This is a genomic window from Oceanobacillus sp. M65, from assembly GCF_052246275.1.
In the GTDB taxonomy this organism is placed as follows: domain Bacteria; phylum Bacillota; class Bacilli; order Bacillales; family Amphibacillaceae; genus Oceanobacillus_B; species Oceanobacillus_B jordanicus.
In genome coordinates this window covers 287,163-331,236 of record NZ_JBQQCJ010000004.1, presented here as the reverse complement: position 1 = coordinate 331,236, position 44,074 = coordinate 287,163, and the positions used below count along the sequence as shown (strand labels likewise).

47 protein-coding genes (1 of these 47 running past the window's edge) are annotated in these 44,074 nt (G+C 39.0%); 22 read left to right on the top strand and 25 right to left on the bottom strand.

Going from position 1 to position 44,074, the window contains the following annotated elements; all coding sequences use genetic code 11:
* Positions 1-563: 563 nt before the first annotated feature.
* The gene (locus tag ACTWPF_RS16755; protein WP_443149874.1) at positions 564-1,430 is read right to left on the bottom strand and encodes a nucleotidyltransferase-like protein; all 867 of its coding nucleotides are present in this window, start codon (positions 1,428-1,430) and stop codon (positions 564-566) included.
* Positions 1,431-1,607: 177 nt separating this feature from the next.
* Between ACTWPF_RS16755 and ACTWPF_RS16750 the strand changes: the two genes are divergently transcribed.
* The 3 genes from ACTWPF_RS16750 (at position 1,608) to pabB (ending at position 4,466) form a co-directional block, all read left to right on the top strand.
* Positions 1,608-1,985, top strand: coding sequence for a YgzB family protein (locus ACTWPF_RS16750; protein WP_443149873.1), 378 nt, complete (start codon positions 1,608-1,610; stop codon positions 1,983-1,985).
* A 161-nt stretch (positions 1,986-2,146) separates the two neighbouring features.
* Positions 2,147-2,746 (top strand): anthranilate synthase component II, encoded by a 600-nt coding sequence (locus tag ACTWPF_RS16745; protein WP_443149872.1) that lies wholly within the window; start codon positions 2,147-2,149, stop codon positions 2,744-2,746.
* Positions 2,724-4,466: an aminodeoxychorismate synthase component I gene (pabB, locus tag ACTWPF_RS16740; protein ID WP_443149871.1), complete on the top strand. Its 1,743-nt coding sequence runs from the start codon at positions 2,724-2,726 to the stop codon at positions 4,464-4,466. The genes ACTWPF_RS16745 and pabB overlap by 23 nt, the downstream gene beginning before the upstream one ends.
* A gap of 231 nt (positions 4,467-4,697) precedes the next feature.
* Here the strand turns inward: pabB and perR are convergent, their stop codons facing one another.
* The 6 genes from perR to ACTWPF_RS16710 form a co-directional block, all read right to left on the bottom strand.
* Positions 4,698-5,147: a peroxide-responsive transcriptional repressor PerR gene (perR, locus tag ACTWPF_RS16735; RefSeq protein WP_058949674.1), complete on the bottom strand. Its 450-nt coding sequence runs from the start codon at positions 5,145-5,147 to the stop codon at positions 4,698-4,700.
* 225 nt (positions 5,148-5,372) lie between these two features.
* Positions 5,373-5,924, bottom strand: a complete 552-nt coding sequence (locus ACTWPF_RS16730; protein WP_036577474.1) for a cob(I)yrinic acid a,c-diamide adenosyltransferase — start codon at positions 5,922-5,924, stop codon at positions 5,373-5,375.
* Between the two features lie 2 nt (positions 5,925-5,926).
* On the bottom strand, positions 5,927-6,874 hold the full coding sequence (locus ACTWPF_RS16725; protein WP_443149870.1) for a D-2-hydroxyacid dehydrogenase: 948 nt from the start codon (positions 6,872-6,874) through the stop codon (positions 5,927-5,929).
* 59 nt (positions 6,875-6,933) lie between these two features.
* Positions 6,934-7,602 carry a sugar transferase gene (locus ACTWPF_RS16720; protein WP_443149869.1) on the bottom strand — a complete coding sequence of 223 codons (669 nt, stop codon included), beginning with the start codon at positions 7,600-7,602 and terminating at the stop codon, positions 6,934-6,936.
* A gap of 253 nt (positions 7,603-7,855) precedes the next feature.
* Positions 7,856-8,323, bottom strand: coding sequence for a thioredoxin-dependent thiol peroxidase (gene bcp / locus ACTWPF_RS16715; RefSeq protein ID WP_161465414.1), 468 nt, complete (start codon positions 8,321-8,323; stop codon positions 7,856-7,858).
* Positions 8,324-8,376: 53 nt separating this feature from the next.
* Positions 8,377-8,808 (bottom strand): potassium channel family protein, encoded by a 432-nt coding sequence (locus ACTWPF_RS16710; protein WP_106895990.1) that lies wholly within the window; start codon positions 8,806-8,808, stop codon positions 8,377-8,379.
* A gap of 124 nt (positions 8,809-8,932) precedes the next feature.
* On the opposite strand from ACTWPF_RS16710, the gene ACTWPF_RS16705 reads away from it, so the two are divergent.
* The 5 genes from ACTWPF_RS16705 to ACTWPF_RS16685 all read left to right on the top strand — a co-directional run bounded on the left by ACTWPF_RS16705 (position 8,933) and on the right by ACTWPF_RS16685 (position 15,009).
* The gene (locus ACTWPF_RS16705; protein WP_161464577.1) at positions 8,933-9,634 is read left to right on the top strand and encodes a response regulator transcription factor; all 702 of its coding nucleotides are present in this window, start codon (positions 8,933-8,935) and stop codon (positions 9,632-9,634) included.
* Positions 9,631-10,629 carry a sensor histidine kinase gene (locus ACTWPF_RS16700; protein WP_443149868.1) on the top strand — a complete coding sequence of 333 codons (999 nt, stop codon included), beginning with the start codon at positions 9,631-9,633 and terminating at the stop codon, positions 10,627-10,629. The genes ACTWPF_RS16705 and ACTWPF_RS16700 overlap by 4 nt, the downstream gene beginning before the upstream one ends.
* Positions 10,630-10,697: 68 nt before the next feature.
* Positions 10,698-11,474 carry an ABC transporter ATP-binding protein gene (locus ACTWPF_RS16695; RefSeq protein WP_443149867.1) on the top strand — a complete coding sequence of 259 codons (777 nt, stop codon included), beginning with the start codon at positions 10,698-10,700 and terminating at the stop codon, positions 11,472-11,474.
* Positions 11,449-13,365 (top strand): FtsX-like permease family protein, encoded by a 1,917-nt coding sequence (locus ACTWPF_RS16690; protein WP_443149866.1) that lies wholly within the window; start codon positions 11,449-11,451, stop codon positions 13,363-13,365. The genes ACTWPF_RS16695 and ACTWPF_RS16690 overlap by 26 nt, the downstream gene beginning before the upstream one ends.
* 345 nt (positions 13,366-13,710) lie before the next feature.
* Positions 13,711-15,009: a glutamate-1-semialdehyde 2,1-aminomutase gene (locus tag ACTWPF_RS16685; RefSeq protein ID WP_443149865.1), complete on the top strand. Its 1,299-nt coding sequence runs from the start codon at positions 13,711-13,713 to the stop codon at positions 15,007-15,009.
* A gap of 237 nt (positions 15,010-15,246) precedes the next feature.
* Here the strand turns inward: ACTWPF_RS16685 and ACTWPF_RS16680 are convergent, their stop codons facing one another.
* From ACTWPF_RS16680 to ACTWPF_RS16670, 3 genes are all read right to left on the bottom strand, one after another.
* Positions 15,247-17,016 carry an ABC transporter ATP-binding protein gene (locus tag ACTWPF_RS16680; RefSeq protein ID WP_443149864.1) on the bottom strand — a complete coding sequence of 590 codons (1,770 nt, stop codon included), beginning with the start codon at positions 17,014-17,016 and terminating at the stop codon, positions 15,247-15,249.
* Positions 17,017-17,204: 188 nt separating this feature from the next.
* Positions 17,205-17,732 (bottom strand): nucleoside tri-diphosphate phosphatase, encoded by a 528-nt coding sequence (gene ntdP, locus ACTWPF_RS16675; protein WP_036577463.1) that lies wholly within the window; start codon positions 17,730-17,732, stop codon positions 17,205-17,207.
* 356 nt (positions 17,733-18,088) lie between these two features.
* Positions 18,089-18,340, bottom strand: coding sequence for a gamma-type small acid-soluble spore protein (locus tag ACTWPF_RS16670; protein WP_042224982.1), 252 nt, complete (start codon positions 18,338-18,340; stop codon positions 18,089-18,091).
* A 163-nt stretch (positions 18,341-18,503) separates the two neighbouring features.
* Between ACTWPF_RS16670 and ACTWPF_RS16665 the strand changes: the two genes are divergently transcribed.
* Entirely contained in the window at positions 18,504-18,677 is a 174-nt protein-coding gene (locus ACTWPF_RS16665) for a hypothetical protein (protein WP_182858846.1), read from the top strand.
* 61 nt (positions 18,678-18,738) lie between these two features.
* Here the strand turns inward: ACTWPF_RS16665 and mutY are convergent, their stop codons facing one another.
* On the bottom strand, positions 18,739-19,809 hold the full coding sequence (gene mutY / locus ACTWPF_RS16660) for an A/G-specific adenine glycosylase (protein WP_443149863.1): 1,071 nt from the start codon (positions 19,807-19,809) through the stop codon (positions 18,739-18,741).
* A gap of 135 nt (positions 19,810-19,944) precedes the next feature.
* Here mutY and ACTWPF_RS16655 point away from each other — a divergent pair, with 135 nt between their 5' ends.
* Positions 19,945-20,931, top strand: a complete 987-nt coding sequence (locus ACTWPF_RS16655) for a metal-dependent hydrolase (RefSeq protein WP_106895983.1) — start codon at positions 19,945-19,947, stop codon at positions 20,929-20,931.
* A gap of 27 nt (positions 20,932-20,958) precedes the next feature.
* Here the strand turns inward: ACTWPF_RS16655 and ACTWPF_RS16650 are convergent, their stop codons facing one another.
* On the bottom strand, positions 20,959-21,303 hold the full coding sequence (locus ACTWPF_RS16650) for a YfhH family protein (protein WP_106895982.1): 345 nt from the start codon (positions 21,301-21,303) through the stop codon (positions 20,959-20,961).
* A 67-nt stretch (positions 21,304-21,370) separates the two neighbouring features.
* Positions 21,371-22,180: a recombination regulator RecX gene (gene recX, locus ACTWPF_RS16645; RefSeq protein WP_106895981.1), complete on the bottom strand. Its 810-nt coding sequence runs from the start codon at positions 22,178-22,180 to the stop codon at positions 21,371-21,373.
* Positions 22,181-22,760: 580 nt separating this feature from the next.
* Here recX and ACTWPF_RS16640 point away from each other — a divergent pair.
* The 3 genes from ACTWPF_RS16640 (at position 22,761) to ACTWPF_RS16630 (ending at position 24,856) form a co-directional block, all read left to right on the top strand.
* A complete protein-coding gene (locus tag ACTWPF_RS16640) occupies positions 22,761-23,651 on the top strand; it encodes a TIGR01777 family oxidoreductase (RefSeq protein WP_106895980.1) in 891 nt (296 codons plus the stop codon).
* A gap of 448 nt (positions 23,652-24,099) precedes the next feature.
* Entirely contained in the window at positions 24,100-24,657 is a 558-nt protein-coding gene (locus ACTWPF_RS16635; protein WP_443149862.1) for a GNAT family N-acetyltransferase, read from the top strand.
* Positions 24,658-24,721: 64 nt separating this feature from the next.
* Positions 24,722-24,856, top strand: a complete 135-nt coding sequence (locus tag ACTWPF_RS16630) for a YfhE family protein (RefSeq protein ID WP_106895978.1) — start codon at positions 24,722-24,724, stop codon at positions 24,854-24,856.
* A 31-nt stretch (positions 24,857-24,887) separates the two neighbouring features.
* Here ACTWPF_RS16630 and ACTWPF_RS16625 read toward each other — a convergent pair whose 3' ends face one another.
* Positions 24,888-25,208, bottom strand: coding sequence for a hypothetical protein (locus ACTWPF_RS16625; protein WP_238022130.1), 321 nt, complete (start codon positions 25,206-25,208; stop codon positions 24,888-24,890).
* Positions 25,209-25,352: 144 nt separating this feature from the next.
* Here ACTWPF_RS16625 and ACTWPF_RS16620 point away from each other — a divergent pair, with 144 nt between their 5' ends.
* The 6 genes from ACTWPF_RS16620 (at position 25,353) to ACTWPF_RS16595 (ending at position 29,415) form a co-directional block, all read left to right on the top strand.
* Positions 25,353-25,769, top strand: coding sequence for a helix-turn-helix domain-containing protein (locus ACTWPF_RS16620; protein WP_443149861.1), 417 nt, complete (start codon positions 25,353-25,355; stop codon positions 25,767-25,769).
* 240 nt (positions 25,770-26,009) lie between these two features.
* Positions 26,010-26,405, top strand: a complete 396-nt coding sequence (locus tag ACTWPF_RS16615) for a GntR family transcriptional regulator (protein WP_443149860.1) — start codon at positions 26,010-26,012, stop codon at positions 26,403-26,405.
* Complete coding sequence (locus ACTWPF_RS16610) at positions 26,402-27,505, top strand: DUF1648 domain-containing protein (RefSeq protein WP_443149859.1); 1,104 nt, start codon at positions 26,402-26,404, stop codon at positions 27,503-27,505. Before ACTWPF_RS16615 ends, ACTWPF_RS16610 begins: the two co-directional genes overlap by 4 nt.
* Before the next feature lie 18 nt (positions 27,506-27,523).
* The gene (locus ACTWPF_RS16605) at positions 27,524-27,727 is read left to right on the top strand and encodes a PLD nuclease N-terminal domain-containing protein (RefSeq protein WP_161465028.1); all 204 of its coding nucleotides are present in this window, start codon (positions 27,524-27,526) and stop codon (positions 27,725-27,727) included.
* A complete protein-coding gene (locus ACTWPF_RS16600; RefSeq protein WP_161465027.1) occupies positions 27,728-28,642 on the top strand; it encodes an ABC transporter ATP-binding protein in 915 nt (304 codons plus the stop codon).
* The gene (locus ACTWPF_RS16595; protein ID WP_443149858.1) at positions 28,639-29,415 is read left to right on the top strand and encodes an ABC transporter permease; all 777 of its coding nucleotides are present in this window, start codon (positions 28,639-28,641) and stop codon (positions 29,413-29,415) included. The genes ACTWPF_RS16600 and ACTWPF_RS16595 overlap by 4 nt, the downstream gene beginning before the upstream one ends.
* A 20-nt stretch (positions 29,416-29,435) precedes the next feature.
* Here the strand turns inward: ACTWPF_RS16595 and ACTWPF_RS16590 are convergent, their stop codons facing one another.
* The 9 genes from ACTWPF_RS16590 to ACTWPF_RS16550 form a co-directional block, all read right to left on the bottom strand.
* Positions 29,436-29,744 (bottom strand): hypothetical protein, encoded by a 309-nt coding sequence (locus ACTWPF_RS16590; RefSeq protein WP_443149857.1) that lies wholly within the window; start codon positions 29,742-29,744, stop codon positions 29,436-29,438.
* Positions 29,745-29,768: 24 nt separating this feature from the next.
* A complete protein-coding gene (locus ACTWPF_RS16585) occupies positions 29,769-30,455 on the bottom strand; it encodes a hypothetical protein (RefSeq protein ID WP_106895971.1) in 687 nt (228 codons plus the stop codon).
* 2 nt (positions 30,456-30,457) lie between these two features.
* Positions 30,458-31,315 carry an ABC transporter ATP-binding protein gene (locus ACTWPF_RS16580; RefSeq protein ID WP_106895970.1) on the bottom strand — a complete coding sequence of 286 codons (858 nt, stop codon included), beginning with the start codon at positions 31,313-31,315 and terminating at the stop codon, positions 30,458-30,460.
* Positions 31,305-31,682: a GntR family transcriptional regulator gene (locus tag ACTWPF_RS16575; protein ID WP_238022124.1), complete on the bottom strand. Its 378-nt coding sequence runs from the start codon at positions 31,680-31,682 to the stop codon at positions 31,305-31,307. Before ACTWPF_RS16575 ends, ACTWPF_RS16580 begins: the two co-directional genes overlap by 11 nt.
* A gap of 166 nt (positions 31,683-31,848) precedes the next feature.
* Positions 31,849-32,037 (bottom strand): hypothetical protein, encoded by a 189-nt coding sequence (locus ACTWPF_RS16570; protein WP_443149856.1) that lies wholly within the window; start codon positions 32,035-32,037, stop codon positions 31,849-31,851.
* 68 nt (positions 32,038-32,105) lie between these two features.
* Entirely contained in the window at positions 32,106-32,285 is a 180-nt protein-coding gene (locus ACTWPF_RS16565; protein WP_036577444.1) for a hypothetical protein, read from the bottom strand.
* 25 nt (positions 32,286-32,310) lie between these two features.
* Complete coding sequence (locus ACTWPF_RS16560; protein ID WP_443149883.1) at positions 32,311-33,156, bottom strand: SPFH domain-containing protein; 846 nt, start codon at positions 33,154-33,156, stop codon at positions 32,311-32,313.
* A 68-nt stretch (positions 33,157-33,224) separates the two neighbouring features.
* A complete protein-coding gene (locus tag ACTWPF_RS16555) occupies positions 33,225-34,103 on the bottom strand; it encodes a ComEC/Rec2 family competence protein (RefSeq protein ID WP_238022121.1) in 879 nt (292 codons plus the stop codon).
* Between the two features lie 141 nt (positions 34,104-34,244).
* Positions 34,245-36,380, bottom strand: coding sequence for an AAA family ATPase (locus ACTWPF_RS16550; RefSeq protein ID WP_443149855.1), 2,136 nt, complete (start codon positions 36,378-36,380; stop codon positions 34,245-34,247).
* Positions 36,381-36,542: 162 nt separating this feature from the next.
* Here ACTWPF_RS16550 and ACTWPF_RS16545 point away from each other — a divergent pair, with 162 nt between their 5' ends.
* Entirely contained in the window at positions 36,543-36,773 is a 231-nt protein-coding gene (locus tag ACTWPF_RS16545) for a hypothetical protein (protein ID WP_443149854.1), read from the top strand.
* A gap of 555 nt (positions 36,774-37,328) precedes the next feature.
* Here ACTWPF_RS16545 and mbcS read toward each other — a convergent pair.
* Complete coding sequence (mbcS, locus tag ACTWPF_RS16540) at positions 37,329-38,903, bottom strand: acyl-CoA synthetase MbcS (RefSeq protein ID WP_443149853.1); 1,575 nt, start codon at positions 38,901-38,903, stop codon at positions 37,329-37,331.
* Between the two features lie 178 nt (positions 38,904-39,081).
* Here mbcS and ACTWPF_RS16535 point away from each other — a divergent pair, with 178 nt between their 5' ends.
* Positions 39,082-42,063: a sensor domain-containing protein gene (locus ACTWPF_RS16535; RefSeq protein ID WP_443149852.1), complete on the top strand. Its 2,982-nt coding sequence runs from the start codon at positions 39,082-39,084 to the stop codon at positions 42,061-42,063.
* A gap of 131 nt (positions 42,064-42,194) precedes the next feature.
* Positions 42,195-43,484 carry a diguanylate cyclase domain-containing protein gene (locus ACTWPF_RS16530; protein ID WP_443149851.1) on the top strand — a complete coding sequence of 430 codons (1,290 nt, stop codon included), beginning with the start codon at positions 42,195-42,197 and terminating at the stop codon, positions 43,482-43,484.
* 40 nt (positions 43,485-43,524) lie between these two features.
* Here the strand turns inward: ACTWPF_RS16530 and pdaA are convergent, their stop codons facing one another.
* On the bottom strand, positions 43,525-44,074 hold the 3' portion of the coding sequence (gene pdaA / locus ACTWPF_RS16525) for a delta-lactam-biosynthetic de-N-acetylase (protein WP_443149850.1). It continues 245 nt past the right edge of the window; only the last 550 of its 795 coding nucleotides appear in the window; the start codon falls outside the window, past its right edge — the gene reads right to left on this strand; the stop codon is at positions 43,525-43,527.

The following is a 44,074-nucleotide window of genomic DNA, read 5'->3' as shown; positions in this document are numbered from 1 at the left end:
TGTATTAGGCACGCCGCCAGCGTTCGTCCTGAGCCAAGATCAAACTCTCCAAAAAAGTTTGTATCATGTCGACACCAATCAACATGATCCGTCTTAGCTTCGCAGAAAACTGGCTTCTGCTTGTATTTCTTCAAAAAACAGAAAGTCTGTTTTTCCTTGACATACTAGTTGTTTTGTTCAGTTTTCAAAGAGCAATTTGTTTTTCGTCGTTTTTTTCAGCGACTTTTATATCTTACCATCTTCGCAATGCTTTGTCAATAACTTTTTTCATTTTGTTTTTAACTGATAAAAGCTGTTGATTGCCGTCGAATTTGGCGACTTGATTAATATATCACACAACCGATTATGTTGTCAACAATTATTTGTGTGATAGTTGTCGTTAAATCAACATGATTTTTGCGACGGATTTAAATTTACCATGGATGAAATATAAAGTCAATGTAAATTTTGAATTTCTTTATTAAAATTAAATAAAGCTACCTGCACCGTATTAACAGCATTTCTAGGGGTGCGATATATCGTAGGCCATTACAATACTATGCAGGAAAGCTTTAGAGAGTTCCTCACTTCTTAACGACATACTTTCTGTGATAAACGCCAATCCCTTTGGTCTGTTCCTTTACTGTAACAAGTAATCCTTTTTCCACCATAAAAGAAATAACAGCTGTTAGATCAAGAGAATAAGAAGAAGTCTCCGGCAACGTTTTTAGCTGGACATAAGACCAAGACTCTTCCCCCATAATCTCTAATAAATGCTTAACAGAAGTCTTTACCCTGTTACTAATAATGAAGTCCATGGCAAGTAACATTAACTGGATTCTTTTCTTTATTTCTTCACGACTTTCAATAAACTCTTCATATAACTTATATACTTCAAGGTCAATTTGTTTCACCTGGCTCCAAACCGTTACCTCTGGATAATAACCTTTTTCGATCACAGCTAGTCTCGCTAAATAATGAAGGGAATAAAGAATCTTACTGTTGGCATCTTTATATTCCTCTGTCTCATACAAGTCTTTCGCTTCACTATAGCTCTTTACCAGTTTCCCAAACTCTATCGCTTTTCTCAGATCGCGCTTTTCATTTGGGAAATCCCGCAATTGGTTCTTTAAGTTATAGACATACTCATTACGGTCAAAAATTACTCTACCATAAATCACCCATTCAACAGCCCTACGATATCCACTTGTATCAATCCATTCCATTAATACTGACTCTGTTACAATATGCACAGCTGCAGATCTTTCGTCCTCGAATTCATAATGCTTTGCTTGCCACTGCTGTTCCGCGTTTTGCACAATAATAAGTAAAATCCCATCAAAGTCTTCGGTCACTGGACTATTAGACTTCGTTCTTTCCATCAGAATAATTCCCAATGTATTTGCATCACTCGCGTGTTCCTGATAAATAGGTCTTAAAAATCGCTCCATACCTTTTCCTCCAATTAAACAATGTCTTTAATACTTTTCTATATAAGGATAAGAAGTTATTATATTTAAAATTACATTATAGTACAATTCGTTACATATAGATAAATTCCTTTTTATGAAATAAAAAATTCGTGAAATATGCTATACTACCTATGAAAGTATGAAGGAGGAACAAGCGTGGCTCAATTAGTTTACTCTAGTAAAATAAATAAGATAAGATCCTTTGCGCTCATTCTAGTATTTGCCGGTATTCTTTTAATGTATGGTGGAATATTAACCAAAAACATTGAATGGTTAATGCTGATCTTTTTCCTTCTCGGTGTTTTAATGGTTGTTTTAAGTTGTGCGGTATATATATGGATTGGCACCTTATCGCTCAAAGCTGTGCCCATTGTGTGCCCAAATTGCGAAAAGCCAACGAAAATGCTTGGACGAGTAGATGCTTGCATGCATTGTAAGCAACCTCTAACACTGGACAAGAACCTTGAAGGAAAAGAATTTGATGAAAAATATAATACACGCCGTTATCAAAAAGAATCTAAAAAGAATAAGTAGTTGAGATGCCGCCATAATGGCGGCTTTTTGTTTGCTTGGCTATTTAAGACAAGCTATCCTATACGTTCCTCCTCACCATTATAATAACAACAGCCGCTTAGAGCATTTCTGGTATAATAAAACCAACCAATATTCAATAGAATAAAGAGGTGTAAAAACAAATGATACTCCTTATTGACAACTATGATTCCTTTACATATAACCTCGTACAATATATGAAACAACTAAACTATACTGTTCTGGTAAAACGAAATGATGCCATTGAAATAGAAGAAATTCACCAGCTATCCCCTGAATGTATTGTTCTTTCTCCTGGCCCAGGCCATCCAGACGAAGCAGGGATCTGTTTAAACGTAATCAAACATTTCTATAAAAATATTCCAATCTTAGGCATCTGTCTTGGCCATCAAGCTCTTGCTAGAGCCTTTGGGAGTAATGTTATTCCCGCCGAGCAACCAATGCATGGAAAAGTTTCTACCATTAAACATGACGGTAAGGGTATTTTCAATTTACTCCCTTCTCCCTTGCAGGTAACTCGTTACCATTCTTTAATCGTGGAAAAAGAGACCTTAGCTGACTGCCTGGAAATAACGGCACAAACAAACAAAGGGGAAATCATGGGTCTTCGTCATAAGCAGTATCCATTGGAAGGAATTCAGGCACATCCAGAAGCCATTCTCACCGAACAAGGACTCGAGATGTTAGATAACTTTATAAAGATTAAGGGAGTGAAGCGTTGTGAGGCCTCAGTTATACTTTGATTTTCTTAGTGGTGAAGGAGTTAAATCGCCCAAGCATTTCACCAATCCAACCGACATAATCAGCGCTTCTTCTATTGAAGAGGTCCTACCTTGCTTAAAAAGGGTGCAACAAGCTGTCAATAATGGTTCCTATGCTGCGGGGTATGTTTCCTATGAAGCCGCGCCCGCTTTTGATCCTACATATAAAGTAAATCCGAGCGTTAATCAACCACTCGTTTGGTTTGGGATATTTGATCATCCTAGTAAAGAAAGCTTTACGGCCACAGGAAAATATGAAACAGCAAAATGGACCCCTCTTACAGGAAAAGATGTGTACGTTCAAAACATCAGTCGCATTAAGGAAGCAATCCGACGAGGAATTACCTATCAAGTGAACTATACCATTCGTATGCTCAGTCAATTTAGTGGGGACAGTATCGCATACTATAAACAACTAGCTGAGGCACAGACTTCTAACTATAGTGCGTATATTAACGATGGCAAACATACGATGATATCTGCTTCACCCGAATTGTTTTTTCATCTAAAAGACAAGACTATCTTCACGAAGCCGATGAAAGGCACTGCGTCGAGAGGAAATACATTACCGCTGGATATCCAACAAAAGGATTGGCTTTATCATTCGGCCAAAAATAGGGCAGAGAACGTAATGATTGTGGACTTACTACGAAACGACCTTGGAAGAATAGCAAAGCCAGGCACCGTTAAGGTACCAAAGCTTTTTTCCATCGAATCGTATCCAACCGTCCACCAAATGACCTCCACTGTAACTGCAGAACTGGAAGAAACGGTCGAGTTACCGGATGTGTTTAAAGCATTGTTCCCTTGTGGATCCATTACAGGAGCACCAAAAGGAAGTACGATGCAAATAATTACGGAGCTCGAGGAACAGCCACGAAATGTTTATTGTGGTGCTATTGGGTACATCACACCAGACATGGAAGCTATTTTTAATGTACCAATACGTACTGTGATCCTAGATAATGAAGAAGGTAACGCTACGTACGGGGTTGGTGGCGGGATTACGTGGGACTCTGAATCCGAGGAAGAGTATGGCGAGGTTCTCACAAAATCAAAAATTCTACGTACAAATCACAACCATTTTCAATTATTGGAGAGTATTGGATACGCTGACGGAGAATTTCTAGTACTCGAAAACCATTTGAAACGGCTAAAAAAATCAGCTGACTATTTTAACTTTCAAGTAGACTTAGTTGAAATTAGAAAAGAACTAACGAATTTGCAACAACAACTTACCGAAGAAACAAAATGGAAAATTCGCTTACTTGTTAGTCGGGACGGAAGTATCCAGTTAGAATCCCAGCCATTAAAAGAGTCAACTCTCCCTTTCAGAATTGAATTGGCCGCCGTCCCTGTAGATAAGGACAATCTATTTCTATATCACAAAACAACGAACCGTTCTGTTTATCAAGCATTGTTCCAATACGCTGGAGAAAAAGCAAACGACCTTCTCTTATGGAATCACGCAAACGAAATCACCGAATGTACCACTGGAAACATTGTCGTAGAAATTGACGGTAACTTCTACACACCACCTGTAAAATGTGGGCTTCTACCTGGTACATATAGAGAAGATCTACTTGACAGAGGCATCATACATGAACGGGTCATCTATAAACAAGAAATGAAACAATGCACCGGTTTCTGGATGATAAATAGTGTCCGGGGATGGGTTCCTATAGAAATCACCGGGATATAGAAGAACTACACCTACAAATAAGCTACTTTCTTTCCTCCAGTACATTATGAAGGAAAGAAAGTAGCTTATTCTTTTTAACTATAAACCTAATGCCTTCTGACTCATCTATTTGCCTATACAAAAACACTTCCGATTAGTACTTCATTTGTCTGTACCATTCGAAAGTGTTCTATAGTCGTTCAAATAATTTGGTTAATCTACTTCTAAAATAAGAATTGCAGCTTTTATTAATCAATGTTTTTGTGTAGCAACTTCCTGACAGTCCTCGCACTTACCATAAACTTCCAAGCGGTGATGACTAACATCAAAGCCGGTTACCTGTTCAGCTAATGCTTCCACTTCATCCAGCGAAGGATAATGGAAATCCACTATTTTGCCGCAAGAATCGCAGATGATGTGATAATGTTCCGTAGTATTACAGTCAAATCTGCTTGAGGAATCCCCGTAGGTTAGCTCCCTGACAAGACCAATTTCACGCAACACCCGAAGATTGTTATAAACAGTTGCCACACTCATATTAGGAAATTTTCCTTCGAGTGCTTTATATATATCATCAGCTGTAGGGTGAACCATTGCATTTAGAAGATATTCCAAAACCGCATGTCGTTGTGGTGTGATCCGGACGCCTGACTCCTTTAATGTATCAATTGCCTTTTTTAATTGTTTCTCAGACACCGTCATCCACCTCTCTTTTATATTTTATACAATTATAAGTACATTATTAGTTTATAATCTTTATAAATAGTGTACGCTCTCATAACTAATTCTGTCAATAAAAGTATATGAAGACATGCAAATAATTATGAGTCCTTGTACAAATAAGAAAAGCATAGAGTGCCCATGGAGCAGGAAACATAATACGAAAACAATAAATTTACAATTTATCCCAAACGAAAAGAGTGAGCATTATACATCTGCTCTTAAGTGAGATTCTGTCCGACCTAACTGCTTATTTACATAGCGTGCAGCTACAAAAAGATAATCCGATAGGCGATTTAGATAGGATACGACAAGTGGATTCACTTCTTCCACCCCAATTGCTGTTCTTTCTGCTCGGCGTGCCACAGTTCGAGCTGCATGCAAGGCACTGGCAGCACGATGGCCAGACGGAAGAATAAAGTTTTTTAATGGCTCAAGTGTTGCGTCCCACTCATCAATTTCCTTTTCCAATTCCTCAATGTGTTCCTGTTTTAGCTTCCAGGTCACTTCTTTATCCTGTGGTGTCGCCAATTCCGCCCCTACATGAAATAGGATCGTTTGGACGCGCTGCATTCTTTTAAGGAAAATGTCTTTCCCTTCAAACGCTTCTTCGTCCAGAAAGCTCACCCCAAGTCCTATCATGGAATTCGTCTCATCACATGTACCATAAGCTTCTACCCGTAAATCGTTTTTTGCTACCCGCTTTCCGTAAATTAGAGAAGTTTGCCCCTTATCACCTGATCGTGTATAAATACGCATGCTTAATACCCCCTGGTTACGTCTATTTCATTCACATAATTTTTCTTCTCATTATTATAGATAAAAAGGTTCTCTTGGAAAATTTCCAAAGCTCGTGCTTCATAGTGTCTAGAGCTCGCAGATATATGTGGGGTTAAGGTAATAAATTCGTTATCCCATAATGGATCGTCTGCTGGTAATGGCTCCTGTTCAAATACATCTAGTACAGCATGAGCGATTTGCCCTTGCTCTACTCCACGAATAATTTCAGCTGATGCAATGACATCCCCTCTCCCCATATTCAGGAACAAAGCATGATTAGGCAATGCCTCCAGGTGACCGTAATGGAGTATTCCTCTAGTTTCATTCGTACTTGGCAAAATAGAGATAAAAATATCTGCCTTGGGAAGGAGTGATGGCAAAGCATCCATTTGATGTACTTCATCAAAGAAATCAATTGATGCTCCGCTTCTTGATACCCCGATCGTTTTTACTTGGAACACCTTGGACATTTTTGCTACTTCTTGTCCTATTGCTCCAGCTCCTAGTACGACCATGGTTTTTCCATGAAGTTCTTCCATTTGTAGATGCTTTGCCCATTGATGACTTTTTTCATGATCAATAAGCTTTTTCGTTTGTCTGTATACTTGTAAAATCATCGAAATAGCATACTCCGCCATGGGAATCCGGTGAATGCCACGTGCATTTGTGACGAGTATCGCCCGCTTCTTGATTGCCTCTAACGGCATTTTTTCCATTCCTGCCGAAATTACCATAATCCATTTCAATGATGTTGCTTCATTGATTAGTTCTTCTGTAAGGTCCTCTCCGTATGTTACAAGGATGTCTGCTTTTGGGAGAGTCTCTCTCGCTTCATCCATATTCGCACAAAAAATAAATTGGTGTGTCGGGTTTGCTTTTATTAACTTTTCTTGTAGCTTGTTTTCCACCTTACTTGAAAATAAAATCATAGATTTTCCCCCGTATATGTTCTTACATTTATAGTAAAACTTTTTTGGTTCATTGAACACTATTTAGAGGTTTTATTTTTAAAATTACGCCGGATAGCACGGAATAATATGATCATGTCCATCTTTAATGTCCGATATTTCATATAATAGAGATCTTGTTCAATCTTTAAATCTTTTCGAAGGCCGGGAGTATACACCCGCGTGAATCCTGTAATCCCTGGCTTCATGGCCATGCGCCGGTACTCGTACTGATTGTAGGTTACGACTGTTTCTCGATCTACGGCGATTGGACCAACAAAACTCATATCTCCTCTAAATACATTCCATAACTGGGGCAGCTTATGGAGCTTATACTTCCTCAGTTTTTTTCCAATCGGTGTCAGTACTTGCTGTTGTCTTTCTCTTATCATCTGTTGCTGTCTATAGTGTGCTCTTGAAACAGTAGCAGGTCTCGGGAAGGCGGAAATCACCCGCGAAGGAATAGAAAAAGTACGAAACTCATAGAGAATAAAGGGTCGTTCATGCACTCCTATCCTCCATGACTTGGCTAAAACTGGGCCACCTTCTTGTTTGTAAATGATTCTTGCTACTATTAGTATAAGAGGGGTAAATAGAATTAACAGAAGAAAGCTCACTATTATATCCAGCACTCGTTTAACTAGAAGGTACACCCGCTTTTTCTCCGCACTTGGCTTACTGACCCTACTTTCATACCGCTGTAGTTCCATACTCCCACCCCTAATTTCAATAGATTTAATAACAAAGCTTGTTTCAAATCTATTCAGAAATTGGATTGTATAGAACTACTAGGGAGAGGAACTATGCGGGATGTAGTATTTTCTTATTTAAAGGAGATTTTAAAAAAACACTGAACGAATACTCATATCGTTCAGCGTTTTCTTTAAAACAATATTAAGAATAGTAGTTAGCGCAGTAATTTTGGAGAGCCGAAGTAGCTTCTCACTAAGGAAAATCAGCTTTCTACTGATTTTCTCTCAAATATTCCAAAGCATCTTCCACATGTCCATCAACTCGGACCTTGCGATATTCCTTGATCAATTTGCCATCTTTATCAACAATAAAGGTAGAGCGCTCTATCCCATAATACTCTTTTCCGAAGTTCTTTTTCAGCTTCCACACATCAAACTGCTCAGCCACCTTGTGTTCCTCATCCGCTAATAGTAAAAATGGTAACTCATGCTTATTGATAAACTTCTGATGAGAATCTACCGGATCTGGACTCACACCGAGAATCACTGCATCCAATTCTTCAAAGCTTTTATGTGCATCCCGAAAATCACAAGCCTCCGTAGTGCAACCTGGGGTCATGTCTTTCGGATAAAAATACAATACAACATGCTTTCCTCTGTAATCAGACAAACGAACCTCTTCCCCATTCTGATTATGCAGCGTAAAGTCTGTTACTTCTTTTCCTAGTTCTACTGTCATCAAAATCCCTCCTATATGTACTGGTACCACTATAGCACATCCTAAAAGCTGGATCATTCTCCCCTGCTTCGCTGACCATATTGAACAAGCCGGAGCACAAAGGCTGCTGGTAAAATATAACCAATTAATGCTTCAATTACTGCAATGAACCTTCCCACGCCCACAGGTGTGATATCTCCATAACCGATTGTCAGCAATGTCACCCCACTAAAATACATGGAATGAATAAACGATCCAGTTGGCCCCACCTCACGTGGCACCCCGCTCTCTACTAAAATAATCTCCTCAAAAGAAAGCATAAAATAAATCAGCCCAAAGCCGATCATTACCATGAGATAAATAATAATAAGTCCATAAAATAACTCTGTTGAAAAACGGCTTTCTCGCATCCCTCTTTGCAGTTTTTTCCCACGTATAAAATCAATGATTCCTTGCAGCATAATAGCGCAAATACCAGCCAATAGAACAAATGGAATAGTTTCCATAGAATCCCCTTCTACAATTAATTACTATACTTTATTCTATGCTTTCAGTTACATTAGCTTGTCATTTATTTTTTCAGGAGGATGAGATACGATAGAGGTAATAAAATAGAAGGTCGGGGACGTTATGAAAAGAATTTACCTTATTGAAGATGATCCAAAAATAGCAAATCTTTTAAAGGAATATCTAGAACGGTATGAATATGAGGTCTTTCTTGTCGAAGCATTTGATACGATTATGGAAGAATTCCAGAAGATCTCGCCTCACTTAGTATTGCTGGATATCAATTTACCACGCTTTGATGGCTTTTATTGGTGCCGTCAAATACGCCATGTATCCAATTGCCCTATCATTTTCCTTTCAGCAAGGGATTCCGGCATGGACCAAGTGATGGCAATTGAAAATGGCGGGGATGATTATATAACAAAACCATTCGATTTTGATGTGGTACAAGCAAAGATAAAAAGCATTATGCGACGAAGCTACGGAGAGTATGCCAATACAAAGCAGGCAGACTTCATTGAAATTGCAGGCTTTCACCTTTACCTTACAGCTATGGAAGCTCAATTTAATGAACAAACCGTTTTACTGACAAAGAATGAATTTATTCTACTAAAAACACTTATGGAACAGTTAAATCAAGTGCTTAGTCGCTCCAATTTGTTGGAGGCTTTATGGGATGATGAAACATTTGTCGATGATAACACGCTGTCTGTAAACATTACCCGTTTACGCAAAAAACTGGAGGACATCGGTATACCAAATAGTATTCAAACAGTTCGAGGTGCTGGTTATAAGCTGGTCAATACATGGAGCGAATTGGCATGAGAAACTTCCTGAAAGACAGCTTGCCCTTCATTCTTTTCTTTTTATCCCAATGCTTGCTCATCATCGGGATTGTGCAGCTATATTTGTATATTACCGGCACAACCCTTAGCTGGGATATTGCAATTTACTTACTCATTCTTCCTTTTATTTGCCTGCTTGTATTTCTTGGCTTTCGGTTTTATACATTAAAAACATATTACACCACGCTAGCAAAGGGACAAGAAGCAATTAATGAAATGCCAGACCCACCAAACCACTTGCTTGCGATTGTGAAAAGACAACACGATATGCAGACAAACCAGTATGCAAATGAGATGGAACAGTTAAAACAACAGAAACAAATGGAGTTTCATTTCATCCAGCAATGGGTGCATCAAATGAAGACACCTGTTTCCGTGATGCATCTCACCATACAGAAGGAAAAATATAATTTACCAGAAGATTTCCATCACAGTATGCAGGAAGAACTTGAGCGCTTGCAACAGGGACTCGACCTTGCTCTATACCAATCAAGGCTACAGAAATTTGATCGGGACTTTCATGTCCAGCGTGTCTTTTTAAAAGAAACGGTAAAGGATGTCATTAAGGACTTTAAATCGAGCTTTATTCGCAATCAAGTTTTCCCAGTCCTTAACATTGACGAATCTATCGAGATTACAACAGATAAAAAGTGGTTTCGATTTGTCATAAGCCAGATTCTTTCCAATGCTATTAAGTATTCAAAGGAAGAATCAGATAAAATTCATTTCACTTCAGATACAACGTTTGGAAAAATCACGCTAAAAGTCAGTGATACAGGGCGTGGTATTCCCTCACAAGATCTTTCTCGGGTATTTGATCCTTTCTTTACTGGCTTAAATGGTAGAAACCACAGAGAATCTACAGGGATGGGACTCTATCTTTCCAAGGAAATCTGCGATGCATTGGATCATGATCTCTCGGTTACCTCTGAAATAGATCAAGGAACCACTGTCGTGATTACCTTTCGTCAGTAAATTTTAGGGGAATGGTGCCCTAACCAAATTAAAAGGAAACTTAACACAACGACAGGAGGCGTATTTATATGCCTATATTAACCGCTGCTAATCTCACAAAAATATATGGGAGCCAAAGAGGTGTGCAACATGAAGCCCTCCATCAATTCCATCTAGCTGTAGGCAAAGGTGAATTCATTGGAATTATGGGGCCTTCCGGTAGCGGCAAGACGACCTTGCTAAATCTACTCTCTACAATAGATAGCCCCACATCTGGAACAGTGACGATCGACCAAACAACGGTCACCAATTTATCGCGAAATAAACTAGCTGCATTTCGCAGAAAAGAAACAGGCTTTATTTTCCAGGATTATAATCTATTAGAAACATTAACCATCGGGGAAAATATTATGCTGCCACTTACCTTAAACAAGTGGAAGGTAAATGAAATGAAGGAAAGATTACAACTTGTGACAGAACAACTTGGGATAGCAGAGCTAGTGGACAAGCGTATTTTTGAAGTGTCTGGTGGGCAACTGCAACGAGCTGCCATTGCTCGGGCAATCATTCACGATCCGACTGTCATTTATGCAGACGAGCCTACAGGAAATCTTGATTCCAAAGCTTCACGACAAGTAATGGAAACACTGCAATTTCTCCATCAAGAAAAGAAAACGACAACCATTATGGTGACACATGATCCTTATGCAGCAAGCTTTTGCGGTAGGGTAATTTTCATTAAAGATGGAAAGCTGTTTAATGAAATACATAAGGGAGATAATCGACAGCGTTTCTTCCAGGATATTTTAAACGTGCAATCCATACTCGGGGGAAATACAGATGACTTTCAGACAGTTCGCTTTTAATAATGTAAAACGTAATACGAGAGCATATGTAAGCTATTTCCTTAGCTGCATGTTCGCTGTTACTGTTTTCTTCATGTATGCAGTGGTTATTTTTCATCCGGCCATACTGAATTATGAATTTCATGATGTTGTCCAATCTGGAATCATTGCATCAGAGGTTATGATATACATCTTTTCTTTTCTATTTGTACTCTACTCAACCGGAACCTTTATTAAATCCCGTAAGAAAGAGTATGGACTCTTAACTACTTTGGGAATTAAAAAATCCCAGCTGAACAGGCTACTCATCTTAGAGAATACCATTATTGGATTGACATCTATCCTAGCTGGTATAGCAGTCGGTGCCCTCCTAACAAAGCTCTTTCTCATGGTTTTTTCCGCCGTACTCGGTATAGATGACATTTTACCGTTTCACCTTTCATGGCGAGCAATTGGGCTAACCGTGCTCTTATTTTTTATTATGTTTGAACTTAACACCCTTGCCGTAGTATGGACACTGCGCACAAAATCCGTAATGGAGGTTTTTCGCGGTTCTTTAGAATCAAGACGAACACCAAAGTTTTCCTGGCTCCTCAGCACCCTTGCTTTAGGAGCCGTGGTATATGCTTATTACCTAGCTTATACAGCTGACTTAATTTCAATTATGTGGCGAATGTTTCCCATCTTAGCACTCATTATTCCCGGCACCTACTTTTTGTTTACACAGCTTAGTATTGCCACAACCAATCTTCTAAAGAGAAACAAGTCGCTTTTATATCGTAACTTAAATCTTTTAACCATTTCCGACCTATCCTATAAATTGAAGGAAAATGCTCGAATTCTCTTTATAGTAACGATCTTAAGTGCTGTTGCTTTTACCTCAAGCGGTGTACTATTTGGTCTGTTGCGAGGTGTGGAGGCAGAGACATTACGTTTTACGCCACAAGCTGTCTCTTTATTAAGTAATGAAAATGCTAAACTGGAAGAGTTCGAGAGCGTGGTCACAGACGTAGAGACACAATTTAAGGAACAATTTATTCCTTATGAGTCCACACTAGCAACTGCAATTCGTACCGAAACCGAGTCGACCTTAAGTAACTGGGACAAAACACCCGTGTTGGTGTATGGATATTCAGACTATCAGCAAATGATGGACCTAAAAGGCGTTGAAGCAAAAGCGGAGCCACAATATGGAAAGGGGATTTTGTTTGTTCAAGATCTTATCGATAGTTATACGAAAAGCATCCCGGAGGTTTTAGGAGTTAAGATTGGGCAAACAACTAAAAACCTATCCCTTGACTGGGAAGTAAGTCCTTTAAACTCCTCGATCGGTACAAATGTGCAATTAATTGTCTCTGATGAACAATATGAACAATTTAAACAAGCAGCAGAAGCAAGTAGTATACGCTACAATTACGTTATGAACATCCCTAATTCACTTGACTATGCTACGGAAACGGATAATATATTAAATCAGGTTAACCCAGAAATCGCCTTTACCGATTCACAAGCTGATTTTTACCTCATGATGAGGCAGAGTATGTCTTATCTGTTCTTTTTTGGTATATTTATTAGTGTCTTATTCTTTTTAGCTGCAGGTTCTATTTTATATTTTCGAATGTACCAGGGTATTGATAAGGATTTAAAACATTACTATTCCTTATATCGGATAGGGTTAACAAGTAAGGAAATGAGAAAAATAGCAAGTCGACAAGTGGCTCTATTATTCTTTCTACCTTTTTCGGTAGCGGCAGTACACGCCGGATTTGCATTTAAAGCATTACAAAATATATTGGTTTCCAATGTGCTCATACCAAGTATTTTTGTTTATTCGCTCTATTTCGCAGTACATTTCATCAATTTCATTATCATCCGAAATATTTATACAACAAAGCTAAATAAAGTTATGTAAACAAAAGCATAAGCGCCCCGTATAGAGACGTACGGACTGGACTGAACCATAGGAGATAAAGGAAACATGCCCCTGCAAAAGGGGTATGTCGGCGTTGGCCGGCAAGGCCGGTTTTAGTCGACCCACCTTGAAGTTTGAAGCTGATGTTGACTTTCACCCTCCGGGTATAAGTGCGACTAGGCCTCTGGTTGTCACCAATCGGCAAGTCTTCTTTATTGTACGGAGGTGAGGGAAGTCGCGCTAGTCTCTGGGCGCTGGATTTAGACGTGACCATTTCTGTCAAGTAAGGATATGATGAATAACCTTAAAACAAATCTGTAAGGACTAAAAGGAGGAAATGCAACAATGAATAATACAAAATCTCAAGCATTACACGAAGAAGGATTAAAGCATATTGTTGGTGGAGTGAACTCACCTTCTCGCTCCTTTAAGGCAGTTGGCGGTGGTGCACCTGTTTATATGGAACGGGGACAAGGCGCTAATTTTTGGGACGTTGACGGTAACAAATACATTGACTATCTAGGTGCATATGGGCCAATTATTACAGGACATGCCCATCCTCACATCGCAAAAGCAATTGCTCATGCAGCAACGACAGGTGTTTTATATGGTACACCAACAAAACTGGAAAACCAGTTTGCGAAAATGTTAAAGGATGCGATTCCTTCCTTGGAAAAGGTACGTTTTGTTAACTCTGGAACAGAAGCTGTTATGACGACCATCCGTGTGGCTCGCGCCTATACAGATAGAACAAAGGTTATTAAATTTGCTGGTTGTTATCATGGCCACTTCGATGCTGTTCTTGTACAAGCAGGGTCAGGCCCGGCTACATTAGGGACCCCGGATTCTGCAGGTATTCCGCGTTCTGTGGCAGAAGACGTGATCACTGTTCCATTTAATGATCTGAAAGCTTTTGAAGAAGCATTGGATAAATGGGGAGATGAAGTTGCCGCTGTCTTAGTTGAGCCAATTGTAGGGAATTTTGGTATTGTGGAACCGCATGAAGGATTCCTACAAGCTGTAAATGACTTAACGCATAGTAAAGGCGCCCTCGTTATTTATGATGAAGTTATTACTGCATTTCGTTTTACTTATGGAAGTGCGCAACAGGTTTATGGAATTGAACCAGATATGACAGCAATGGGTAAAATCATTGGTGGTGGACTGCCAATTGGTGCGTATGGTGGACGCATGGACATTATGGAACAGGTAGCTCCTTTAGGCCCTGCATATCAGGCTGGTACAATGGCCGGTAATCCTGCATCCATGGCATCAGGGATTGCTTGTCTAGAAGTTCTGCAGGAAGAAGGCACATACGAAAAACTTGATAATCTTGGTGCATTGCTTGAAAAAGGAATTACAGAGCAAGCCCAGCGTTATGGTGTTGAAATTAGTGTTAATCGTCTTTGTGGGGCATTAACTGTGTATTTTGGAACTGGTAAAATAACTAATTATGATCAAGCTGAAGCGAGTGATGGCGAAGCGTTCGCAACTTTCTTCAAGCTTATGCTTGAGCAAGGAATCAACCTTGCGCCATCTAAGTATGAAGCATGGTTTTTAACTACTGCCCATACTGAAGCAGATATTGAAACAACCATTGAGGCAGTAGGGAAAGCTTTTGAAACAATGAGTAAGGATGCGTAAGGGCTAATAAGCAAGTGCGTTTTCTGCGCTGCGGGAAATATTTCGCTTTCCTGGGGCGGCTGGTAAGCCTCCGTGTGCTACGCACTACGGGGTCTTACCGATGCCTTTTCTCCCCTAGGAGTCTACATATTTCCCTCCGCTAATAAGTGCGTCCTAAACTTCAAATATAAAAAATGCCGAATGCTTATATAAAAGCATTCGGCATTTTCGATTTCAAAGCCTTTTACAATAATCTTCCTATTTACTTTCTTGCTCGATGTCATCGTCTAGATGTTGGACTTGGTAAAGGTTGTAGTATGCTCCTTTTTGGGCCATTAGTTCTTTGTGTGGGCCATCTTCGACTATTTCGCCATTTTCAATTAAGACAATGCGGTCTGCATGTGTAATGGTAGCTAGTCTATGCGCGACTATAAATGTTGTCCTGTCAGATGCCAGCTTCTCGAGTGCTTCCTGGATTGTATGCTCACTTTCTAGGTCGAGCGCAGAAGTTGCTTCATCAAAAATAAGAATTGGCGGATTCTTTAGAAATACACGTGCTATAGCAATCCGTTGTTTTTGCCCACCTGAGAGTTTAACTCCTCGCTCACCAACAAGGGTGTCATAGCCGTTAGGTAGACCTTGAATAAATTCATGTGCATTAGCTGCTTGTGCTGCTGCCATAACCTCTTCGTCAGTTGCCTCAGGTTTACCCATTCGTATATTCATCGAAATCGATTCACTGAACAAGGTATTATCCTGCAAAACCATGCCAATATTATTTCGTAGAGATCTTACTTTCACATCGCGAATGTCTAACCCATCCACTTTAATAGAACCATTTGTGACATCATAGAAACGAGGGATAAGGCTGATCAGGGTTGATTTTCCTCCCCCACTCATGCCAACAAACGCAATTGTTTCTCCACGTTTCACATGAAGATCTACATTACGTAGCACCCTACTTTCATCTTCATCATATCGAAACGAAACATTCTCAATTGAAACTTCGCCTTCAACTCGTTGGAGATTTTTCGCATCAGGTTTATCCTCTATATCATATTTTTCATTTAAGAATTCGAACACGCGATCAATAGAGGCAATTGACTGTACGAGTACAGTGGATGAGTTAATCAATCTCCGTAACGGGCTATAGACTCTTTCCATATAACCTACAAACGCGACCATGGTACCCATTGTAAGATCTCCATTTATCACCTGATATCCTGCATAGGCAATCACCAGCAATGGAGCCAAGTCTGTAATGGTGTTCGTGACAGCAAACGTCTTTGCATTCCAGTTCGTATGATCAATGGCTTTTGTAAGGAAATTATTATTTCTGCTCTCAAATTGTGCTTGTTCATAATCCTCTAGCGCAAAGCTACGTGTTACGGGGACACCTTGCACCCGCTCATGCAGGTGACCTTGCACTTCTGCCAACGCCTGCGAACGATCTCTTGTTAAACGTCGTAGCTTGGCGTAAAAATACTTTATCGAAAAACCGTATAAAGGAAAGAGTATAATGGCGACAATTGTTAATGGTATATCCATTGTCAGCATAATAATGATAGCAATAAGAATTGTGACAAGGTCTAGCCAAATATTCATAAGTCCTGTAAGTACAAAAGTTTTCGTTTGTTCGACATCATGTATTACCCGGGAAATAATTTCCCCGGTTTTTGTCTTCGCATAAAAGCTAAGACTTAATTTTTGTATGTGATCAAACAGTCTATCTCTTATATCATATAGAATTTTGTTGCCGACCCACTGCGCCAAATATTGTCGAATATATTCAATTGGTGGTCGAAGAACTAGGAAAATCACAAAGGAAATCCCCATTAGCCAGAGCAATTGGGATGTCTTTTCGGCTGCACTCATCGCTTCCGCATTAATGATATTATCGATTACATATTTCAAGATAAGCGGCATTAACAAAGGTATCCCGAATTTCACAATCCCGACGAGTACCGTCCAAATAATTTTCCAAGTGTATGGTTTTACAAATTGCATATACTGCTTGATACTGCTCATTTTCCATCTTCCTTAATATCATAATTGAATTTATTAGCCATTTTAAAAACCTTTCTCCTAAAAATGAAAGGGCTAAAACATGGAGACCTTGAATTAAGTTTAACCTACCATTTCGAAATTAAGCTTATTTCCAAACGTGTAAAAAAAGGAAAAGCCTTGCTACATAAATGTAACAAGGATAACATTCATCACCGATAGGTTAGATATCTCTCATACCATTGGTCAACAAAATCTGGAGAAAACGGCCCTTTCCTTTGACGAATCCAACGCAGTAAATAATCTAAGTTATTGTGTAGAATACGATCGAGAACCCTAGGATAATTCATTTGAAGCCTGTGGTCGTCATATTCATCTTCATCAAGGATGTCGTAGGTCATATCTGGATATACTTTGACATCAAGGTCGTAATCAATGTATTTCAGTGCTTCTTCATCAAAAACGAACGGAGAGCTAATATTGCAGTAATAATATATTCCATCTGTACGCAACATACCGATGATATTAAACCAATACTTTGCATGAAAATAACAGATAGCTGGTTCTCTTGTTACCCATGATCTTCCGTCACTTTCCGTTACCTGTGTTTTATCGTTTGCCCCGATTACAATTGATTCCGTCCCCTTTAGTACAAGGCTGTTTTCCCAAACCCGGTGAAGTTGTCCATTATGCTTGTAGCTTTGTATTTGCATCTTTGAACCTGGCCTCGGAGCAACCATCTCATCTTCCTCTCACTAATAGTCCGTTATTAATCCTTTTTTCATTATAAGGGGTACTATGTGAAATATAAAGTATTACGTACTTTCTCTCTGATGATGTTGACCGCTATAAGAGGATGTTCTTCTTATCTCGGCTGATGCTGCCGGGTTCTGTGGCGATGTTATTCTGCTCTCTAGCGATGTTGGCGTGCTCTTGGAAGATGTGCTTCTGCTCTCAGCCGATACTCTCCAACTCTAAGGCGATGTTCTCTCACACACGGCCGATGCCCTCTCTCCCAACAGATAAAATTAAACGAAACGCACTAAAAAGAGCTCCCTAAAAAAGGGAGCCCTTAGAAATGTTGTGAGGTTGATATTTACTTTTTGTTTTGCTGAGATTGTTGGTTTTGTTTTCTTACTTCCTGAGCGTTTGTTTCAGAAGCAAACTCAGTACCAAATTTCCCTTGACCTTGAGCAGACTGCTGATTCTGTTTTCTTACTTCTTGAGCGTTAGTTTCGGAAGCAAACTCAGTTCCGAATTGCCCTTGACCTTGTGAAGCTTTTTGGTTTTGCTGTTTTACGTGCTGAACGCTAGTACCTGAAGTAGTTTTGTTTGGGTTTTTAGCCATCAATATCACCTCCGCACTACTAATTTAACCAGGAGGTTGATAACTTATCCGAATTAAAATGTTCCAATTACATCATAAATTGGATATAAATTCCATTAACGAATAAAAAGCGACATATTACATAACTTATGAAGGAGCAATCACATTTAGAGGAGAAATGATGATGGATTCAACAAGAAGAGACTTCACAGAACTTACAATGATGAGTAAAACAAAATGGAACAATGAAGAACTAAACTACTTTCAGCATGCATTATCGCAGCTGTTACCATATGTAAACCCTGAAGGACTTTCCATCCTTCATGAAATAAACAAAGAAATGCATACAAGAGACTAGACTAGGTTCTATAAAAAAAGGACTGGGATATGAGTGCTGAACTTTTCCCAGTCCCCTATTCTCAACCCATGTACTTCATCATTTTTTGATGTGAGACAGGAAAAGGGTATTTTGCTACATCTTCTTTTGGAACAAGTTTTAGTCTTTGATCTTCAATTGCTGTTATCTCAGCTTCAGCATGATATATTTCCAGCTCCCAAATGAGATGGGAAAATACGTGCTTCAGTTTTCCTGCATGATTCTTTACATTAAGCGTAATACCATACTCTTGATAAAACCAGCTTTCAATATGGTCATATCCAATTTCACTAATTGGAACCATTGGAAATTGAAAGAGGTCAGCAAGCAGCCCATTACTTTGGCGCTTTTCAATAACATATTCCTCTTGTGGCGTCCGAATTAAAAGTGCCACATAAGGTACTTTTCTTTGTTTCTTAGCCTTTTTCTTAACAGGAAGCGTTTCTTCTACCCCTTCCGCGTATGCCTGACAATGCGCTTGGACGGGGCAAAGCATACAAGCAGGTGATTTAGGAGTGCATATAATAGCACCTAATTCCATTACTGCTTGGTTAAAGGAAGAAGGATCATCTTGATCAATAACTTCTCGAACATATGCTTCAAACAGTTTTCTTGTTTTAGGAAGTGCAATATCATCTTCAATATAAAACAATCTCGAAAAAACCCGCATTACATTTCCGTCTACTGCCGGTTCTGGCTTATCATAAGCAATAGAGAGGATAGCTCCCTTGGTGTATGGTCCAATTCCTTTTAATGATCCAAGTTCTTCCGGATTATCAGGAACAACTCCACCATAAGTCGCTACTACTTCTCTAACTGCGTTTTGTAAGTTCCTAGCCCGGGAATAGTATCCCAAGCCTTCCCACGCTTTTAGTACATCCTGCTGGTCTGCAGCAGCTAAAGCTTCAACTGTTGGAAAATTGGAGATGAAACGGTGGAAATACGGGATGACGGTATCAACCTTTGTCTGTTGGAGCATTATTTCTGAGACCCAAATTTTGTATGGATCCTGATCCTTCCGCCAAGGTAAGTCTCGCTTTTCTTCATGATACCAATTTATTAGATCTTCCTGAAAATCGGAAATGTTAAAATGTTGTAACGGTATATTTTTCATAAATTCACATCCTGTATGATACAATAAATAAATCGAAATAGCCTTAAATTTAAGTAATCACTCATGCCAGTACGACGCACCAGCATACATCCTAACTTTTGTATGAAGACCAAATCTTTAAGGAGGACCTATTTTATGGATACTGGTACCCATATAGTGATGGGTGTAGCACTGGGCGGTTTAGCTACATTAGATCCCGCAGTGCATCAAGACCCCTTACTATTTAACGCGGTGCTTGTAGGGACAATTGCCGGTTCTCATGCACCCGATTTTGATACTGTATTAAAGTTGCGAGATAATGCAACCTATATCCGACATCACCGTGGAGCGACACATTCTGTCCCTGCTGTGATTATGTGGGGAATTTTAATTGCTACCATCATATATCTGTTTGTACCAAGTGTAAACTTCCTACATTTATGGATATGGACGTTTCTCGCTGTTGTTCTACATGTGTTTGTAGATATATTTAATGCTTATGGAACACAGGCATACCGCCCATTCACCAATAAGTGGGTGGCACATGGATTTATTAACACGTTCGATCCCTATATCTTTGCACTTCACGTTGCCGGAATTGGAGCATGGCTACTAGGTGCAAGTCCTGGTTATACCTGGCTTATTATTTATGCGGTTATCTTCTTGTATTACATGAAGAGGTATAATGATAAAAGGGAAATTGTAAAAGAAATAAAGGGTTATTATTCAGAAGTCGAACAAATTGCAACATCTCCTACCCTTAAACAAAACTATTGGCGTGTCGCTGTTACGACAAAGGATCGTTTCTACGTAGGTAGTGTGCAGAACGGCCACATCGAAATTGTAGATGAATTCAAAAAGCTACCTTTACCTGATACAGAAATCATGAAAATTGCAAAAGAGGATAAAAATGTTTCAGCATTCCTATCCTTCTCACCCGTTTATCGATGGGAAATCAATGATTTTGATGATTTTACTGAAGTGCGTTTCATCGATCTAAGGTACCGTTCCAAAGGGCATTACCCATTTGTGGCGGTTGTTCAGATTGATGACAACATGCAAATTATGAGTTCGTATACAGGCTGGATCTTTTCTGAAAGAAAACTTCAAAGTAAATTATATGTTGAAGAAACACCCATTTAAAACAGCAGGCAAGGCTACCTGCTGTTTTTATTTATCCTTTACGGCATCTCCTAATAAAGAAATGGGAATTGCTTCTTCTTGCTCATTCATTTCATTAAGGAGGTTTATTCTATGCCCCCAAGCAAAAACACCATTGATATAATTAATTTTAAATGTGTAACCCGGATCTGTCTTTAATGTATAGATCTTTTCCGCTTTAAAATCTTTCGGATTTAATGTATAGGCAAGTGCCACCTGCATTTTCCGTTCATTAACAGCAACTTCCGAAATGTTTCCAAGCTGTTCAGCTTTTTGTGCTTTTTCCTTTAATTTGCCTATTTCTGCCCGCAATTGCTCAATGGAATAATCGCTATATCTATAATTTGTACTCATAAAAATCCCTCCCCTGTTGCATCCATAATCATAGCTTTAATTTCACTTCGTGTAAATAAAGGCTTGGCTACTCCTCAAATATTTCCTCTAGTACATTCTTGATGCTATCCAAGTTAAACCCTTTACGATAAAGTCCCTCTTTCACTTTGTTCCTGAGCTCATAGCCACTATGTTTCTTCTCAAATTTACGAATTAGTTTTTCAGCCTGACTTCTTAATGCTTCCTGTTCCGCTTCCTCATCCTTATCAACTGTATCCCCAGACAATACTTCGTTTATCACGTCATGTGAAAACCCTTTTTGCATGAGTTGTGTTCGCCATTGCTCTTGCTGTTTACGAAAGGAAACATTCTTTTTATGCTGGCTCTTCTTTTCTAGTAACTGTTGGGCTTTTTCATATTGTAAGTCATAAGTGAAAACAGAAACCGCTTCTGTAGCTATGTTAGCTGCGACCCCTTTTTCCATTAGCTCTCTTTTTATTACATTTGGTCCTTTACTTGAAGTGTTTATTCTCGTTCTTACAAACATCTCCGCAAACTGCTTATCATTGATTAATTTCTCATCATTTAATCGGTCCATTATCTCTTCTACTTCCTCTGGCTCAGCTTCTTTTTTAATTAGAAAATCTCGAATTTCTTTTTTTGTTCTCATTCGGTAGCTTAAAAAGTTAATGGCTTGGGTATATATTTTATGTAGCGTATCTTTTTCTAAAATTTGTTCAATCGTTGCATCATCAAGTTCATCATTTTTACTAAGACCAAACTTAATTAAAATATCTTCATCCACACTAAAACCGTATTTGTCTGTATCACCATCAGCAATAAAAATATTGTAACGGCTTTTACTTTTTTTCTGTGTAGTAATTCGGGTAATTTTCAAGTTGTTTCACCCCTCCTTTCTTATCTTAACAAAAACAGAGCAAAAGTTCGCGTTTAAAGAACAAAAGTGTAGGGCGCCGTTTAGAAACGTAGCGGCTGGAACGCAGCAATCAAGATAAAGGAATCATGCCCCTGGCAAAGGGGTATGTCGGTGTTGGCCGCAAAGGACGGTTTTAGCCGACCTACCTTAATTCCGGAACCGATGATGACTTTCACCCTCCGGGTATAAGTGCGATTCGTGAAGTTGCCTAGTTTTTGGCGCCCGGAGCTGGACGTTGATACACAGTTTCACAAAAAACTTATAAATTTCTTCCTAAATAGGGGAGGAAACATTTTTTACTAACAAACAATGCTTTCGCTGTTTTCTAACGGAGATTTTGCATATCCTATATATAACTATAAAGTGAAACTTCAATCAGTTGGGGGTTTCGTTCTTCCCCCACTGTTGTTAGTTGAACGAACCGGGGTGTTAGCGTCCGTTTACTTCCACTTAATCATCACGGCTTGACTTCACGTTTTGAAGTGGCTGTCTTACGGACGGTTGCTCCGGGATAAATTTTGTTGAAAAGTAGGTGTTAGAAATGAATATTTTAATAACTGGTGGAACTGGGTTTGTGGGGAAACACCTCACAAAAGCTCTCCATGAGAATGGACATCATACGTACATACTTACCCGCTCACCTGAGAATAAACAGAACTCGGAGTTAGCAACATTTATTGGCTATGACCACGATCCAACCACATTACCCCATATCAATGCGGTTATTAACCTTGCAGGCGAGTCCCTTTTTGGCTATTGGACAAAAAGTAAAAAGCAGTCTATTTTAGAAAGCCGTATTAACATAACCCATTTACTCGTTGAAATGATTAAAAAAATGGACAATAAACCAGATGTGTTTATTAGTGGATCTGCTGTTGGATATTTTGGCAGTTCGGAGGATAAGATTTTTACAGAAGCAACAAATGAAGCTGGGAATGATTTTCTTGCGGAAGTGGCTCTTGAGTGGGAAGCAGTGGCTAATCAAGCTGAGAATCAACTCGGTATCCGCACTGTATTTTTGCGATTTGGTGTAATTCTAGGTAAGGAAGGAGCCTTTCCTCTTATGCGCTTACCAGTTAAACTATTTGCCGGAGGAAAAATCGGAACAGGGGAACAATGGCTCTCCTGGATTCATATACATGATGTAGTTCGCTTAATTCAATTTTGTTTAAATGATCCAAAGATAGAAGGACCGGTAAATGCTACGGCGCCAAATCCAAAACGCAATAAAGATTTTATGCGTATACTAGCTTCTGTAATGCATAGGCCCTACTGGTTACCTGTACCATCTACTATGATTCATTTACTTATCGGTGAAATGGGGAAGCTTGTCACAAAAGGTCAATATGTCCTTCCTAAAAAAGCCCAGGACCATGGTTTCCAATTTAATTATCCGCATCTAAAAGAAGCAATAAGCTCGATTGAAGAATAGCTCATGTATAATTTTTCTAGAAGGATCTATTTTAGGTTCTCTAGACCTGTCAAAATGCATGGACCTAAAAGCAGAAAGCCAAGTTTCTGCCCCTGCAGTTGCTCATATTTCTGAGGACACTAACATACAATTTTGTTTATCAATTTATTGTAAAAAATTGTCGGGAAATTTTACAAAAAAGGGTATTCCCTTTCTAAATAAAAATGTGTAAAATAATGCTATCAAACATCAAATTCATAAACTGAAAGAGATGAAATATAAAAATTAGAACGTAGAAATTAAATAGGGAAGGCAAATGGTGCGCCACCAGCAATGCTGGTTCTAGTGGGTTCGATTCCCACCCCGAATTTTTGTTGAACGTTAACTAAAAATTCGTGGGTGGGTCAACTTACTAAATTCCCTTATGGTTATTTAGAATACCCACCTGTCCATAAGGAGGGTATTTTTTATGCTTAAAATGCGTGACCTACAAGAGGCGCCTGTATTATATGAACTGATTAAACATCCAGAGGTCTTCCCCTATGTTAGACATAAAGCCTACTCAAGTGAGGAGTTTCTCTTCATTACAAAACAGACAATGGAAGCTGAGGAAAATGAAGAACTCGTTTCCCGTACAATTCTAGATGAATATTACCACCCAATTGGTACGATAAGTCTATTTGATATACAGGATGGGTATGGGTTTCTTGCAACATGGATTGGCCAGCCCTATTTTGGAAAAGGCTATAATAAACGTGCGAAGGAGCAATTCTTTGATGAGCTCTTTTTGACTCATAATATTAATGGCGTGTTTATGAAAGTAAGAAAAACAAACAGCAGGTCGCTGAAAGCAGTAGTAAAGCTACCATATGTGACGATTGCCAATAACACCTATCCAGAAGTGTACCAAGAGATAAATAAGCAAGAAGAAGTATATGATTTGTTCTTAATCTCGAAGGATCATTACGTTTCTTACCAAACTTTTGCAAACACCGAACAGCAGCATACTGAAGAGGAAGTTGGTTAATCTTAAAAAAAATGTATAGATTCCTCCCTCTTGGTGATCCTAATGGATACATGGAGGTGTTCTAATGAAGCACAACGGCAAACAATTGCAGCAGCATGAGAAATTCCTATCAAAAACACAAGAAGTTCTCTATCAGAAAGAATTTAAGCAAGCAGATCGCGTTTATCAGCAGCTGTCACAAAGAGGGAATCGAAGCTAACCGCTTTGATTTCTTTTTTTATTTTATGTTTTTAGATACCAAAGCTACCAGAATATCCATCTTCTACTCCTGTAGATACTGGAATGTGAACCCATTTTCTTAACACATGGTCTGCTTTTTTTCTTGCTTCATGTTTACTAAATCCTTTTCCATAGCCAACTTCTATATCCGTCACTGCAACCATCACGGCTGCTTGCCAAAGCTCCGTTTGCTGGATATTCCACACATAGATAACAACCGTATCCTGTTTCACCACGTGGATTTCAAAATTTACTTCATGGAAAAGGAAACGCAACATTTTGCATTTCGTTAAGTTAGATATCGTAGGATGCCTAAGAATCATACAACTCACCATTAAATTCACCTCACATAAGTTCTATATGAGAACATTTTACTATATGTTCTATATAAGAACAAACGATTCCCCTTCTGTCTCTTTTCGTCATGATAGTATAAAAGATACAAAAAGCTTGAGATTAGAAAGTTAGTGGTGGACATGAAATTAGAAAAACTCGCAGTAAATATAAAACATTTTAGAATGCAAAATGGCTGGACTCAACAAGATTTAGCAGGCAAACTAGCCATTTCCCGATCTGTTGTAACAAAATGGGAGAACAGGACTGCGGTGCCAGATGTTGTCTCATTACTTAAAATTGCTTCGTTATTTGAGCTCTCACTGGACCATCTCACAGGTAGCTTTGCTTATGAGCAAGAAATGCTAAAAGACTTCCAACGAGTCTATGGACAGAATAAAGTTGGGCTCGACCAAGAACTATACCAAAATATCGACTATTTACGTTCGCATCCCAAAATGAAGGAATATCTAAACAGAATCCAAGCTTTACCAGAAAAGAAACAAGAGTCGATTCAAAAGATCCTCGAAGCTATGTTAGACCAATACGAACAGTTATAAAAAGGAGCTGATTTTAGATATCAGTTCTTTTTTTTACGTTCGAAAAGATAAGATTTAACTAAGAAGCAATGACGAGTCGGTTGAATTTTTGAAGGTCAAAGTATAAGAAATAAGACACATTTATTAAAAGACGAGCGAATGTGAACTTATCTAATACGCTTTTTATATTGCACTTTATGTTTATCTGTTATATTATATGTATAACAGTTAGAACATAAAATGACAGAAAGGGTTATTTACATGTTTATTCGTCTTGACTTTGAATCAGATGAACCAATTTACACCCAATTAATCCATCAAATTATTGAGGGGATAGCCAAGAAAAACCTTTCGCCTGGTGATCCGCTGCCCTCAGTAAGAGCAATGGCAGCAGATATTGGCATCAACCTGCACACTGTAAACAAAGCGTATCAGCATTTAAAACAAGAAGGCTTTATCCTTATTCATAGACAAAAAGGAGTAGTCATTCATCCAGATGGGGTCGCAAAAGCAGACGCTGCTTACATGGAACAAGTACAGAAAAAGCTTCGTCCCTTCGTTGCTGAATCCATATGCCGTCAGGTTTCCGAGGAGGAGTTTTTAAAGCAATGCCAGGATCTATTTAACGAATTTAACGAAGAAGGTGAGAAAAAATGACATTTATTCTATTATTATTCTTTTTTATTGTCGCCCCCGTGTTTATTATCATGATGTTTATCCCATATTTGACGAGGAAAACAGAAAGCTTCGGTGTCTCTATACCAGAGGAAATCTATCATACCAATGAAATGAAACAATTCCGTAAAAAGTATGCAATTGCTGTTGGCATTGTTAGTTTGATCGTTACGATTATATTTCTTGGATTTGGTACTACAAGTGATAATGAGACCACACTTAGCATCCTACTCGGCGCTATCATACTTGGCTACTTGATAATCAGCTTTTTCTTGTACTTGTATTTCCACAGGCAAGTAAAGCAGCGGAAAGCAGAAGAAGGATGGGTTAGAAATAAAAAGCAACAACTTTCCATTGATCTGCGTTTTCGCCGGCAAAAGCTTTCAGTTAGCAATATATGGTTCGTCCCGTCTTTTTTAATCGCATTTATCACTGCTGCCTTATCTTTCATTTATTACGACACGTTGCCTGACACGATTCCCATGCAATATGACTTTTCCGGTAATATAACGAACTCGGCAGAAACGTCTTATAGAGTCATCCTGTTGATGCCGATCATGCAAGTTTTCCTTGCTTGTCTCTTCTTGTTTGTCAATATAATCATTACAAGAGCAAAGCAACAAATTGATGGAGATAACCCTGAAGTATCTGCCGAACAAAATCGCGTTTTCAGAAGAAGATGGTCCGCCTTTATCGTAATAACGAGTTATGGTTTAACGTTTTTGTTTTCCTTTATCCAATACTCCTTTTATCAGCCTATCCAATCAGAGCTGCTAGTTGGTGCCCCTCTCGTGTTAACCGGTGGGATGATTATTGCTACTCTATTCCTTTCCATTACCACAGGTCAAGGTGGGAGTCGTGTCAGGAAACAAGCCGTAAATAATAGTAGCTATGTGGATAGAGATGATGATCGATATTGGAAGCTTGGCCAAATTTATTTCAATAAAAATGACCCTGCCTTGTTCCTTGAAAAGCGATTTGGAATTGGCTGGACAGTGAATATGGCGCGGCCACTAGCATGGATTATACTGCTTGGCATTATCCTCTTAGCTGCAGGTATTCCTTTACTATTATCTTTGTAATGAAAGGAGCATTTGACCATGAAAGAGCTTTTCGAAAATATTGACTGGGCAATTGTTGCACCATTTCTTATTATTCAAGCCATATTAATGGTTATTGCACTTATTGATTTAATCAAGGCTGATAATGTGAACGGACGAAAGGGTATGTGGGTTTTCATTGTAGTTGTTCTTCATACAATTGGTCCAATCGCCTATTTTATCTTTGGAAGGAGAAATGATTAAATGACGGTTTTATCTGCTACGCATGTTACCAAAAAATATGGCTCACACACCGCTGTGGACGATGTCAGTTTTTCGCTGCCGGAAGGAAAATGTATTGCGTTGATTGGGCCTAACGGAGCTGGGAAAACAACCATTTTACGAATGCTTTCAGGTCTCCTATCCCCAACTAACGGTGACGTACGTTTAGACAATATCGTGAACCATGTTGACTATCGGAAATTCATTGGTTACCTGCCACAATACCCCGTCTTCTACAATTGGATGACAGGGAGGGAATTTCTTATTTATAGTGGCCAGTTATCCCTTCTTTCAAAAGTCGAGGCTACAAAAGCGGCTGATGAGATGTTGAAAAAAGTTGGTATTGAAGAGGCCAAAAACAAGCGGATTAGTGGCTATTCTGGGGGGATGAAACAAAGACTTGGTTTGGCTCAGGCCTTGATCCATCAACCAAAGGTCTTAATTTTAGATGAGCCAGTATCATCACTCGATCCGCTCGGTAGAAGAGATGTACTGACACTAATGAAAGAGTTGAAAGAGTCTATGACTATTCTCTTTTCCACTCATATTTTAAGTGATGCCGATGCGATTAGTGATGAAATGCTACTCCTTCACAAAGGCAAGCTTATTGAGTCCGGTACCATGCAGGAGCTGAGAGAGAAATACCAAACAGACGTGATTGAACTTGAGTTTCAGGGTATACAGGATTTGCAGCAATATGAAAAAAGGATTCGTAACATCCCATTTGTGACCGAAGTAAAGGTAAACCAAACTAGTATAGCTGTTATAGCAGATGATTTATCCCTATTGCGAAAAACCCTTTTAGAAAAAGCTGGTCAAGAGAATTGGCCGCTCATTGGTTTTTCATTAAATAAAGCTGAAATGGAAGATATTTTTATGAAGGTGGTGAAGCAATGATGCAATGGTTTACGATGTTTCGGAAAGAGATGCTGGAGAGCTGGCGAAATAAAAAATGGATCTGGGTACCGATTGTCTTTATAATACTTGCCGTTATGGATCCCATAACAACTTATTACCTTCCGGAGATCATCCAATCCGCTGGTGGGTTTCCAGCTGGAACCGTTATCGAACTTCCTGATTATGCCCCAGCAGAGATCATGATGATGAGTTTAAGCCAGTATAGTACCTTAGGCGTTTTATTAGTAGCTTTTCTAGCAATGAATCCGATTGTGGGCGAAAAAGCTAGCGGCGTATCAGAACTCATTCTAGTAAAGCCTGTTTCCTATACAAATTACATTACTACGAAATGGGCATCGTTAATCGTATTAGTCGGTAGCTCTTCCGTTATTGGTTTATTTGCAGGGTGGTATTATACAAACATTTTATATGGTAGCTTGCCTTTTATGACATGGGCGAAAGGAGTGCTCTTCTACGGCCTGTGGTTTTTATTCGTTATCAGTCTGGCAATTCTCTTTAATACATTTGTCTCGAAACCTGGGCTTGTCGTATTTTTAACCATTGTTTCGGTTATGATTCTTAGTTTGTTAACACAAGTGATTGGTCATGTTCTCACATGGAGTCCAGGTCATTTATCCACCTACGTTCAGGAGTTGTTACGGACAAATACGATTTCTGACAAGCTTCTCGGCACTGCCTTTACTTCATTAGCTTTAAGCATACTTCTTGTTGCTCTGTCTGTTTATAGCTTTCGCCGAAAACAGAATGGATAAAGGGTCTGTTAAATAAAGCTTTAAAGGCTGGGACATAACGTCACAGCCTTTTTAAAACCCGAACAATAATAAACAAACTGCTTAATTACCGCTCCGGAAAATACTCCGCTTTCAGTGGGCACGGCCTTAGTCTCCTCAGAAGCAAAAATCGCTTCTTGCGGGGCCTTCGGACTTGTGCTGTTCCCACTAGAGTCTCCGCATTTTTCCTTCGCTAAAGTGTAATCCAGATACCAAACAATCAGGGGGGTATCCGCGAGTATTTGATTTTTTTTCTGTAATACGTCGTATGAACGTCCCGTTTTTTCTTGTTTAATTTTCTTATGTCCCAACCCAACCTCTTAACATTCTGGTTTTTAAATTGTGATTCGTCTTACAAGGAAGAAGGATAATACATAAAACACGATACTCATAATGGTCATTTGTAAAAAGAACGTCATGCCGAATGATTCCACTATATTTGTAATAAAGTCCCAAGCCCAACCTTTTGCAATAGAGAGCAGTAACCCTACAAGCAGAATTCCTAGAACTGAACCTGCACCTGCAAAGCCAAACCGATAGAACAGTAAACCAAGTAAAAACATAAGTGTTAAAAAGAAAAACATGACAGCTGTGTCAATTACTACTCGTGTATACCACGTATCGTCTATAAATTGAGCTAGGTGAAGAAAATCAAAGTTGTTTAACCCTATCGCTTCATTCATGCTGGTAACAAGAACCTGAATGATTGTGCCAGCAATAGCTTTAAATAAAGATAGTAGTAAAAAGAAGATAGCTATTACTACATATAAATTTTTTCTAGTAGCCCCCATCTTAATCGAAAAAGGTATCATTTCCTTTACTGTTATAAAACCCATGATACCGCAGTAAACATACATTGGTGCTGTAAGAGAAAAGGCCATTTCACCTTCCACGTTCAATAGAAAATAGGAAATGGTTAAGGTTACTACTAGAATACTCATTAAAATGGTCCAAAAAATTAGTAAGGAATGACGTATATTCGAGCTAAAGAAATATAATAGTCCTTTAAGTTGTCTCCCCATTGTCATGCTCCCTTCTTTCCTTCGGTTAAATAAATCATCAATTCTTGAATTGGTATACTCTCTACACGAAGCCCTTGCGCCTTAGCATCTGCAGCATTACCATAAACGTACGCTGTCATTACACCGGCCAGTTCCTTCGTTTCGAGCACTTCTTTTCCTTGGATAAATGTTTTGACTTCATCTCTTGTTCCAGTAACAGCACATGTATTGTTCCGTAAGTACTCTGCTTCTTCCTGCATCACAAGAGAGCCTTTTTGAATAATCAAAACCTCTTCAAACATGAGACTAACCTCATCAATTAAGTGTGTGGATAAAATAATCATTCGTTTATCTGTCTCGAATTCTTCTAATAAAAGTTCATAGAATTTCTTTCTGGCAGCTGCATCAAGGCCAATATAGGGTTCATCAAATACCGTAATCGGCGCTTTACTTGCGAGCCCCACAATAATACCAAGTGAGGATTCCATCCCCTTGGATAGTGACTTTACCCTGGCATTTTTATTTAGGTCATAAAACTCTATTAGTTCATCAGCCAGATTTTGATCCCATTTGGGGTAAAAGTAGGAATAGATTTTAAGCACATTTTTCACAGTTAAATCTCTTTTGAAATTATGCCCTTCTTTAATGAGACAAACGGATTCCGTTAACTTCTGATTATCAAAGGGAACTTCTCCGTCTATTAAAATTTCTCCCTTACTTGCACGGATATTTCCAGCAAGAATATCCATAAAAGTCGTCTTCCCTGCCCCATTTCTTCCCAAAAGTCCGTAAAGCTTTGGACCTTCTAATGTGAACGAAATGTTATTTAACGCCAGCTTATCCTTATATTTTTTCGTTAGGTTTTTCACTTCAATTTTCATCTGTCTCATCCCCCTTTTGAATCATCTCAAGCAATTCTTCTTTACTGATGTGCAGCTTAGCTGCCTCCTGTCGCAATGGTTGAATATAGTGATTGTAAAACGTCTGCTTACGCTTTTTTATTAAAATGTCTTTGGCGTTCTCTGTGACAAACATCCCTACACCTCTTCGCTTATAGAGTATTTCTTCCATTACCAGCTCATTAATCCCTTTGGCTGCTGTAGCTGGATTGATCTGGTAATAGGATGCAAATTCATTTGTTGAAGGAACCCGCTCCCCAGCCTTAATGGAATCACTTAAAATAGAGTCTTCCAGCTGTTCTTTAATCTGAAGAAAAATGGGTTTCGTTTCATCTAAGTTATTTTTCATCTCATCACCTTTGTTATTTGGTTAATTACTTATGTAACTAACCATATAACTAAAGAACATAAAAGTCAAGAGGGATTTGGTTAGTTTAAGTTAATTTTGTGAATTTGAGATCGAATAGCGGAAAAGTTCGTTTAAGTTTGTAGGATGAAGGTTCCATTTTGGGGAGCTATGGTGCCACTTTGCGCTGCTTTGGTTTCACTTTTGGGCGATGACGATTCACTTTGCCCTGCTTTGATTTCACTTTTGGGCGATGACGATTCACTTTGCCCTGCTTTGATTTCACTTTTGGGCGATGACGATTCACTTTGCCCTGCTTTGATTTCACTTTTGGGCGATGACGATTCACACTTCGCATCGTTCTCGATCCACTTTACAGGAGCTCCTAATACAAAAAAAAGAACCTGTACATAGATTGTACAGGTTCTAATCTTCACCTATTTTTTTATCTTCACTTTTTGGTAATCTTCCGGATTTTTTTGCTGCTTCCCGAAGCAAAAACTCGACGTGACTATTAACACTGCGGAATTCATCCTTTGCCCATGACTGCAGTATGTCATAAAGCTTGGGATCAATACGTAGCGGAAAGTTCTTCTTCTTAGGCATAGAAACCCTCTTTTACTTAAAGAATTTATTGATATAACGATCCAGTATTAATTACCGGCTGGGTGCCATGGTCTGAAACAATGGATACGAGAAGATTATTTGCCATGGAAACGCGTCTTTCATCATCTAATTCTATTCCGCCGTCTTTTTCAAGCTGCAAAATTGCATCCTGCACCATTCCAACTGCACCTTCTACAATTTGTTTGCGTGCAGCAATGATCGCGCTCGCTTGCTGTCTTTGTAGCATTGCTTGGGCAATTTCTGTGGAATATGCCAAATGTGTAAGCCTTGCTTCAATTACTTCTACTCCAGCTACGGTTAAGCGATCTTGTAATTCTGACGTCAATTGAGATGATACTTCTTCAGCATTTCCTCTTAAGGTAAGCTCGACATCCTTAAATGTATCATAAGGATACTTTGTAGCAACAGCGCGAATTGCTGTTTCACTTTGAATTTCTACAAACTGTTCGTAGCGATCCACATCAAACACTGCCTTTGCAGCATCTACAACTTTAAACACGATAACTGCAGCGATTTCTATCGGGTTCCCATTTACGTCATTTACCTTCAAACGTTTACTGTTAAAGTTTCGTACACGTAATGAAATGGTTTTTCTAACCGAAAAAGGTACCGTAATGACAATCCCTTCTCTCCGAATACTCCCCATGTATTTCCCGAGAAAAATTACTACTGCTGATTGATTCGGTTGTACAAGTGTAATACCACTACCCAATGTTACCGCAACAATAAGACATAAACCACCGATGATAAATTGTTGCTCAACAAAGCTGAACACTGTACCTGCTAGCAATGCAGCAATAAGAACAATACCTAAAAAACCATTCATCATCCAAGCATTTTTCTCTTTCATCATAAGACTACACCATCCCCACTATTTTGTATCATTATGATATCACTTTTGTATTAAATTGTAAATAACTATCCTGCCTCTTTTCTAATATTCGATAGTGGTTCTCTGCTTGGGAGCACCAAATAACTTTTTCCATCCGACCTAATTTCTAAGTCACCAAAGACAGCAGTGGAGTAAATATCTGATTTTACTTTGTACAAATTACGGATAACCCGATCAACTGGATGACCGTAATCATTTTCGATACTATATGTCAAAATTGCTGTCTCAGGCGATACGGCCTTTAAAAAGTCCAGTGAGGAACTTGTATTTGACCCATGATGCGCTACTTTAATAATTTCCGCATTGACATCATACGATTTCAAAAATTCTTTTTCCTGTTTCATTTCAACATCACTCATTAATAGAAGATCAATGTCATCGTATGTCACTTTTAACGCAATCGATGATTGGTTGTTGTTCTTCGAATTACCATAGGTATTCAAAATCCGTATCGTTAACAGTGGGTCTATTCTTAATAATTCATTTTTCTCAGCCAGCCTAACAGGGATGTCATGCTTTATAATTTGCTGGATGTACTTTGCATACGTCCGAGTTGTATGGAGTTTCCCAGAATCAACTACCTGCTTTACCTTCACCTTTTTTAATACTTGAGGCAGGCCACCTATATGATCAATATCTGGATGGGTTGTAATCAATAAATCTATCCTATCTATTTGTTTTTCCTTCAAATAAGCAATTATTTTTTTTCCAGAACCCGGAGGCCCTCCATCAATCAAAATGTTTTTTCCTGACGGTGTATTCATTAGAATGCTATCCCCTTGACCTACATCAAGAAAGTGCACCTTTAATAATCCAGGTTTAACTTCAGCCGAGACAGGTATCAAAAGGAGTATAAAATAAACAAAAAGAAGTAAAATGGTAATTAGACGTTTATGACAACACATGTAGACACCCTCTGTTTCGTAATAGGGTTAGTTTTCAACAATTGGGAAGTATTTATGAGTGGAACAAGCTGGGGAAAGGTTGGACTTCGGTTTAGTATCTAATAAAAAAGACGCTGAACATTTTGTCCAGCGCCTAATTCTTTAAGCTTTTTCTACAACGATATCCTCTTCTTTAACAGTTACTTCAACGTGTTTAATAGTATCCTCTTCTAAGATTAAATCTGTTAGTTGATCTTCAATCTTATCTTGGATAACCCGACGTAACGGTCGTGCACCAAAGCGGCGATCATAACCCAGGGTAGCAAGTTGACGCTTGGCTTCATCAGAAATCGAAATAGTTATATGATTTTCTTCCATATTTTTTTGCAGATCATTGATCATTAGGTCGACAATAGTTAACAGATGCGCTTCTTCCAATTCATTGAACTGGATAATAGAGTCAAAACGGTTAAGAAACTCTGGTTTAAAGTATGCACCAAGGTTTTCTAAAGTAGAAACTGCATCATGCTGTGCACTATTAAATCCGACGTTTACTTCTTTTACACCTGTACCAGCATTACTTGTCATAATAATGACGGTTTCCTTAAAACTGACTGTTCGGCCTTGAGAGTCTGTTAAATGCCCGTCCTCCATAATTTGCAGGAACATGTTCTGCACATCTGGATGAGCCTTTTCAATCTCATCAAGAAGAAGAATGGAATACGGATTTCTTCTAATACGCTCTGTTAGCTGACCAGCTTCCTCATGACCAACATAACCAGGAGGTGAACCGATAATTTTGGAGACTGCGTGTTTTTCCATATATTCACTCATATCAAGGCGAATAAGCGATTCTTTAGATCCAAACAGTTCCTCAGCTAGTGATTTTGTTAATTCGGTTTTCCCTACACCAGTTGGTCCAACAAAAAGGAAGGAGCCGATTGGGCGATATTTAGATTTTAAACCAGCGCGGCTACGGCGGATGGCTTTAGCTACTTTACCGACAGCCTCATCTTGACCTATAACTTTAGCACGGAGATTTTCTCCAATGTTTTTCAATTTCATTTGTTCATCTGCTGCAAGCTTTGTAACAGGAATACCTGTCTTTTCTTCTACAATTAATTGAATATCCGATAAGTCTACATCTATTACCTGTTCTTCATCTTTTGCTTTTTCTAATTGCTTTTGTAGTTGAATTTCTTGGTAGCGTAAGTTTGCTGCTTTTTCATAGTCTTCTCTCTCAGCTGCTTCTTCTTTTTCCTTAATTATTTCTTCCAAGCGTTGATTAATGGAATTAGAGTCCTTCTCTGCATTCACAAGGTTTAGCCTTGATCCGACTTCATCCATTAGGTCAATCGCTTTATCTGGTAGAAAACGATCTTGAATATAACGGTTTGATAACGTCACAAACGCCTGAATGGCTTCATCAGAATAACGGACCTCATGGTATGCTTCATAGCGATCCTTGATCCCATGAAGAATCTGGACTGCCTCTTCGGCAGATGGCTCCTTCACAATAATCGGTTGTAAACGACGTTCCAACGCAGCATCCTTTTCAATTTGACGGTATTCTTTTAAAGTTGTTGCACCAATTAATTGAAGATCTCCTCTTGCGAGTGCTGGCTTAAGAATATTCCCTGCATCCATTTGCGAGCTTTCAGCTGTTCCAGCACCTACAATTTGATGGATCTCATCAACGAATAAAATAACATCTTGGCGCTCTTGAACTTCCTGAATAAGTTTTTTCATTCGTTCTTCAAACTGACCGCGTATTCCTGTATTAGCTATAAGAGAAGCGACATCTAGCATATAAATCTCTTTATTCATTAGCTTAGCTGGAACATTACCTTCACTAATTTTCAATGCCAATCCTTCAGCAATAGCTGTTTTCCCGACACCTGGTTCCCCGATTAATACTGGGTTGTTTTTATTTCTTCTATTTAAAGTCTCAATGACACGTTTTACTTCATTATCTCTTCCAATAACAGGGTCGATTAGACCTGCTCTTGCAGCGTGGGTCACGTTTTTCGCCAATTGGTCAATTAAGCCATTGCCACGATTATTCTTTTTCTCTTTTGTTTTTGTACCTGCTTTACTATTACCTTGAGAAAAATGCTGAGAAAATGCTTGCTCTGCATTTCCAAAAGGTGAATTAGAGAAGAAATCATTAGAATTCATCATTTGTCCTTGGATTTCTTGAAAGCAATCATTACAAAGGTGCAATTCAGACATTTCATTATTCATTTTCATTGCGACATTTATATTTGCTTGGTTTTCACCACAGTTTTGACAAAGCATTTTCCATTCCTCCTTGACTGTTTAAATCAAATGTTAATCAAATTTGACTTTGACTATATTTGACCTTTGATTCATATTATACTCTGACCTATTTTGACTTTCAAGTCTTTTGTTTAAAATTTTTAGGAGAGGCGCACGGGCACGATTTGGAGGCTCGTGTGGTTGATTGGAGTTGCCGCGCGATTGATTGGGACGCTCTTGCTGTTGATTGGAGTTGCCGTGCGATTGATTGGGACGCTCTTGCTGTCGATTGAAGCTGACCTGCGATTGATTAAAACGCTTATGCCGTTGATTGGAGCTGACCTGCGACCGATTGGAACGCTCATCCGGGCGATTGAAGCTGACCTGCAATCGATTAGGACGCTCTTGCTGTCGATTGAAGCTGCCTTGTGATTGATTAAAACGCTTATGCCGTTGATTGAAGCTGACCTGCGATTGATTGGGACGCTCTTATGTTGATTGGAGTTGCCGTGCGATTGATTGGGACGCTCTTGCTGTCGATTGAAGCTGCCTTGTGATTGATTGGGACGCTCTTGCTGTCGATTGAAGCTACCGTGTGATCGATTGGGACGCTCTTGCCGTTGATTGAAGCTGCCTTGTGATTGATTGGGACGCTCTTGCTGTCGATTGAAGCTGCCTTGTGATTGATTGGGACGCTCTTGCTGGCGATTGAAGCTACCGTGTGATCGATTGGGACGCTCTTACTGTCGATTGAAGCTGACCTGCGATCAATTGAAACGCTCATCCGGGCGATTGAAGCTGACCTGTGATTGATTAAAACCCTCATCCCGTTGATTAAAGCACCCAGGCGATCCATTGAACCGCACCTCTATTAAATTAAACCGCTCATCTAACCAATTCGCACCCCACCTCAAATATGTATAACAAAACAGGACGAATCCAAAAACTAGAATCCGTCCTGCAAATTGCAAATATATTAACTGGCTTTTACACCTGTTCTTTCTCTTTATTACGCAACTCAATTCGTCTAATTTTACCAGACGTGGTTTTTGGTAGCTCTTTAATGAACTCTATTTCCCTTGGATATTTATAAGGGGCTGTCGTTTCTTTCACATGGTCTTGAAGCTCTTTTATTAATGCTTCATCTGGATGAACGTCCTCTCTCAAGACGACAAAGGCTTTTACAATACTTCCACGGTCCTCATGCGGGCTTGCCACCACTGCACATTCTTGGACAGCATAGTGCTTCACGAGAGCATCTTCTACTTCAAAAGGCCCGATCGTATAACCGGAACTTATAATAATATCATCACTTCTACCTTCAAACCAAAAATAGCCATCTTCATCCTTAGAAGCTTGATCTCCTGTTACATAATATTCTCCGCGCTGTGTCATTTTTGTGCGTTCACTATCCTTATAATACTCACGGAATAATGCAGGGCAATCAAGTTTCACTGCAATATCGCCTACCTGGTTCACACCTAAAGGAGCACCTGACTCATCTATGATTTCTACCTCATTCCCTGGCGTCGGTTTACCCATAGAACCTGGTTTTACTTTCATCCCTTTCATTACTCCAAGTAATAATGTATTTTCTGTTTGTCCGTAGCCATCTCTTACTATGATATTAAAATGCTTCTTAAATGTATTGATAACTTCTACATTTAACGGTTCACCAGCGGAAACTGCACTATGCAAAGCTGGTAGCTGATACGTGTCAAGATTATTGAGTTTTGCCATCATACGGTACTCTGTTGGTGTACAGCACAGCACGTTAATCTCATTATCCTCCAAGAGCTGCAGATATTTCTTTGCATTAAATTTACCGTGATATACAAAGCCTGTAGCTCCTGACCCTAGCACCGAAAGAAAAGGACTCCAGGTCCACTTCTGCCAACCCGGCCCAGCCGTAGCCCATACTTTGTCCCCCTCTTTAATGCAAAGCCAGTTTTCAGAAGCAGTCTTTAAATGAGCAAAACCCCAACCGTGCGTGTGGACAACCCCTTTAGGATTACCTGTTGTTCCAGAAGTATATGGCAAAAATGCAATATCATCGCGTGATGTTTTAACAGTCTCAAGCGTATCAGATGCTTCTTTTTTTAATTGATCTAAATACATCCAATTGTCAGCTGGCTCCCCTACTACAAAACGTTTTAGCTTGGATAATTGTTCGATCCCCTCATATTGGTCGACGAATGGATGGTAGCTTACTATTCCGCTTACCTCCGCATGTGTGACCCTGTACTGTAAGTCATTAACCTTCAACATTTCTGAACAAGGAATGATTATGATTCCAGTCTTTAATGCTGCAAGGTACACTTCATACGCGTCTATTACCTTGGGGATCATGACAAGTAGCTTGTCACCTTTTTTTAGACCATTTTCCAGGAAAGCGTTACCAATTTTATTTGCATTCTCTATTAACTTATTATATGTTAGTTCTTTTCGGTCACCATCTTCATTTTCCCAAATAAGAGCTTTCTTACCTGTCTCTTTTGCAAAGCGTTCCACTTCCATCACGATGTTATATGATTCTGGAGCAATTAAATCCTGTTTTTCCATCGAATCCCCTCCTCACCTAATTTCACCTATCATATCAAAATTTTATAAAAATTTAAACGCATTATGATTTGTAGTACTAATTTCCATATAGTTAGCTATTTCAATTTAAATTTGGGTATATTATACTGTTCTTAATTGTTAAATTCTTATTACAAACTTCCAAAAATGGGGTTAGCATATGACATCTTTTGATAAAGAAGGTTCTTTGGGTAAATTGTTTTCCGTTCCACCCAACACAGAATCGTCCAACAATGAAAATGCGAACATAAAACAGGAATTACTTAATTATTACGCTTCCCTTGCAATGTATCATCCAGATTTAATTATTGCCTTTTCACCACAAGGGGAAATTCTATCCAAAAATAAAGATAGTATTGGGAAGTTTCTTGGCATTCCTTCAATGGATGAAGTGACTCTTATGGACTTGATTCCAAAGTCCTATAAAAAAACGCTTATTGATGCCTTTCAAAAAGCACTTCATGGTGTTTCAGAAAGACACGAAATAGCGATTAAGGAATATTCTAAAAGAGAAATTATTCATGCTTGTCTCACCTTTGTGCCCATTTGGGGGTCTGATAAGATAAATGGTGTTTATATTATTATTGAAGATACGAGTGAGATAAAGGAACTAGCTGAAGAATTGAAGAAACATAAAACACACCTTATCGCTGCGCAAAAAGTGGCTTCTGTAGGGAGTTGGGAATATATAATACCTGACGACGATCTATTCTGTTCGCCGGCCTTTTATGAAATTTTTGGACTGCCGAAATCAGAAGAGGTGACGATGAACAAACTATTATTGCGCTATATCCATCCTGATGATCGTGATAAAACCAGTTCCATCTATAAGCTTGCATTAAGAGAAGGAAAATCCTATAAAGTGGATTATAGAATCTATCATGAAAGAGATGAAAACAAGCTCCGCTACTTAAGGGTGCAAGCAGAGGTTTTGTGGCAGAATAATGCTCCATGGAAATTAATCGGTGTGGTTATGGATTACACGGAAGAGAAAAACCTGGAAATAGAGCTACGTAATACTTTAAATAGTATGGTCCATATGTTTAATAACCTTGACGGCGGTATATGGATGAAGGAATTTAATACAAACAAAGTCACCCTTGCCTCTGAGCAACTTGTTGACTTACTTCAGATTCCACTAGAAAAAATATATGAGGACCCCGCTGTTTGGGAAAATATTATTCATCCTGACTTTCGGGATAAGGTATTTCTAAAACAGGATCAGCTTATGAAAGGGAAGCCGATTAAACATAAATATAAGATCATTTGTGGAGACCATTCTATCAAATGGGTTTATGACCAAACAATCCCATGGGTCAATGAAGACGGGAGAATCACGCATTTATTCGGTGTTTTAGTGGACATAACGGATGAGAAGCAGATGCAAGATCACCTGCGTTATATTTCTACACACGACGAGATAACCGATCTCCCCAATCAACAAAGCTTACATGAAACAGTGGACAAGCTTATTAACGAAGATCAACCATTCGCCATTCTCCACCTAGATCTTGACAGATTCAATGTGATTAACCACTCGCTCGGTTATCAAGTCGGAGATATGGTTATACACCAGCTAGCTGAACGCCTTAGGGACATCGTGCCATCAACTGGCTATCTTGCAAGATTAAACAACAATGATTTTGTTATGATTGTTCATCATTATAATGGAAAAGAAGAAGTATTTGACCTAGCACAGCAGACCATACAATCCATTGGTAAAGCTTTAATGGTAAAGGATTATGAACTACATATAACCACAAGTGTGGGGATCAGCTTTTATCCTGAAGATGGTACAAGTAAGCTGAGGTTATTGGAAAATGCTTATTCCGCCCTTTATCATGCCAAGCAACAAGGTAGTAACAACTATCAATTCTATTCTTTCTCAAGGGATATTTCTTCTTACAAAAAGTTCTTATTGGAAAAAGATATGCGAAGAGCAATTGTAAATGAAGAATTCGAATTGTACTACCAGCCTCAAGTAGAAGCTGCTACTGGAAAAATTAAAGGTGCAGAAGCGCTTATAAGATGGAATCACCGTGACTGGGGGATGGTCCCACCTAATGAATTTATCCCGCTGGCAGAAGAAAACCATCTCATTCATCATATTAGTGATTGGGTAATTCGGAAAACATGTGCCCAGCTATGGCTTTGGAGAGAAGCAGGATATCCTGTCATCCCGATATCGATTAACCTTTCGCCCATTCGTTTATTAAAGCGAGGCCTAGTTGAGTTGGTGGAAGGACAGCTAGCTTTATATAGAATTCCTGCTTCCATGCTCGAGATAGAAATAACAGAGAGCTCCTTATTAAAGAACGAGATAGGTGTGCTCAAAACGCTAGAGGAGCTTCGTAAACTCGGCATAAAAATAGCAATTGATGATTTTGGTACAGGCTATGCCTCTTTAAATTACTTGCATGAATTTGAAGCAGATATTATTAAAATCGATCAGATTTTCATCCAAAATATTACTTCTGCAAACAAAAAAGATGCTGCTATCGTTTCTGCTGTTATGCACCTAGCTAAGGAAATTGGTATGCAAATAGTAGCAGAGGGCGTGGAAGAAAAAGCACAGTATGAATTTTTGAAAGAAAGAAATTGTGATCTTATCCAGGGTTATTACTTTTCTAAGCCTGTCCCTTTACCAGTCTTTGAAGAATTATTACATGATGGCTACCTCATCCCAAAAGAAAGCCAAAAACAAGACATGCCGCTTAAGGACAGAAGAGAAAGTGCACGGTACCAGTTCCTCCACTGGCTTAAAGGAAAGTTAATTATCTCGGAATATGATAAACAAGAGATTGAACTAGGCTCAGCGAAGATTTTAATCAAGGATATCAGTTTAAAAGGGATTCAAATTATCACATCCGTTATATTGCCTGTACCATCCGATATGGCATTTGAATTTTCTTTTTCCATTATGGGTGAATCCTATTGTCTAACTGGATCCCCCGTATGGCAACAAGAAACAAAGCAATCTTATGTTATTTATGGAATACAGTTTCATACAGGAGAAGAAGAAAAACTAAGCGAGCTCATGGAGAAACTAACTAGGTTAAAAGAGGACAATGAGGAGTTACCTGATACCGACTTTTTCACAGGAAACCCTTGTACCTATCTGGGGAACAGCCAAGCTTATTAATATGAAGACAGTATTTGAAATGAGGCTATAAAAATGAGGTACTCAACGACTATGAATTATAATAAATTAGATATGAAAAACAGAATAGGCTTAACGTTTTTTACATGTATGAATCCGGAGATACGATGCCCATGAATCACTATCCTTCTATTTCTTATGACCGAGTACTGATGGAGGGCATTCGGGACATGGTGTTTGTGATGAACGTATTACCTGGCCCTGTTTTTAAATATGAGTTTATGAATCATTCAGCAAGTACCCATACCGGTCTTGGAGAGCGAGCTATAGGAAAATCACTTGAGGCTGTACTTCCGAAAGAGATGGCCTTATACCTTAACCAAGAGTACCAAAGAGCGATTGATATAGGTACGTCTATTACGTATGAAGACTCTTTCCTTACTCCTGATGGGGAACGTTTTTATTCCGAAACACGCGTGACGCCACTTCATGATGAATCTGGCGTTTGTACGCACTTGGCCGCTGTTGTTAAGGATGTTACGATTCAAAAAAAGGCCCAAGAAGAGGTACAAACATCAAGCGATTTGCTCTTCCAAAACCAACAACGGTACCAATCGCTGTTTGAATACAACCTTGATGCAGTGCTTTCCATTGACACAAATGGTCGTATTATTTCTAAAAACCTTGCTGTAGAAACCATAACAGGCTATACAGTAGAAGATTTGATAGGGGAAAATTTTTATAAATATGTAATCCCTCGAGAAATACCTATGGCAATTAAAGGGTTTGAGGCAGCATTAAAGCGAAAAGCAAAGGAAGCACAATTAACTATCTATGCTAAGTCTGGGCAGGAAATGAATATTATCGTAAAATTTACTCCTATTATAATGGAAGGCGTAACGACGGGTGTTTTTGCTATCTTTAAAGACGTCACTCTACAAAAACAATATGAAGAAAAGCTTAAATATATCGCGTTACATGACCCACTTACCGATTTGCCAAATAGAAGGCACTTTGATGCGCGCCTAGAATATGCATTGGACAATATTGTACACAGACAAAGGCATTTTGCGCTTCTAATGCTCGATATTGACCACTTTAAGGAAATCAACGACAAGTTGGGGCATGATGCTGGGGACACGGTGATTAAAGACTTTGCGACAAAGCTTTCCCACTGTGTTAGTACTACGGGCACTGTGGCAAGATATGGTGGGGATGAGTTTATCATTCTGCTTGAATTGCCGGCAGACGTTAAACAACCTGCCATCAATCTTGCTAATCTTATTTATGAAAAGATGCAAATCCCTGCGCATGTAAATGGCAAACAAATCAGGATAACCACAAGTATTGGTATAGCCATAGCTTCCAATAAAGGAACTACTACGAAGGAAATATTAAAGCAGGTAGATATTGCATTATACAAGGCAAAAGAAAATGGGAGAAACACCTATTTTTTTGGCTAAGAAAAAAGACTGAAGGGACTACCCTTCAGTCTTTTCTATTTCACTCATATCCGTAAACGGGATCTGGGAGCTTATCTTTTAAAACGAGATCATCTAAGCTCTTGAATGAGTATCCTTCCTTTTGTAGCTCTGTTATAAGCTTTTCTAAGGCCTGAGCATTGTCAGAGGATACGGTATGAAGCAATACTACTGCTCCGGGATGTACTTGGTCCATAATCTGATTAAACGCATACTCCCAGCCTTTTTGTTTATTTGTCTCCCAATCAATAAAGGCTAGAGACCAGAACACGTGTATATACCCCAGTTCATAAGACCATTTTAATGTTTGTTCATTAAAAATTCCTCTAGGTGGACGTAAGTATTTTAATTCATCTTGATCGGAAACTTCGGCAACTGCCTTTTCTAGATCCTCTAATTCTTCTTTAATCGCATCTTTGGTGATGATGGAAAAGTCTGGGTGATGGTAAGAATGATTCCCAATGATGTGGCCTTCATCCACCATTCGCTTTACCAGATCCGGTTCACTCTCAACATAGTGCCCTGTAACAAAGAATGTAGCAGGAACATCTTTATTCTTCAGTACATCCAGT

What these genes read in the sequence shown, in the direction of transcription:
- ACTWPF_RS16605 (WP_161465028.1), top strand. Translation starts at nt 27,524, where the DNA reads ATGAAAGAGCTTTTCGAAAATATTGACTGGGCAATTGTTGCACCATTT.
- ntdP (WP_036577463.1), bottom strand. Translation starts at nt 17,732, where the DNA reads ATGGTTGCTCCGAGGCCAGGTTCAAAGATGCAAATACAAAGCTACAAG.
- ACTWPF_RS16650 (WP_106895982.1), bottom strand. Translation starts at nt 21,303, where the DNA reads ATGAGTACAAATTATAGATATAGCGATTATTCCATTGAGCAATTGCGG.
- ACTWPF_RS16655 (WP_106895983.1), top strand. Translation starts at nt 19,945, where the DNA reads ATGGATACTGGTACCCATATAGTGATGGGTGTAGCACTGGGCGGTTTA.
- ACTWPF_RS16610 (WP_443149859.1), top strand. Translation starts at nt 26,402, where the DNA reads ATGACATTTATTCTATTATTATTCTTTTTTATTGTCGCCCCCGTGTTT.
- ACTWPF_RS16705 (WP_161464577.1), top strand. Translation starts at nt 8,933, where the DNA reads ATGAAAAGAATTTACCTTATTGAAGATGATCCAAAAATAGCAAATCTT.
- ACTWPF_RS16635 (WP_443149862.1), top strand. Translation starts at nt 24,100, where the DNA reads ATGCTTAAAATGCGTGACCTACAAGAGGCGCCTGTATTATATGAACTG.
- ACTWPF_RS16690 (WP_443149866.1), top strand. Translation starts at nt 11,449, where the DNA reads ATGACTTTCAGACAGTTCGCTTTTAATAATGTAAAACGTAATACGAGA.
- ACTWPF_RS16700 (WP_443149868.1), top strand. Translation starts at nt 9,631, where the DNA reads ATGAGAAACTTCCTGAAAGACAGCTTGCCCTTCATTCTTTTCTTTTTA.
- ACTWPF_RS16710 (WP_106895990.1), bottom strand. Translation starts at nt 8,808, where the DNA reads ATGGAAACTATTCCATTTGTTCTATTGGCTGGTATTTGCGCTATTATG.
- ACTWPF_RS16745 (WP_443149872.1), top strand. Translation starts at nt 2,147, where the DNA reads ATGATACTCCTTATTGACAACTATGATTCCTTTACATATAACCTCGTA.
- ACTWPF_RS16670 (WP_042224982.1), bottom strand. Translation starts at nt 18,340, where the DNA reads ATGGCTAAAAACCCAAACAAAACTACTTCAGGTACTAGCGTTCAGCAC.
- bcp (WP_161465414.1), bottom strand. Translation starts at nt 8,323, where the DNA reads ATGACAGTAGAACTAGGAAAAGAAGTAACAGACTTTACGCTGCATAAT.
- ACTWPF_RS16570 (WP_443149856.1), bottom strand. Translation starts at nt 32,037, where the DNA reads ATGCGAAGTGTGAATCGTCATCGCCCAAAAGTGAAATCAAAGCAGGGC.
- ACTWPF_RS16695 (WP_443149867.1), top strand. Translation starts at nt 10,698, where the DNA reads ATGCCTATATTAACCGCTGCTAATCTCACAAAAATATATGGGAGCCAA.
- ACTWPF_RS16615 (WP_443149860.1), top strand. Translation starts at nt 26,010, where the DNA reads ATGTTTATTCGTCTTGACTTTGAATCAGATGAACCAATTTACACCCAA.
- ACTWPF_RS16685 (WP_443149865.1), top strand. Translation starts at nt 13,711, where the DNA reads ATGAATAATACAAAATCTCAAGCATTACACGAAGAAGGATTAAAGCAT.
- ACTWPF_RS16595 (WP_443149858.1), top strand. Translation starts at nt 28,639, where the DNA reads ATGATGCAATGGTTTACGATGTTTCGGAAAGAGATGCTGGAGAGCTGG.
- ACTWPF_RS16620 (WP_443149861.1), top strand. Translation starts at nt 25,353, where the DNA reads ATGAAATTAGAAAAACTCGCAGTAAATATAAAACATTTTAGAATGCAA.
- ACTWPF_RS16730 (WP_036577474.1), bottom strand. Translation starts at nt 5,924, where the DNA reads ATGCGTATTTATACACGATCAGGTGATAAGGGGCAAACTTCTCTAATT.
- ACTWPF_RS16720 (WP_443149869.1), bottom strand. Translation starts at nt 7,602, where the DNA reads ATGGAACTACAGCGGTATGAAAGTAGGGTCAGTAAGCCAAGTGCGGAG.
- ACTWPF_RS16550 (WP_443149855.1), bottom strand. Translation starts at nt 36,380, where the DNA reads ATGCTTTGTCAAAACTGTGGTGAAAACCAAGCAAATATAAATGTCGCA.
- ACTWPF_RS16555 (WP_238022121.1), bottom strand. Translation starts at nt 34,103, where the DNA reads ATGTGTTGTCATAAACGTCTAATTACCATTTTACTTCTTTTTGTTTAT.
- mbcS (WP_443149853.1), bottom strand. Translation starts at nt 38,903, where the DNA reads ATGGAAAAACAGGATTTAATTGCTCCAGAATCATATAACATCGTGATG.
- ACTWPF_RS16640 (WP_106895980.1), top strand. Translation starts at nt 22,761, where the DNA reads ATGAATATTTTAATAACTGGTGGAACTGGGTTTGTGGGGAAACACCTC.
- ACTWPF_RS16600 (WP_161465027.1), top strand. Translation starts at nt 27,728, where the DNA reads ATGACGGTTTTATCTGCTACGCATGTTACCAAAAAATATGGCTCACAC.
- ACTWPF_RS16530 (WP_443149851.1), top strand. Translation starts at nt 42,195, where the DNA reads ATGAATCACTATCCTTCTATTTCTTATGACCGAGTACTGATGGAGGGC.
- ACTWPF_RS16565 (WP_036577444.1), bottom strand. Translation starts at nt 32,285, where the DNA reads ATGCCTAAGAAGAAGAACTTTCCGCTACGTATTGATCCCAAGCTTTAT.
- ACTWPF_RS16755 (WP_443149874.1), bottom strand. Translation starts at nt 1,430, where the DNA reads ATGGAGCGATTTTTAAGACCTATTTATCAGGAACACGCGAGTGATGCA.
- mutY (WP_443149863.1), bottom strand. Translation starts at nt 19,809, where the DNA reads ATGAAAAATATACCGTTACAACATTTTAACATTTCCGATTTTCAGGAA.
- ACTWPF_RS16560 (WP_443149883.1), bottom strand. Translation starts at nt 33,156, where the DNA reads ATGAAAGAGAAAAATGCTTGGATGATGAATGGTTTTTTAGGTATTGTT.
- ACTWPF_RS16680 (WP_443149864.1), bottom strand. Translation starts at nt 17,016, where the DNA reads ATGAGCAGTATCAAGCAGTATATGCAATTTGTAAAACCATACACTTGG.
- ACTWPF_RS16580 (WP_106895970.1), bottom strand. Translation starts at nt 31,315, where the DNA reads ATGAAAATTGAAGTGAAAAACCTAACGAAAAAATATAAGGATAAGCTG.
- ACTWPF_RS16665 (WP_182858846.1), top strand. Translation starts at nt 18,504, where the DNA reads ATGGATTCAACAAGAAGAGACTTCACAGAACTTACAATGATGAGTAAA.
- ACTWPF_RS16535 (WP_443149852.1), top strand. Translation starts at nt 39,082, where the DNA reads ATGACATCTTTTGATAAAGAAGGTTCTTTGGGTAAATTGTTTTCCGTT.
- ACTWPF_RS16585 (WP_106895971.1), bottom strand. Translation starts at nt 30,455, where the DNA reads ATGGGGAGACAACTTAAAGGACTATTATATTTCTTTAGCTCGAATATA.
- perR (WP_058949674.1), bottom strand. Translation starts at nt 5,147, where the DNA reads ATGACGGTGTCTGAGAAACAATTAAAAAAGGCAATTGATACATTAAAG.
- ACTWPF_RS16630 (WP_106895978.1), top strand. Translation starts at nt 24,722, where the DNA reads ATGAAGCACAACGGCAAACAATTGCAGCAGCATGAGAAATTCCTATCA.
- ACTWPF_RS16575 (WP_238022124.1), bottom strand. Translation starts at nt 31,682, where the DNA reads ATGAAAAATAACTTAGATGAAACGAAACCCATTTTTCTTCAGATTAAA.
- ACTWPF_RS16725 (WP_443149870.1), bottom strand. Translation starts at nt 6,874, where the DNA reads ATGATTTTATTTTCAAGTAAGGTGGAAAACAAGCTACAAGAAAAGTTA.